Source organism: Pseudomonas sp. zjy_15 (genome assembly GCF_043101865.1).
Taxonomy (GTDB): domain Bacteria; phylum Pseudomonadota; class Gammaproteobacteria; order Pseudomonadales; family Pseudomonadaceae; genus Aquipseudomonas; species Aquipseudomonas putida_Y.
The window spans coordinates 1-56,486 of record NZ_JBICII010000100.1; the positions used below are offsets into that span (position 1 = coordinate 1).

At 62.7% G+C, this 56,486-nt stretch carries 51 protein-coding genes and 1 other RNA gene (1 of these 52 running past the window's edge); 17 read left to right on the forward strand and 35 right to left on the reverse strand.

Features of this window, described 5'->3' with window-relative positions:
* The first annotated feature begins 65 nt into the window (after positions 1-65).
* On the forward strand, positions 66-635 hold the full coding sequence (locus ACF8EF_RS18130) for a DUF6436 domain-containing protein (protein ID WP_209969299.1): 570 nt from the start codon (positions 66-68) through the stop codon (positions 633-635).
* On the opposite strand, the gene ACF8EF_RS18135 is transcribed toward ACF8EF_RS18130, so the two are convergent.
* Entirely contained in the window at positions 614-1,180 is a 567-nt protein-coding gene (locus ACF8EF_RS18135) for a sugar O-acetyltransferase (RefSeq protein WP_084850185.1), read from the reverse strand. The two genes, ACF8EF_RS18130 and ACF8EF_RS18135, sit on opposite strands and share 22 nt — an antisense overlap.
* Positions 1,181-1,266: 86 nt before the next feature.
* Here ACF8EF_RS18135 and ACF8EF_RS18140 point away from each other — a divergent pair, with 86 nt between their 5' ends.
* Positions 1,267-3,630, forward strand: a complete 2,364-nt coding sequence (locus tag ACF8EF_RS18140) for a penicillin acylase family protein (protein ID WP_392460434.1) — start codon at positions 1,267-1,269, stop codon at positions 3,628-3,630.
* Between the two features lie 119 nt (positions 3,631-3,749).
* Here the strand turns inward: ACF8EF_RS18140 and ACF8EF_RS18145 are convergent, their stop codons facing one another.
* From ACF8EF_RS18145 to ACF8EF_RS18195, 11 genes are all read right to left on the reverse strand, one after another.
* Complete coding sequence (locus ACF8EF_RS18145) at positions 3,750-4,535, reverse strand: MetQ/NlpA family ABC transporter substrate-binding protein (protein WP_021783565.1); 786 nt, start codon at positions 4,533-4,535, stop codon at positions 3,750-3,752.
* Positions 4,536-4,710: 175 nt separating this feature from the next.
* Positions 4,711-5,541: a sigma 54-interacting transcriptional regulator gene (locus ACF8EF_RS18150; protein ID WP_176682802.1), complete on the reverse strand. Its 831-nt coding sequence runs from the start codon at positions 5,539-5,541 to the stop codon at positions 4,711-4,713.
* Positions 5,542-5,605: 64 nt separating this feature from the next.
* A complete protein-coding gene (locus ACF8EF_RS18155) occupies positions 5,606-6,187 on the reverse strand; it encodes an alpha/beta hydrolase (protein ID WP_392460435.1) in 582 nt (193 codons plus the stop codon).
* Between the two features lie 210 nt (positions 6,188-6,397).
* Positions 6,398-7,387, reverse strand: coding sequence for a sulfate/molybdate ABC transporter ATP-binding protein (locus ACF8EF_RS18160; RefSeq protein ID WP_392460436.1), 990 nt, complete (start codon positions 7,385-7,387; stop codon positions 6,398-6,400).
* A gap of 3 nt (positions 7,388-7,390) precedes the next feature.
* Positions 7,391-8,263, reverse strand: coding sequence for a sulfate ABC transporter permease subunit CysW (gene cysW / locus ACF8EF_RS18165; RefSeq protein WP_176682804.1), 873 nt, complete (start codon positions 8,261-8,263; stop codon positions 7,391-7,393).
* Between the two features lie 11 nt (positions 8,264-8,274).
* The gene (cysT, locus tag ACF8EF_RS18170; RefSeq protein ID WP_010955699.1) at positions 8,275-9,093 is read right to left on the reverse strand and encodes a sulfate ABC transporter permease subunit CysT; all 819 of its coding nucleotides are present in this window, start codon (positions 9,091-9,093) and stop codon (positions 8,275-8,277) included.
* Between the two features lie 185 nt (positions 9,094-9,278).
* Complete coding sequence (locus tag ACF8EF_RS18175; RefSeq protein WP_176682805.1) at positions 9,279-10,286, reverse strand: sulfate ABC transporter substrate-binding protein; 1,008 nt, start codon at positions 10,284-10,286, stop codon at positions 9,279-9,281.
* Between the two features lie 50 nt (positions 10,287-10,336).
* Positions 10,337-10,519, reverse strand: a complete 183-nt coding sequence (gene oscA / locus ACF8EF_RS18180; protein WP_392460437.1) for a sulfur starvation response protein OscA — start codon at positions 10,517-10,519, stop codon at positions 10,337-10,339.
* Positions 10,520-10,752: 233 nt separating this feature from the next.
* The gene (locus tag ACF8EF_RS18185) at positions 10,753-13,806 is read right to left on the reverse strand and encodes an efflux RND transporter permease subunit (protein ID WP_392460438.1); all 3,054 of its coding nucleotides are present in this window, start codon (positions 13,804-13,806) and stop codon (positions 10,753-10,755) included.
* Positions 13,803-14,870: an efflux RND transporter periplasmic adaptor subunit gene (locus tag ACF8EF_RS18190; RefSeq protein WP_176682807.1), complete on the reverse strand. Its 1,068-nt coding sequence runs from the start codon at positions 14,868-14,870 to the stop codon at positions 13,803-13,805. The genes ACF8EF_RS18185 and ACF8EF_RS18190 overlap by 4 nt, the downstream gene beginning before the upstream one ends.
* Complete coding sequence (locus ACF8EF_RS18195) at positions 14,867-15,955, reverse strand: efflux RND transporter periplasmic adaptor subunit (RefSeq protein WP_209969279.1); 1,089 nt, start codon at positions 15,953-15,955, stop codon at positions 14,867-14,869. The genes ACF8EF_RS18190 and ACF8EF_RS18195 overlap by 4 nt, the downstream gene beginning before the upstream one ends.
* Before the next feature lie 314 nt (positions 15,956-16,269).
* Between ACF8EF_RS18195 and ACF8EF_RS18200 the strand changes: the two genes are divergently transcribed.
* Entirely contained in the window at positions 16,270-16,725 is a 456-nt protein-coding gene (locus ACF8EF_RS18200) for a transposase (RefSeq protein WP_209969275.1), read from the forward strand.
* A gap of 149 nt (positions 16,726-16,874) precedes the next feature.
* On the opposite strand, the gene ACF8EF_RS18205 is transcribed toward ACF8EF_RS18200, so the two are convergent.
* The 7 genes from ACF8EF_RS18205 to ACF8EF_RS18235 form a co-directional block, all read right to left on the reverse strand.
* Positions 16,875-17,768 (reverse strand): ABC transporter permease subunit, encoded by an 894-nt coding sequence (locus tag ACF8EF_RS18205; RefSeq protein WP_021783554.1) that lies wholly within the window; start codon positions 17,766-17,768, stop codon positions 16,875-16,877.
* Entirely contained in the window at positions 17,765-18,685 is a 921-nt protein-coding gene (locus ACF8EF_RS18210; protein ID WP_176682810.1) for an ABC transporter permease subunit, read from the reverse strand. The genes ACF8EF_RS18205 and ACF8EF_RS18210 overlap by 4 nt, the downstream gene beginning before the upstream one ends.
* Positions 18,682-19,824, reverse strand: a complete 1,143-nt coding sequence (gene potA / locus ACF8EF_RS18215; protein WP_021783552.1) for a polyamine ABC transporter ATP-binding protein — start codon at positions 19,822-19,824, stop codon at positions 18,682-18,684. The genes ACF8EF_RS18210 and potA overlap by 4 nt, the downstream gene beginning before the upstream one ends.
* Before the next feature lie 72 nt (positions 19,825-19,896).
* Complete coding sequence (locus ACF8EF_RS18220) at positions 19,897-20,991, reverse strand: polyamine ABC transporter substrate-binding protein (protein WP_176682811.1); 1,095 nt, start codon at positions 20,989-20,991, stop codon at positions 19,897-19,899.
* Positions 20,992-21,147: 156 nt separating this feature from the next.
* Positions 21,148-22,245, reverse strand: coding sequence for a polyamine ABC transporter substrate-binding protein (locus ACF8EF_RS18225; RefSeq protein WP_209969265.1), 1,098 nt, complete (start codon positions 22,243-22,245; stop codon positions 21,148-21,150).
* A gap of 168 nt (positions 22,246-22,413) precedes the next feature.
* Positions 22,414-23,775 carry an aspartate aminotransferase family protein gene (locus ACF8EF_RS18230; RefSeq protein WP_176682813.1) on the reverse strand — a complete coding sequence of 454 codons (1,362 nt, stop codon included), beginning with the start codon at positions 23,773-23,775 and terminating at the stop codon, positions 22,414-22,416.
* A gap of 48 nt (positions 23,776-23,823) precedes the next feature.
* Complete coding sequence (locus tag ACF8EF_RS18235) at positions 23,824-25,182, reverse strand: glutamine synthetase family protein (RefSeq protein ID WP_003253727.1); 1,359 nt, start codon at positions 25,180-25,182, stop codon at positions 23,824-23,826.
* A gap of 574 nt (positions 25,183-25,756) precedes the next feature.
* On the opposite strand from ACF8EF_RS18235, the gene ACF8EF_RS18240 reads away from it, so the two are divergent.
* Positions 25,757-27,133, forward strand: a complete 1,377-nt coding sequence (locus ACF8EF_RS18240) for a glutamine synthetase family protein (RefSeq protein ID WP_021783548.1) — start codon at positions 25,757-25,759, stop codon at positions 27,131-27,133.
* Positions 27,134-27,286: 153 nt separating this feature from the next.
* Here the strand turns inward: ACF8EF_RS18240 and argA are convergent, their stop codons facing one another.
* Entirely contained in the window at positions 27,287-28,585 is a 1,299-nt protein-coding gene (gene argA, locus ACF8EF_RS18245; RefSeq protein ID WP_176682814.1) for an amino-acid N-acetyltransferase, read from the reverse strand.
* A 124-nt stretch (positions 28,586-28,709) separates the two neighbouring features.
* Positions 28,710-29,852 carry an acetylornithine deacetylase gene (argE, locus tag ACF8EF_RS18250; protein ID WP_021783547.1) on the reverse strand — a complete coding sequence of 381 codons (1,143 nt, stop codon included), beginning with the start codon at positions 29,850-29,852 and terminating at the stop codon, positions 28,710-28,712.
* Positions 29,853-29,968: 116 nt separating this feature from the next.
* On the opposite strand from argE, the gene ACF8EF_RS18255 reads away from it, so the two are divergent.
* Positions 29,969-31,336 carry an inorganic triphosphatase gene (locus ACF8EF_RS18255; protein WP_176682815.1) on the forward strand — a complete coding sequence of 456 codons (1,368 nt, stop codon included), beginning with the start codon at positions 29,969-29,971 and terminating at the stop codon, positions 31,334-31,336.
* Positions 31,337-31,504: 168 nt separating this feature from the next.
* Here the strand turns inward: ACF8EF_RS18255 and ACF8EF_RS18260 are convergent, their stop codons facing one another.
* Positions 31,505-31,975, reverse strand: coding sequence for an Lrp/AsnC family transcriptional regulator (locus ACF8EF_RS18260; protein ID WP_003253717.1), 471 nt, complete (start codon positions 31,973-31,975; stop codon positions 31,505-31,507).
* A 126-nt stretch (positions 31,976-32,101) separates the two neighbouring features.
* Here ACF8EF_RS18260 and ACF8EF_RS18265 point away from each other — a divergent pair, with 126 nt between their 5' ends.
* From ACF8EF_RS18265 to ACF8EF_RS18275, 3 genes are all read left to right on the forward strand, one after another.
* Positions 32,102-32,407 carry a hypothetical protein gene (locus tag ACF8EF_RS18265; RefSeq protein WP_176682816.1) on the forward strand — a complete coding sequence of 102 codons (306 nt, stop codon included), beginning with the start codon at positions 32,102-32,104 and terminating at the stop codon, positions 32,405-32,407.
* 185 nt (positions 32,408-32,592) lie between these two features.
* Positions 32,593-34,266, forward strand: a complete 1,674-nt coding sequence (locus ACF8EF_RS18270; RefSeq protein WP_392460439.1) for a GspE/PulE family protein — start codon at positions 32,593-32,595, stop codon at positions 34,264-34,266.
* An 88-nt stretch (positions 34,267-34,354) separates the two neighbouring features.
* Entirely contained in the window at positions 34,355-34,669 is a 315-nt protein-coding gene (locus ACF8EF_RS18275; protein ID WP_392460440.1) for a DUF2388 domain-containing protein, read from the forward strand.
* Between the two features lie 65 nt (positions 34,670-34,734).
* Here the strand turns inward: ACF8EF_RS18275 and gcvP are convergent, their stop codons facing one another.
* The 10 genes from gcvP to ACF8EF_RS18325 all read right to left on the reverse strand — a co-directional run bounded on the left by gcvP (position 34,735) and on the right by ACF8EF_RS18325 (position 47,205).
* A complete protein-coding gene (gcvP, locus tag ACF8EF_RS18280) occupies positions 34,735-37,608 on the reverse strand; it encodes an aminomethyl-transferring glycine dehydrogenase (RefSeq protein WP_392460441.1) in 2,874 nt (957 codons plus the stop codon).
* A gap of 194 nt (positions 37,609-37,802) precedes the next feature.
* A complete protein-coding gene (gcvH, locus tag ACF8EF_RS18285; RefSeq protein WP_176682820.1) occupies positions 37,803-38,186 on the reverse strand; it encodes a glycine cleavage system protein GcvH in 384 nt (127 codons plus the stop codon).
* A gap of 51 nt (positions 38,187-38,237) precedes the next feature.
* On the reverse strand, positions 38,238-39,320 hold the full coding sequence (gene gcvT / locus ACF8EF_RS18290; protein WP_252460452.1) for a glycine cleavage system aminomethyltransferase GcvT: 1,083 nt from the start codon (positions 39,318-39,320) through the stop codon (positions 38,238-38,240).
* 127 nt (positions 39,321-39,447) lie between these two features.
* Positions 39,448-41,070, reverse strand: a complete 1,623-nt coding sequence (locus ACF8EF_RS18295) for an iron ABC transporter permease (RefSeq protein WP_176682821.1) — start codon at positions 41,068-41,070, stop codon at positions 39,448-39,450.
* Positions 41,071-41,222: 152 nt separating this feature from the next.
* Positions 41,223-42,224, reverse strand: a complete 1,002-nt coding sequence (locus ACF8EF_RS18300; RefSeq protein WP_012054051.1) for an extracellular solute-binding protein — start codon at positions 42,222-42,224, stop codon at positions 41,223-41,225.
* A 168-nt stretch (positions 42,225-42,392) separates the two neighbouring features.
* Positions 42,393-43,610 (reverse strand): 2-octaprenyl-3-methyl-6-methoxy-1,4-benzoquinol hydroxylase, encoded by a 1,218-nt coding sequence (locus ACF8EF_RS18305; RefSeq protein WP_176683046.1) that lies wholly within the window; start codon positions 43,608-43,610, stop codon positions 42,393-42,395.
* Between the two features lie 9 nt (positions 43,611-43,619).
* On the reverse strand, positions 43,620-44,102 hold the full coding sequence (locus ACF8EF_RS18310; RefSeq protein WP_176682822.1) for a DUF4442 domain-containing protein: 483 nt from the start codon (positions 44,100-44,102) through the stop codon (positions 43,620-43,622).
* Entirely contained in the window at positions 44,099-45,298 is a 1,200-nt protein-coding gene (ubiH, locus tag ACF8EF_RS18315; RefSeq protein WP_209969241.1) for a 2-octaprenyl-6-methoxyphenyl hydroxylase, read from the reverse strand. Before ubiH ends, ACF8EF_RS18310 begins: the two co-directional genes overlap by 4 nt.
* A complete protein-coding gene (gene pepP, locus ACF8EF_RS18320; RefSeq protein WP_003253692.1) occupies positions 45,295-46,629 on the reverse strand; it encodes a Xaa-Pro aminopeptidase in 1,335 nt (444 codons plus the stop codon). The genes ubiH and pepP overlap by 4 nt, the downstream gene beginning before the upstream one ends.
* A 21-nt stretch (positions 46,630-46,650) precedes the next feature.
* Entirely contained in the window at positions 46,651-47,205 is a 555-nt protein-coding gene (locus ACF8EF_RS18325) for a YecA family protein (RefSeq protein WP_176682824.1), read from the reverse strand.
* A gap of 181 nt (positions 47,206-47,386) precedes the next feature.
* On the opposite strand from ACF8EF_RS18325, the gene ACF8EF_RS18330 reads away from it, so the two are divergent.
* The 4 genes from ACF8EF_RS18330 (at position 47,387) to ACF8EF_RS18345 (ending at position 48,816) form a co-directional block, all read left to right on the forward strand.
* Entirely contained in the window at positions 47,387-47,569 is a 183-nt protein-coding gene (locus tag ACF8EF_RS18330; RefSeq protein WP_029886233.1) for a TIGR02449 family protein, read from the forward strand.
* Positions 47,566-47,886, forward strand: coding sequence for a cell division protein ZapA (locus tag ACF8EF_RS18335; protein WP_003253687.1), 321 nt, complete (start codon positions 47,566-47,568; stop codon positions 47,884-47,886). The genes ACF8EF_RS18330 and ACF8EF_RS18335 overlap by 4 nt, the downstream gene beginning before the upstream one ends.
* Positions 47,887-47,903: 17 nt before the next feature.
* Positions 47,904-48,083, forward strand: a non-coding RNA gene (ssrS, locus tag ACF8EF_RS18340) — 6S RNA.
* Between the two features lie 124 nt (positions 48,084-48,207).
* Entirely contained in the window at positions 48,208-48,816 is a 609-nt protein-coding gene (locus tag ACF8EF_RS18345) for a 5-formyltetrahydrofolate cyclo-ligase (protein WP_176682825.1), read from the forward strand.
* Between the two features lie 18 nt (positions 48,817-48,834).
* Here the strand turns inward: ACF8EF_RS18345 and ACF8EF_RS18350 are convergent, their stop codons facing one another.
* Positions 48,835-48,987 carry a hypothetical protein gene (locus ACF8EF_RS18350; RefSeq protein WP_176682826.1) on the reverse strand — a complete coding sequence of 51 codons (153 nt, stop codon included), beginning with the start codon at positions 48,985-48,987 and terminating at the stop codon, positions 48,835-48,837.
* A gap of 178 nt (positions 48,988-49,165) precedes the next feature.
* On the opposite strand from ACF8EF_RS18350, the gene ACF8EF_RS18355 reads away from it, so the two are divergent.
* From ACF8EF_RS18355 to ACF8EF_RS18370, 4 genes are all read left to right on the forward strand, one after another.
* Positions 49,166-49,615, forward strand: a complete 450-nt coding sequence (locus tag ACF8EF_RS18355; protein WP_176682827.1) for an EVE domain-containing protein — start codon at positions 49,166-49,168, stop codon at positions 49,613-49,615.
* A 95-nt stretch (positions 49,616-49,710) separates the two neighbouring features.
* Positions 49,711-50,670 (forward strand): HlyD family secretion protein, encoded by a 960-nt coding sequence (locus ACF8EF_RS18360; protein WP_176682828.1) that lies wholly within the window; start codon positions 49,711-49,713, stop codon positions 50,668-50,670.
* The gene (gene rbbA / locus ACF8EF_RS18365; protein WP_392460442.1) at positions 50,667-53,387 is read left to right on the forward strand and encodes a ribosome-associated ATPase/putative transporter RbbA; all 2,721 of its coding nucleotides are present in this window, start codon (positions 50,667-50,669) and stop codon (positions 53,385-53,387) included. Before ACF8EF_RS18360 ends, rbbA begins: the two co-directional genes overlap by 4 nt.
* Position 53,388: 1 nt before the next feature.
* Positions 53,389-54,501, forward strand: a complete 1,113-nt coding sequence (locus ACF8EF_RS18370) for an ABC transporter permease (RefSeq protein WP_392460443.1) — start codon at positions 53,389-53,391, stop codon at positions 54,499-54,501.
* Positions 54,502-54,556: 55 nt separating this feature from the next.
* Here ACF8EF_RS18370 and ACF8EF_RS18375 read toward each other — a convergent pair whose 3' ends face one another.
* The gene (locus ACF8EF_RS18375) at positions 54,557-54,961 is read right to left on the reverse strand and encodes a flagellar basal body-associated protein FliL (RefSeq protein ID WP_021783527.1); all 405 of its coding nucleotides are present in this window, start codon (positions 54,959-54,961) and stop codon (positions 54,557-54,559) included.
* A 157-nt stretch (positions 54,962-55,118) separates the two neighbouring features.
* On the opposite strand from ACF8EF_RS18375, the gene ACF8EF_RS18380 reads away from it, so the two are divergent.
* Positions 55,119-56,096: an NADPH:quinone oxidoreductase family protein gene (locus tag ACF8EF_RS18380; RefSeq protein ID WP_176682831.1), complete on the forward strand. Its 978-nt coding sequence runs from the start codon at positions 55,119-55,121 to the stop codon at positions 56,094-56,096.
* A gap of 207 nt (positions 56,097-56,303) precedes the next feature.
* Here the strand turns inward: ACF8EF_RS18380 and ACF8EF_RS18385 are convergent, their stop codons facing one another.
* On the reverse strand, positions 56,304-56,486 hold the end of the coding sequence (locus ACF8EF_RS18385) for a gamma-glutamylcyclotransferase (RefSeq protein ID WP_176682832.1). Its footprint extends 468 nt past the window's final position; only the last 183 of its 651 coding nucleotides appear in the window; its start codon lies off the right edge, out of view; the stop codon is at positions 56,304-56,306.

The following is a 56,486-nucleotide window of genomic DNA, read 5'->3' on the forward strand; positions in this document are numbered from 1 at the left end:
GGGGATCGCGCCAGTTTTTAGAAATTGAGCAAGACAGTTGCTCCCACAAGGGCCACCGACTCTTCATGAATAGCCGAATCATCAAACCGCTGTGCACGGTCATCGCCTTGTTGGTCGGCGCCGTAATCCTCTGGCAGGCCTACAGCGCCTTTCAGGCTCGCTACCTGCGCCCGTTCGACAACCAGGCCACGCTGTTCGACGGCAGCCAGTTACAGCTACCTGCCGAGCTGGCCGGTGCGGGCCCGATCCGCGTGGTGCATTTCTGGGACCCGGCCTGCCCATGCAACGTCGGCAACCAACAGCACCTGGGCGACCTTGTCAGCCAGTTCGCAGGCCACGACGTTACCTTCCATGTGCTGCAAAAGCCCGGCAGCCACGGCCAGCTACCGGCCAATATCGGTAGCTTGCAACCCATCACCCACCTGCCCGGCAGCGAGCACCTGCCTGCCTCCCCGGCCGTGGCCATCTGGGACCGGCAAGGCCGCCTGGCTTACTTTGGCCCGTACAGCGAAGGCGCCGTGTGCAACGCCAGCAACAGCTTCATCGAGCCAATCCTCAAGGCTTTGCTCGACGGCCGCCAGGTCAGCGCCTCCAATACCCTGGCGGTAGGCTGCTACTGCCCTTGGTCGGGCTGACGGACCCGCGCCGGATTGCCCACCACCGTCGCGCCCGCGGGCACATCCCGGGTCACCACACTGCCGGCGCCGACGATGGCGTTATCACCGATGCTCACCCCCGGCAGGATGATTGCCGCACCGCCAATCCACACGTTGTCGCCGATGGTCACCGGCCGCCCGCTCTCCAGCCCGCTGCGCCGCACTTCAGGATCGAGCGGATGGTCGGCGGTGTAGATCTGCACGTTGGGGCCGATCTGGCAGTCGTCGCCGATACGCACCGGCACCACATCAAGAATCACGCAGTTGAAGTTCATGAAGGTATTACGGCCAACGCTGATGTTGTAGCCGTAGTCGCAATAGAACGGTGGGCGAATCACCGCGCCTTCGCCAACCTGGCCAAAGTGCTCCACAAGCAGCCCGTGGCGTGCGTCGTTGAGCAGTTCGACACTGTTGTTGTAGCGGTGCATCCAGTGCTTGTTGGCGATCTGCTCAGCCTGCAGTTCAGGGCAGCCAGCGTGGTAGAGCTGGCCGGTGAGCATTTTGTGTTTTTCGCTGAGGGACATGGAAACTCCTTCCTGGGGCTATGCTCTGTTCGCGAATCCGCCGATGATCGGACCACATTTTCCGTTTGAATGCACAAGGAGTCTGAATGAAGCGCAGCCTGACCCTGCTGGCGGTGGTAGTCACCGTGGCCGCTGGCGCCGGTTACTGGTACGTGCAGGGCAAGCTGCCGCAGCGCGAGGGCGAGGTCGCCGTTACCGGTCTGCAAGCCCCGGTCAGCGTGCGCTACGACGCCCGCGGCGTGCCACACCTGCAGGCACAGAGCGAGCCGGACCTTTACCGCGCACTGGGCTACGTGCATGCCCAGGACCGGCTGTTCCAGATGGAGATCCTGCGCCGCCTGGCCCGTGGTGAACTGGCTGAGGTGCTCGGCGACAAGCTACTGCCCACCGACACCCTGTTCCGCAGCCTGCGCATACGCGAGCAGGCCGCGCTGATGGCCAAGCGGCAGGATCCGCAGGCGCCGGCATGGCAGGCCCTGCAAGCCTACCTCGATGGGGTCAACAGTTGGCAGGCCAGCCACCCCAAACCCACGGAATTCGACCTGCTCGGCATCCCCCCGCGCCCGTTCACCGCCGAGGACACGCTGAGCATCGCCGGCTACCTGGCCTACAGTTTTGCCGCCGCGTTCCGCACCGAGCCTGCTCTGACCTACATCCGCGACCAGCTTGGGCCTGACTACCTGAAAATATTCGACCTTGGCTGGCAACCCGAGGGCGCGCTGGGCACGCCACTGGCCGCCGCCGACTGGCAAAGCCTGGAAGCACTTGCACGCTTAAGCCATGAGGCGCTGGGCGACGCCGGTATCCCGCAGTTCGAAGGCAGCAACGCCTGGGCGGTGGCGGGTAGCCGCACCCGCAGTGGCAAGCCGTTGCTGGCTGGCGACCCGCACATCAGCTTCGCCGTACCTGCGGTGTGGTATGAGGCCGAGCTGTCAGCGCCCGGCTTCAACCTCTACGGCTATTTCCAGGCACTCAACCCGTTCGCCCTGCTCGGCCACAACCGTGACTTTGGCTGGAGCCTGACCATGTTCCAGAACGATGACGTTGACCTGGTCGCCGAAAAGACCAACCCCGCCAACGCCGATCAGGTGATGGTCGATGGCCAGTGGCACACACTGGAAACGACCGAACAGAAGATTGCCGTCAAAGGCGAGCAGCCGGTCACCATCAGCTTGCGCCGCTCGCCCCACGGCCCGATCGTCAACAACGTGCTGGGCAGTACCTCCGGCACCACGCCAATCGCCATGTGGTGGGCATTCCTGGAAACTGAAAACCCGATCCTCGACGGCTTCTACCAGCTCAACCGCGCCGACACCCTGGGCAAGATGCGCGAGGCCGCCGCCAAGGTTCACGCGCCCGGGCTCAACTTTGTCTGGGCCAATGCCCGTGGCGATATCGGTTGGTGGGCAGCGGCAAAGCTGCCAATCCGCCCCGACGGCGTCGACCCGGCGTTCATCCTCGACGGCGCCAATGCGCAGGCCGACAAGCTCGGTTTCTACCCCTTCAGCGTCAACCCGCAGCAGGAAAACCCCACGCGCGGCTATATCGTTTCGGCCAACTACCAGCCACCGGCGGCGGTGCCAATACCGGGTTACTACAACCTGCCCGACCGTGGCCGCCAGCTTGATCGTCACCTGGCCAACCCAGAGGTGAAATGGGACACCCAAAACAGCCAGGCACTGCAGCTGGACACCGCCAGTGACTATGGCCCGCGCACCCTTGCCCCGCTCCTGGCAACCCTGCGTGCAGTGGCCGAAGGTGACGAAGAGAAAGAGCTGGTCGAGCAACTGGCGGCTTGGGCTGGCGACTACCCGCTCGACTCGACCAGCGCCACACTGTTCAACCAGTTCCTCTATGAACTGGCATTCGCGGCCCTGCATGACGAGCTGGGCGATACCTGGTTCCCGGTGCTGATCAGCACCCGCGTGATCGACGCCGCCTTGCCACGCCTGGCAGCGCAAGCCGATTCACCCTGGTGGAACACCCGTGGTGGCAGCCAGCATACCGACCGTACCGCCGTCGTGCGCACGGCCTGGCAGAAAAGCTTGAAGCATCTGCGTGACACCCTGGGCAGCGATCCGGCCAGCTGGCAATGGGGCAAGGCCCATACCCTGACCCACAACCATCCGCTTGGGGTGAAAAAACCGCTGAACCTGCTGTTCAACGTTGGGCCATTCGCCGCACCCGGTACCCATGAAGTGCCGAACAACCTCTCGGCGAAGATCAGCTCTGCGCCATGGCCGGTGACCTATGGGCCGTCGACGCGGCGGCTGATCGACTTCGCCGATGCCGGGCAGGCCCTGACCATCAACCCGGTCGGGCAGAGTGGCGTGCCGTTCGACCGGCATTACGCGGACCAGGCTGAGGGGTATGTGCAGGGGCAGTATCAGCGGGCGCAGATGGGGGTAATTCCGGCGCAGAGTACCTTACGGCTGGTCCCCCCGAGGTAAGGGGCTGCTTTGCAGCCGGTTCGAGCAAAAGGGCTCTAGGGTGCTGTGCGGGCAGGACTGAAAAAAAACGCCGACACAAAGGTGTCGGCGTTGGCACATACCGGGCGTTGCTAGCGAAATCAGAACGCCGGCAGTACGGCACCTTGGTACTTCTTGGCAATGAATGCCTTGACTTCCGGGCTGGTCAGGGCCTTGGCCAGTTTCTGGATGGCCTCACTGTCCTTGTTGTCCGGGCGGGCCACCAGGAAGTTCACGTAGGGCGAATCGGAACCTTCGATCACCAGCGCATCTTTAGCCGGGTTCAGTCCAGCTTCGAGGGCATAGTTGGTGTTGATCATGTCCAGGTCGACCTGGTCCAGCACACGGGGCAGCATGGCCGACTCAAGCTCGCGGAACTTCAGCTTCTTCGGGTTTTCGGCGATGTCCTTGGGGGTGGCCAAGGCATTCTTCGGGTCTTTCAGGGTAATCAGGCCGGCTTTCTGCAGCAGCAGCAAGGCGCGGCCGCTGTTGCTGCCCTCGTTAGGGATGGCAACGGTTGCGCCTTCTTTCAGCTCGCTTAGGGCCTTGACCTTCTTCGAGTAACCACCGAAGGGCTCTACGTGTACACCCACCACGGTTTCCAGGTGGGTGCCCTTGCCTTCGTTGAAGTTCTGCAGGTACGGCAGGGTCTGGAAGTAGTTGGCATCCAGACGCTTCTGGTCAACCTGCACGTTCGGCTGTACGTAATCGGTGAAGACCTTGATCTGAAGGTCCACGCCTTCTTTTGCCAGGGTCGGCTTGATCAGTTCGAGAATTTCGGCGTGCGGTACCGGGGTAGCGGCAACCACCAGTTTCTCGGCAGCAGCGGCCAGGCCGGAGAACGACAGGGCAGCAGCCAGGGCAGTGGTCAGCAGGGTCTTCTTCATGGTGGTCCTTGTTCTGAATCTGGGCCATCGACGATGGCGAATCGGGTGCCCAACCGGTTCACCAGTGGGCTTGAGGCGGACGATACCCAAATTTTTTATTCCGCAACAATATCTTTTACTTAGCTGCTTATTCCAAAAACATAATGGCATCAGCCGCTCTCCCCATGAGCGATGCCTAACGCGCGGGGTCGGGCAGGTCGAGATCCTCTGGCAGGATCTCTTCGCCGTCATTGACCAGCAAGGCAAAGTGGATGACGTTCTCCAGCTCGCGGGTATTACCGGACCAGAAATGTGCCTCCAGCACCCGCTGCGCCGCCTCGCTCACCAAGGGCACAGGTCGCTGCAGGCGCACGCTGTAGATGCCCACGAAGTACTCGGCCAGCGGCAGGATATCGCCCGGTCGCTCGCGCAGCGGCGGCAGTTCCAGCGCGCCCTCGCGCAGATACTGGTACAGGCGCTCGTTGAAGCGCCCTGCACGTACCACACGGGCCAGGTCGATGCTGGTGGCGGCGACCAGGCGCACATCCACCGGCTGTGGCTGCTGCGCACCCACCCGAGTGACCTCGCGGTTTTCCAGGGCCGCCAGCAGCTTGCCCTGGATGGCCAGCGGCAAGTCGGCAATCTCGTCCAGGTACAAGGTGCCGCCGCTGGCCGAACCGAACCAGCCGGCACGGCTGCTGACCGTACCGCCATGGCTACCGGCGCTATAGCCAAATAGCTCGGCATCGGCGTAGGTGGGGCTGATGGCCGCGCAGTTGACCGACACGAACAACCCACCACGGTCGCTGGCACGGTGGATCTGCCGGGCCAGCAGCTCCTTGCCGGTACCGGTCTCGCCACGGATCAGCACCGGCAAAGGTTGTGGCGCCAGGCGCTCAAGGTCCTCGCGCAGCCGCTGCGAGCGCGGGTCGATGAACACCAGCGCCTTGGCACGAATGCTCAGCGGGCTCTTGTCCAGCTCGGGGAAGGTCAGCAGCGGCTGGCCGAACGGGTTTTGAAACGTCATGACGAACTCCCGCCCCAGGCCCGTAATGGCCAGGCGTCAGGCAAAGGGTGAACAGTGAGGGCGATCAGGCGCGGAGCAGTGCGCGCTGCTCGATCCGGCTCTGCAAGCGATACAGGTAGGCGAAGCCTTGTTCCCAGCGCTCATGACCGGACTTGACGTTGATGTGCCCGGCATTGCTCAGCAACCCTGCTTCGGCGCCCCATGCCTGGGCCAGGTACAGCGCCCTCGGCACGCTCACGGCCGGGTCGTTGTCCGAGCTGACGACCTGGCTGGGGAACGGCAGCACCTCGGTAGGGATCGGCGCAAAGTTGCGCAGCACTGGCGCGCAGGTGGGCCGTTCGACATCTGCCGGCGCCACCAGCAGTGCACCACGCACCTGCCGCAGCAAGGCCGGGCTTGCCTGCGCAGCCCAATGGGCGACAGTGATGCAACCGAGGCTGTGGGCAATCAGGATCACCGGCGAGCGCTCGGCGGCAATCGCCTGCTCCAGCGCGTGCACCCAGTCCTGCCGCTGCGGGGTGAGCCAGTCGTCCTGTTCGACCCGGGCACTGTTGGGCAGGGTGCGCTGCCAGTGACTTTGCCAATGGTTGTCTGGCGACCCTTGCCAGCCCGGCACAATCAGGTAGCGAATCGAGTCATTGCGCATGGGGACGCCTCCAGTAAGTTTGCGTGCTTGGAGACAAGTATAGGGAAGGCGATATATACGTAAAGGAATAAGGAGATATTTGGTAATTCCTTAATAGAATAAACAACACACTGCAATCGCTCTCGCGTAAAGGGCTGCATAACCGCCCCGTCCACCTTTCAGGTAAGAAAAACCCGGGACCATGCCCGGGTTCTCTTAATCTTGTGCGACTCAGATATCCGCCACCTTCTGCCACACCTTCGGCCGGAAGAACAACGTTTCCCCCCGCGCCAACCCGGTCAGGCTGTCATGGTCTTTCACCACCTCGGCCTCGATCAGCTCGCTCTGCCCTTCCACCTTCAAGGTCACCCGCGTGGTCGCGCCCAACGGCCTAATGTCGCGCACCTCGGCCGCGTGGTGCCCTTCGGTCTCATGCCGCGACAGCGATACCTCGTGCGGGCGGAACAACACGTGGTGGCCCTCGCTCAGGGCAAGGCGGTTGGAGTCCCCCAGGAAGTGGTAGACGAAATCGTTGGCCGGCTGATCGTACACCTCACCCGGCGAGCCGATCTGCTCGATCACGCCCTTGTTCATCACCACGATGCGGTCGGCTACTTCCATGGCTTCTTCCTGGTCGTGGGTAACGAATACCGACGTCAGGTTGATATCCTCGTGCAGCCGCGCCAGCCAGCGACGCAACTCCTTGCGCACCTTGGCATCCAGCGCACCGAATGGCTCGTCCAGCAGCAGCACCTTCGGCTCCACCGCCAGGGCGCGGGCCAGGGCGATACGCTGACGCTGGCCACCGGAAAGCTGCTCAGGGTAGCGATCGGACAGCCAGTCCAGTTGCACCATGTTCAGCAACTCATGCACCTTCTCGGCAATCTTGCTCTCGCTCGGGCGCTCGCCCTTGGGCTTCATGCGCAGGCCGAAGGCGACGTTGTCGAACACGCTCATGTGGCGGAACAGCGCGTAGTGCTGGAACACGAACCCGACGTTACGGTCACGCACGTCATGGCCGGAAACGTCCTCGCCATGGAACACGATGTTGCCCTGGTCCGGGGTTTCCAGGCCGGCAATGATGCGCAGCAGGGTGGTCTTGCCGCAGCCGGACGGGCCGAGCAAGGCCACCAGCTCGCCGCTGTTGATGTCCAGGTTGATAGCGTTCAGGGCCTGGAAGGTGTTGAAGCGCTTGCTGACGTTACGAACTTCGATCGACATGAATCATTCCTCCGCGGCGCTGTGGCGCAGGCGGTTAATACGGTTCTCGCTCCACTGCTTGAGCAGCAGGATGAAGAGCGCCAGGATCAGCAACAGGCTGGCCACGCTGAAGGCCGCGACGTGGTTGTACTCGTTGTAGAGAATCTCCACATGCAGCGGCAAGGTGTTGGTCACGCCACGGATATGGCCCGACACCACCGACACCGCGCCGAACTCACCCATGGCCCTCGCGGTACACAGCACCACGCCGTAAATCAGGCCCCATTTGATGTTCGGCAGGGTCACGTGCCAGAACATCTGCCAGCCATTGGCACCGAGCAGCCGTGCAGCCTCCTCCTCTTGCGTGCCCTGCTCCTGCATCAGCGGGATCAGCTCACGGGCCACGAACGGTACGGTAACGAAAATGGTCGCCAGGACAATGCCAGGCAGGGCGAACACGATCTGGATATCGTGGTCCTGCAGCCACGGACCGAACAGGCCTTGCGCGCCAAACATCAGCACGTAGACCAGGCCGGCGATCACGGGCGAGACCGAGAACGGCAGGTCGATCAGGGTGACCAGGATGCTCTTGCCACGGAAGGTGTACTTGCTCACGCACCAGGCGGCGCTTACGCCAAATACCAGGTTGAGCGGCACCGAGATAACCACGGCGAGCAGGGTCAACTTCAGCGCCGACAACGCATCGGGTTCGAAAATCGCCTCGAAGAAGGTGCCAAAACCGTTCTTCAGCGCCTGGGATACCACGATCACCAGCGGCAGCAGCAAGAACAGGGTGAACACCAGCCAGCCAAGGCCGATCAGGATACGCCGCGCCGTGGCACTGCCACGGCGGGCGGCGTTGGCTGCGGCACTTGCACTCAGGGATGAACTGGACATGCCGGCCTCCTTCAAGGGGTTTCGATGCGGCGCTGCAGCAGGTTGATCAGCAGCAGCAGGATGAAGGAAACCACCAGCATCAGCACGCCGATGGCGGTCGCGCCGGTGTAGTCGTACTGGTCGAGCTTGACCATGATCAGCAGCGGCAGGATCTCGGTCTTCATCGGCATGTTGCCGGCAATGAAGATCACCGAACCGTACTCGCCTACGCCACGGGCGAAGGCCAGGGCGAAGCCGGTGAGCCATGCCGGCAGCAGGGCCGGTGCCAGGATGTGGCGGAACACCTGCAGTGGTTTGGCCCCCAGGCAGGCTGCAGCCTCTTCCACTTCACGCGGGATGTCAGCCAGTACCGGCTGCACCGTGCGCACCACGAACGGCAAGGTCACGAAGGTCAGTGCCAGGGTGATGCCCAGCGGGGTGTAGGCGATCTTGAAGCCCAGGTCGGTGGCGAACTGGCCGACCCAGCCCTGCGGCGCGTACAGGGCCGTCAGGGCGATACCGGCAACCGCGGTGGGCAAGGCGAACGGCAGGTCGATCATGGCATCGATGATCTTGCGTCCGGGGAAGGTGTAGCGCACCAGCACCCAGGCCAGCAGGGTACCGATCACACCGTTGATGATGGCGGCGAACAGGGCGGTGCCGAAACTCAGCTTGAGCGCGGCGATCACCCGCGGCGCACTGATGATGTTCCAGAACTGCTCGAAGGTCAGCTGCGAGGCATGAATGAACATGGCCGCCAACGGTATCAGCACGATCAGGCTGAGGTACACCAAGGTGTAGCCCAGCGTCAGCCCGAAGCCGGGTATGACGGGGGAGATACGACGCGACATAAATATCCCTGGTTGAACGCACTCAGCCCGGAAACAATCCCGGGCCGGTGCAAGCTTTTGAATCCTGGGGCTGCTTGGCAGCCCATTCGCGACACAAGGCCGCTCCCACAGGGGATCATGGTTCCTTGTGGAGTCGACCCTGTGCCGCGAATGGCCCGCAACGCGGCCCCGCTTCCCTTTGGCCCTTACTGTGCCTGATAGATCTGGTCGAACACACCGCCATCATTGAAGAATTTCGGTTGTGCAGCCTTCCACCCACCAAAGTCCTTGTCGATGGTCACCAGGTCCAGTTTCGGGAACTGCTTGCCGAACTCCGCAGCGACTTTCTCGTCACGCGGGCGGTAGAAGTTCTCGGCGGCAATCTTCTGCCCGGCCGGGCTGTACAGGTGCTTGAGGTATTCGCTGGCAATCTCGGTATTGCCCTTGCGCTCGGCGTTCTTGTCGACCACGGCCACTGGCGGCTCGGCCAGGATCGACAGCGACGGCACGACAATGTCGAACTTATCGGCACCACCGTCTTCCTTCAGGGCCAGGAAGGCCTCGTTTTCCCAGGCCAGCAACACGTCGCCCTGGCCATTGTTGACGAAGGTGATGGTCGAACCACGGGCGCCGGTATCCAGCACCGGTACATGCTTGAACAGCTCCTGCACATACGCCTTGGCCTTCTCTTCGCTACCGCCGGCCTTCAGGCCGTAGGCCCACGCCGCGAGGAAGTTCCAGCGCGCACCGCCAGAGGTTTTCGGGTTCGGGGTGATGACCGACACATCCTTCTTGATCAGGTCGCCCCAGTCCTTGATGCCTTTCGGGTTGCCCTTGCGCACCAGGAACACGATGGTCGAGGTGTACGGGGTGCTGGCGTCAGGCAGGCGGGTCTGCCAGTTCTCGGGCAGGGTCTTGCCAAGCTTGGCCACTTCGTCGATGTCACCGGCCAGGGCCAGGGTCACCACGTCGGCGCGCAGGCCGTCGATCACCGCACGGGCCTGCTTGCCCGACCCCCCATGGGATTGCTGGATTTTCACCTTGTCACCCGGGTGGGCCTGTTGCCAGTGTTTGATGAACTCGGCGTTGTACTGCTGGTAAAGCTCACGGGTCGGATCGTAGGACACGTTGAGCAGTTCGTAGTCCTTGGCGATGGCGGAACCGGCAAAAACAGCACTGGCCAGGGCGGCGAGCGCATAACGGCGGATGGACATGGTGAAGCTCCCGAATGGCATTTTTCCAGTTTTGGATGTTGCGCCGCAGATCAGCCGGGCTTGTTGCCGGGCTGTTGCAGGCGGAACTTCTCCTTGCGCTCGATCTGCACGACCTGAGCGTTGTGCACGGTGATCTCCACCGCACCGAAACGCAGGCCGCGCAAGGCGCTCTGAATTTCACGCAAGAGGGTGGCTTCGTCCTGGCCGTCGATGCTGCGCAGAGATGCACTCATGCTCGTTCTCCTTGGAGTGAGGGCGCCGGGCAGAGGTTTGAAGGGGGGTTGCGCCTGGCTTGAGGGCAATAGTAGTGAGGCGCAGTTATTCTTAAAAATACTGTTTAAGAATTTTTATATAACCTTTTTAAAGCACACGCCCCTTGTAGGAGCGGGTTTACCCGCGAATACGGTGGTGGATGCACCATCGCATTCGCGGGTAAACCCGCTCCTACAGGGGGCCATATGGGCCTTCAGGAGTGTTTCTGCGGCTCGCGAATCTTGTACCAGGCCACGTACAGCGCCGGCAGGAACAGCAGCGTCAGCAAGGTCGCCACGATGATCCCGCCAATCATGGCGTAGGCCATGGGGCCCCAGAAAACCTCGCGGGCAATCGGGATCATGCCCAGGCTCGCCGCCGCCGCCGTCAGCAGGATCGGCCGGCGCCGGTGGTTGGTGGCCTCCACCACCGCATCCCACGGCGACAGGCCGTGGGCTTCGAACTCGTCTATCTGGGTCACCAGAATCACCGAGTTACGAATGATGATGCCCGCCAGCGCAAGGATGCCGAGGATCGCCACGAAGCCCATCGGCGTCCCCGTGGGCACCAACGCCAGCACTACACCAATCAGGCCCAGCGGCGCCACGCTGACCACCAGGAACAGCTTCTGCACGCTGTGCAACTGGATCATCAGGAAGGTCGCCATCAGGAACAGCATCAGTGGGATGACCTTGGCGATCGGCCCCTGGGCCTTGCTGCTTTCTTCAACCGTACCACCCGTGGCCACTTCGTAACCGACCGGCAGCTTGCTGGCGAACTCGTCAATTTTCGGCTTCAACTGGGCCACCAGGTCGGTGGGCTGGATGTCGCCGTTGACCGAGGCCTTGATGGTGATGGTTGGCTTGCGGTCGCGTCGCCATACCAGTGGCTGCTCCAGCTCGTAGCGCACGGTGGCGAACGACAGCAGTGGGATCGAGGTGCCGTTAGGGGTAAGAATTTGCAGGTTCTGCAGAGTATCAGGCGAGCCACGCTCGCTGTCTTCGGCGCGGGCGACCACATCGACCAGGTAGATGTTGTCGTTGACCTGGGTGATCTGCACGCCACTGACGATGCTGTTCATCACATTGGCAACATCTTCGGACGACAGCCCCAGCTGGCGTGCCTTGTCCTGGGCAATTTCCACGCGCAGCACCTTACCCGGCTCGTTCCAGTCGTAGATCATCTCGCCGATGTGCTCGTTCTGGTCGAGCAAGGTGGCCAGCTCGATGGCGTGTTTGCGTACTTGGTCGATGTCGGCACCGCTGACCCGGTACTGGATCGGCCGGCCCACTGGCGGGCCCATCTCCAGCGATTGCACGTTGGTGCCGACGCCGACGAATTCTTCATGCAGGATCTTCTGCAGGCGGTCCATCAAGGCCTGACGCTCTTCGAAGCCCTTGCTGACAATCACCAGCTGCGCGTAGTACGGGTTCTGCAACTGCTGGTCGAGGGGCAGGTAGAAGCGGATCGCGCCTTGGCCAATGTAGGTACTCCAGTGCACCAGGTCCGGGTCGTCCTTGATCCGCGCCTCGAAGCGGTCGACCACCTTGCGCGTCTCCTCGATCGAAGCGTTCTGCGGCAGGTTGAGGTCGACGAGAATTTCCGGGCGGTCCGAGGACGGGAAAAACTGGTTCTGCACAAAACGCATGCAGAAGATCGACAGGGCGAACAGCACCACGGTGCCGATGATGGTCAACCAGCGGTTGCGCATGCACCACAGCAACCCGCCTTCAAATGCCCGCCCGACCCGGCCAGGCTCAGCCTCGTGGGCCTTGAGCTTGTCGCTTTTGAGAATATGCACCCCAAGCACCGGCGCGAAGAAAACCGCCACCACCCACGACACGATCAGGGCCACGGCGATCACCGCGAACAGGGTAAAGGTGTATTCACCCGCAGAGCTGGCGTTGAGGCCGATAGGCACGAACCCGGCCACGGTCACCAAGGTGCCGGTAAGCATGGGGAAGGCTGTGGAGGTGTAGGCGAACGTCGCCGCCTGCTCCTTGCTTTCGCCCATCTCCAGCCGCGTGACCATCACCTCCACGGTAATCATCGCATCGTCCACCAGCAGGCCAAGCGCAATGATCAGCGCGCCCAGCGAAATCCGCTGCATGGTGATGCCGCTGTACTCCATGAACACGAACACCATGGCCAGCACCAGCGGGATCGAGCAGGCCACCACCAGCCCGGCGCGCACGCCAAGACTGACAAAACTCACGGCCAGCACGATCACCACCGCCTCGAATAGCGCGCTGGTGAAGCCGCCGACCGCCTGCTTGACCACCACGGCCTGGTCAGAAACGGTGTGTACCCCGACACCCACCGGCAGGTCCTGGACCACCTGGTCCATGCGCTTTTTCAACGCCGCACCGAACACTTGGATGTTACCGCCGGCCTTCATGCCGATGGCGAGGCCAATGGCTGTCTGGCCGTTGTAACGGAACATTGGCGAAGGCGGGTCGACGTAGCCGCGCTCGATGTCGGCGATATCGGCCAGGCGGAAGAAGCGGTCGTTGATCCTCAAATTGACGGTTTGCAGGTCTTTTTCCGAGGCAAACTGCCCGGACGTACGCACCGAGATGCGCTCCGGGCCGGCCTCGATCATGCCGGCCGGCGTCACCGCATTCTGCGCTTGAAGTGCCTGCATCACCTGGCGCTGATCAATACCCAAGGCTGCCAGCTTGCGGGTGGAGAAGTTCAGGTACAGCACTTCGTCCTGGGTGCCGACCAGCTCGATCTTGCCGATGTTGGGTACATCGCGGACCTCGGCCCGTGCCTGTTCCACGTAGTCCCGCAGTTGGCGCAGGGTCAGGCCGTCAGCGGTAAAGGCATAGATCGAGCCGAATACATCACCGAATTCGTCGTTGAAGCCCGGCCCCTGAATACCGGCGGGAAATTCGCCACGAATGTCCTGGATCTTCTTGCGCACCTGGTACCAGATATCCGGAATGTCCTTGGCCTTGGTGGTATCGCGAAGGTACACGTAGACCGTGGACTCGCCGGGGCGGGTGTAGCTTTTGGTGTAGTCGAGCGAGTCGAGTTCTTCGAGCTTCTTCTCGATGCGGTCGGTAACCTGGTACAGGGTTTCGTCCTGGGTCGCACCGGGCCAGCGGGTCTGGATGACCATGGTCTTGATGGTGAACGACGGGTCTTCCTCGCGGCCCAGGTTGAAGTAGGAAAAAATCCCCATCAACAGGCTAACGAACATCAGGTACCAGACGAACGATTGATGCTTGAGTGCCCAGTCGGACAGGTTGAAGCTTCCTTTCATTGCGCATCCTCGTCGAAGGTGACCTTCTGGCCAGGCTTGAGGCTGTTGACGCCGGCGGTGACCACGCGTTCACCGGGCTGCACGCCGGAGCTCAGTACGATGCTGTCAGCGGTGCGGTCGATCAGCGCCACGTCACGGGTGGCCACGGTCTTGTGCTGCGTATCGATCACCCACACCTGGGTCTTGCCGTCACGCTCAAGCAAGGCACTCAAGGGCAGTTCGCTGCGCGGGGACACTTCCGAGCTAAGGGTCACACTGATGGAGGTGCCGAGGTGGAAGGCCGCCGGTGTGCTGGCCAGGGTCAGGCGAGCACGGCGGGTACGGGTGGTGGCATCAGCCTGAGGCTCCAGTTCGCGCAGGCTCGCTGTGGTGTTGATGGTCGGGTCCAGTTGCGAGGCAACAGTGAAGGTCAGGTCTTTGCTCAACTGCTCGGCCAGATCGATCGGCAGGTCGATGACCGCTTCCTTCACGTCCGGCCGGGCCAGGGTCACCACGGCTTGACCAGCGGTTACAGTTTGCCCGGCTTCGGCCTGCCACGCGGTAATCACGGCAGCGTGATCGGAACGCAGGGTGCTGTAGTCGAGCTGGTCACGGGCCTGGCTGACGGCGGAGCGGGCCTGTTCCAACGCTGCGCTGGTGGTTTTCAGGTTGGTCTGGGCGATATCCAGCTGTGCCTGGGCGCCAACCCCACGGTCATACAACTGCTGCTGGCGACGGGCATCGGCCTGGGCGTTGATCCACTGTGCCTGCACCTTGGCCAGATCGCCTTCGGCAGCGCGCAGCTGGTTTTGCTGGTCGGTCGGGTCCAGGGTGGCCAAGGTGTCGCCCGGTTTCACCTGGGCCCCGACGTCCAGCCAGCGCCGGGCAATACGCCCGGAAACCCGGAAGCCCAAAGTGCTTTCGAAGCGCGCCTGGATACTGCCGGCGAAGCGGCCCAGCTGCGACTGCACCTGAGGTTCCACCTTGACCGACAGCACTGGCCGGATCGCCTCTGGAGCCTCTTCTTCGCTACTGCAACCAACCAGCAGCACACCGGCCGACAGCATCAGCAGCAGACGCTTCATAGCTCACCCCCTGGGGCCTTGGCGTCGACTTTCTGCACCTGCATGCCGGGGTGCAGCAACTGGCCACCGTTGACCACCACGGTCTCACCGCCTTTCAGGCCGCTGGCGATCACGATCTTGCCGGTGAGGTAACGGCGGATCTCGACTTTGCGCAGTTCCACCTTGTCGCCCTCGCCCACCACCCACACGGCAGGCTCATGCAGGGCCTTGGTCAGCGCCGACCAAGGCAGCTCGACGCTGGGCCGGCCCTGGGCATTGGTGGTGGCAGTAACCGGTGCCCCCAACTGCATCCCGGGCGGCACGTCCTTGAGCCCCACCTTGACCTGCACGGTGCCGCTTTGCGCGGACACGGTGGGGGTGATTTCTCGCACGAAGCCACGGGCCTGGACCTTGGGATCGTCCAGCAGGCTCACGACTACCCCGGCATCGCTGGGCGGTGCCACCAACAAGGATTCATAAACGTTGAACACCGCATCGCGGTCGCCATCGACGGCCAGGCTGAAGATCGGCATGGTCGCCTGCACCACCTGGCCAACCTCGGCCTGGCGCTCGGTGATTACCCCGGCAGCCTCGGAGACCAGTGCGGTGTAGCTGAGTTGCTCGTTGGCATTGGCCAGTTGCGCCTGGGCGGCCTTGAGCGCGCTCTGGTTGCTGCGCAGCGCGGCCTCGGCAGCATCGTATTCGCTCTGGCTGGTGTAGCCCTTGGGCAGCAGTTTTTGCTGGCGCACGAAGGCTGCGCTGGTCTGGGTGACCCGCGCCTGCGCGGCGAACACTTCGGCCTTGGCCGAGTCGACATTGTTCTGCAGGTCTTTCGGGTCGAGCCGGGCCAGCACCTGGTTGGCCTTCACGTGATCGCCCACGTCGACGCTACGCGAAATGATCTTGCCGCCGACGCGGAATGACAAATCGGTCTGCACCCGCGCCTGTACGTCGCCGGTCAGGGTGACCCTGGCAGCGAAATCGGTGGGTTGTACCTGCTGCACACCCACCCGAGGCAGCGTCTCGGGGACCTCTTCCTTGCTACAGCCGGTGAGCATGTACAACAACCCCAGACAGACGACCGACAGCGGAGGCATCAACGCCATGCTGGCTCCTTGCTTGCGCACAAATGATTTGTGGGATGCGACTGTGAGCGTAGTTCAGGGTTCGATAAACATCACTGGCGGTGGCCATGCTGGCATTTCTGGTGCCTGTGGGGGCCTCTTCGCGGGCACGCCCGCTCCCACAGAGAGAGCACTCTATTTGAGACTTGCGCGGTATCTGTGGGAGCGGGCGTGCCCGCGAAGAGGCCCCACAGCCATGTATCAGTGTCTGCCATATCCAGAAACCATCAGTCATCTGCCACCCCCGCTCCAACCGCTACCTTTCACAGGGAGGTTCAACTTCAAGGAAGATCAATATGCCGTTAGCCGAATCCCACCGACTGCGCCGTGGGCGCTTCTCCGAGCCTGGCAGGCTCTACATGCTGACCACCATCACGCATCAACGCAAACCACTGTTCAAGAACTTCCACCACGCCCGTCTAGTGGTCAAACACCTTCGGGTCTCCAATGACATTCAGGATTGCCAATCGTTGGCCTGGGTAGTGATGCCGGACCATCTTCATTGGCTGATTGAGCTGAAAGAAGTGACATTAGGAACGCTGATGCGCAAGTTCAAATCACGCACAGCGATTGCCTTGCGCAAGGCCGGTGTCGGGCACAAGCCGATATGGCAACCGGGTTACCAGGACCATGCGCTGCGGCGGGAAGAGCGTGTGGTTCATGTCGCCCGGTACATTGTTGCCAATCCCTTGAGAGCTGGATTGGTCAGAAGTATCAGGGACTATCCACATTGGGATGCGGTATGGCTTTGAATCAGTGCTGGAGCCTTCGCGGGCATGCCCGCTCCCACAGGGCTCACCACAACCTTGAAAACTCTGATACCCCTACCCCACAGGGGTCAGCACAACCCTGAAGGCTGTGAGGTCCCTGTGGGAGCGGGCGTGCCCGCGAAAGGGCCGGGTCAGGCCGACGCAGCCACCTGCGCCGAGCGCTTGACCTGCGGCTGCGAAGCGTTGGCCGCAGCACCCTCTTCGATCGCCTGCTGAATCGCCTTGCGACGACGCTCTTCGGCCTGGCGGCTGAAGTACCAGACGAAGAAGGTCACCAACGAGACCGACAGCAAGATCAGGCTGGCCACGGCGTTGATCTCCGGTTTCACGCCCAGGCGCACCGCCGAGAACACTTCCATCGGCAAGGTGGTCGAGCCAGGCCCGGAGACGAAGCTGGCCAGTACCAGATCGTCCAGCGACAGGGCGAACGACATCATGCCGCCCGCCGCCAGCGACGGCGCGATCATCGGGATGGTGATCAGGAAGAACACCTTCCACGGCTTGGCACCCAGGTCCATCGCCGCTTCCTCGATCGACAGGTCCAGCTCACGCAGGCGAGCCGACACCACCACCGCGACGTACGCCGCACAGAACGTAGTGTGGGCAATCCAGATGGTGACGACCCCACGCTCCTGGGGCCAGCCGATCGACTGCGCCATGGCCACGAACAGCAGCAACAGCGACAGACCGGTGATCACTTCGGGCATTACCAGCGGCGCAGTGACCAGGCCACCGAACAGCGTGCGGCCCTTGAAGCGGGTGACACGGGTCAGTACGAAGGCTGCCAGGGTACCTAGTGCCACCGCTGCCACCGCCGTGTAGCAGGCGATTTCCAGCGAGCGCATCACCGAACCCATCAGCTGGGTGTTGTCGAGCAGGCCGACGTACCACTTGATCGACCAGCCCCCCCACACCGTCACCAGCTTGGAGGCGTTGAACGAGTAGATCACCAGGATCAGCATCGGCAGGTAGATGAACAGCAAGCCGAGCACCAGCATCAGCTTGGAGAAACTGAAGCGTTTCATGCGCGGCCCTCCATCTCTTTGGCCTGGCTACGGTTGAACAGCAGGATCGGCACGATCAGGATCGCCAGCATTACCACCGCCAGGGCAGATGCCACCGGCCAGTCACGGTTGTTGAAGAACTCCTGCCACAGCACTTTACCGATCATCAGGGTTTCCGGACCGCCCAGCAGTTCCGGGATCACGAACTCGCCCACCACCGGAATGAACACCAGCATGCAGCCGGCGATGATGCCGTTTTTCGACAGCGGTACCGTGATCTTCCAGAAGCTGTTGAAGGTGCTCGAACCCAGGTCGGATGCAGCTTCGAGCAGGCTCGGGTCATGCTTCACCAGGTTGGCGAACAGCGGCAGGATCATGAACGGCAGGTACGAATAGACCACGCCGATGTATACCGCCAGGTTGGTGTTGAGGATCTGCAACGGCTGGTCGATCAACCCGGTCCACAGCAGGAAACCGTTGAGCAAGCCGTTGTTGCTGAGGATACCCATCCAGGCATAGACGCGGATCAGGATCGCGGTCCAGGTGGGCATCATGATCAGCAACAGCAGGACCGTCTGGGTCTCCTTCTTGGCATTGGCAATGGAGTAGGCCATCGGGAAGCCGATCAGCAGGCACAGCAGGGTGCTGAAGAAGGCCATCTTCAACGAACCCAGGTAGGCCGCAAGGTACAGATCATCCTCGGTCAACAGCCCGTAGTTGGCCAGGTTGAGGACCAGTTGGACCTTGTCTTCGACGTAGGTGTAGATCTCGGTATACGGCGGAATTGCCACATCAGCTTCGGCAAAACTGATCTTCAGGACGATGAAGAACGGCAGCATGAAGAACAGGAACAGCCAGATGAACGGCACGCCGATCACCAGATGCCGCCCCTCCGGGACCAGACGCTGGAAGGCTCGCTTGAGCTTGCGCAGTTTCATGACCGCAGTACCACGCCGCTGTCGTCTTCCCACCATACGTACACTTCATCGCCCCAGGTAGGACGGGCACCCTGGCGCTCGGCGTTGGCGACGAACGACTGGACGACCTTGCCGCTCGGCAGTTCCACATAGAACACAGAGTGGCCACCCAGGTAGGCGATATCGTGCACCTTGCCGCGCGACCAGTTGTGCTCGAACTCGGGCTGCTTGGTGGTTACCAGCAGTTTCTCCGGGCGCAGGGCGTAGGTGATGTGCTTGTCTTCAACCGAAGTGGTGATGCCGTGGCCCACGTAGATCTTGCGCTCCAGTTCCGGGCTGGCAATGATCGCGTAGCCTTCGGCGTCATCGACCACGTCACCTTCGAACAGGTTGACGTTACCGATGAACTCGCACACCAGGCGGCTGGTAGGTGTCTCGTAGATGTCCACTGGCGAGCCGATCTGGGCGATCCAGCCCAGGTGCATGATGGCGATGCGCTGGGCCATGGTCATGGCCTCTTCCTGGTCGTGGGTCACCATCACGCAGGTCACACCCACGCGCTCGATGATCTCGACCAGCTCCAACTGCATCTGCGAACGCAGTTTCTTGTCCAGTGCCCCCATTGGCTCGTCGAGCAGCAGCAGCTTGGGGCGCTTGGCCAGCGAGCGGGCCAACGCCACACGCTGACGCTGACCGCCCGACAACTGGTGCGGCTTGCGCTTGGCGTACTGGGTCATGTGCACCAGCTTGAGCATCTCGGCCACGCGCGCATCGATCTCGGCCTTGGGCAGCTTGTCCTGCTGCAGGCCGAAGGCGATGTTCTGTGCCACGGTCATGTGCGGGAACAGCGCGTAGGACTGGAACATCATGTTGATCGGCCGCTCGTAGGGCGGCATGTCGGTGATGTCGACGCCATCGAGGAAGATCCGCCCTTCGGATGGGCGCTCGAAGCCGGCCAGCATGCGCAGCAAGGTAGACTTGCCGGAACCGGAGCCACCCAGCAAGGCGAAGATCTCACCCTTGCGAATTTCCAGGGACACATCGTCCACGGCTACCGTTTCGTCGAACTTTTTCGTGACCCGGTCGATCTTGACCAGCACCTGCTTGGGTTGCTGGTCACCCTCGAGGGCTTTTTTATAGGCACCGGAGGCAACTGCCATGAGTGAAACTCCCAACAAGATTTTTGTGCCCGCGCGGCCAGACCTGCAGAGGCCGCCGCGGGTCTGGATTTTTTACTTGCCCGACTTGACCTTGGTCCAGCTACGGGTCATCAGCCGTTGCACCTTGGGTGGCAACTCTGAGTTCACGAACATCTTGTTCAGCACTTCCTGCGGTGGGTAAACCGCAGCGTCAGTCCTCACGGCCTGGTCCATCAGGTCGCCAGCCTTGGGGTTCGGGTTGGCGTAACCGACGTAATCACTGACCTGGGCGATAACCTCAGGTTTCAGCAAATAGTTGATGAAGGCATGCGCCTCTTTGACGTTCTTGGCGTCCTTGGGGATCGCCAGCACGTCGAACCAGAGGTTGCCGCCTTCCTTGGGAATGGCGTAGGCCAGGTTCACGCCCTTCTTCGCTTCTTCGGCGCGGGCCTTGGCCTGGAACACATCACCCGAGAAACCTGCCGCGACGCAGATGTCGCCGTTGGCCAGGTCGGTGATGTACTTGGACGAGTGGAAGTAGGTCACGTACGGGCGCACCGCCAGCAGCTTCTGCTCGGCCTTGGCGTAATCCTTGGGGTCGGTGCTGTTCGGGTTGAGGCCCATGTAGTTGAGCACCGCTGGCAGCATTTCGTCCGCCGAGTCGAGGAAGGCCACACCGCACTTGGAGAGCTTCTTCATGTTTTCGGGCTCGAACAGCACGGCCCAGGAGTCGATGGTATCCACGCCCAGCGCAGCCTTGACCTTGTCGACGTTGTAACCGATGCCGTTGGTGCCCCACAGATAAGGCACCGCGTACTGGTTACCCGGGTCGTTCTTTTCCAGGCGCTTCATCAATGCCGGGTCGAGGTTGGAATAATTGGGCAGCAGGTGCTTGTCGAGCTTCTGGAACGCGCCCGCCTTGATCTGCTTGCCGAGGAAATGGTTGGACGGCACCACCACGTCATAACCGGTGTTACCGGCCAGCAGCTTGCCTTCCAGGGTTTCGTTGGAGTCGAACACGTCTTGCACAGACTTGATGCCCGTGGCGCTCTCGAAGTCCGCGAGTGTGGTCGGGCCGATGTAGTCGGACCAGTTATAGAAGTGCACCGTCGGCGCCGCTTGGACGCTGCATGCCAGCGTCAGGCCCGCGCCGGCCATCAAGGCCTTGCGGAATACAGAAATAGACAAGTGGGGGTCCTCACAATCAGTGCCTGGGTAGCGACAATGCTGCCGCACACGCAAAACCGGCGCGCAACTTAACTTCGCAGCTTCGATGCCGCAATCATCAATTACCTTTCAATGGCTCTGGGCCGAAAAAACCGGCCCAGAGCTGTCGCATCGGACTTACTTGCCCGACTTGATCTTCGTCCAGCTGCGGGTGATCACTCGCTGCACAGAAGCGTCAGGCGCAGCGATCGCGTACAGCTGCTTCTTCACTTCGGCAGGCGGGTAGATGCTCGGGTCGCTGGTGATGTCTTTGTCCACGAACTGGGTAGCAGCAGCGTTACCGTTCGGGAAGCGCACGGCGTTGGTGATTTCAGCCATGATTTCCGGCTGCATCAGGAAGTTCATGAACTGGTAGGCAGCGTCTTTATGCTCGGCATCTTTCGGGATGGCGACCATGTCGTAGAAGGTACCGGCACCTTCCTTCGGAATGACGTAGTCCACTTTGACCTTGTCGCCCGCTTCATGGGCACGGGCCTTGGATTGCTCCAGGTCACCCGAGTAACCGACGGCTACACAGATGTTGCCGTTGGCCATATCGCCAATGTACTTGGACGAGTGGAAGTAGGTGATCGAAGGACGGATCTTGAGGAACAGGTCCTCGGCGGCCTTCAGGTCTTCTTTCTTGGTGCTGTCGGTCGGCTTGCCGAGGTAGTGCAGCGCAGCCGGGAGCATTTCGGTCGGGGCGTCGAGGAAGCTCACGCCGCAGCTCTTGAGCTTGGCGATGTTCTCAGGCTTGAACACCACGTCCCACGAGTCGATCTTGTCCACGCCCAGCGCAGCCTTGACCTTCTCCGGGTTGTAGCCGATGCCGATCGAGCCCCACATATAAGGGAAGGCATGCTTGTTGCCCTTGTCGCTGGCATCGCCAACGGCCTTGAGCAGGTCGGGGTCGAGGTTTTTCCAGTTCGGCAGTTTCGAACGGTCCAGTTCCTCGTACACACCCGCCTTGATCTGCTTGGCCAGGAAGTTGTTCGACGGCACGACGATGTCATAGCCCGACTTGCCTGCCAGCAGCTTGGCTTCCAGGGTTTCGTTGCTGTCGAAGACGTCGTACTTGACCTTGATACCCGTCTGCTTCTCGAACTTGGCGATGGTGTCCGGAGCGATGTAGTCCGACCAGTTATAGACGTTCAACACTTTGTCTTCAGCCTGAACAGCGGAGGCCATGGCGCCCATCAGGGCGGCGGCCAGCAACGTTTTGCCCATTTTATTCATGCGTAATGCTCCAGAATTTTTATTTAGCAACTGTCCAGCAGCCAGAACCCACGGTGCAGAGCGTGCGGCGACTGAAACAGCCGCTAGTCTGGCAAGTTACAAGGCCCTGTATCAAGGAAAGCAGGGCCATGTAACGGCTTAATGTCACAACGCTAGCCTAGCAAACGCTTATCGAATCGCCTCAAGGGTAAGATCCAGGCACTTGCGTGCCTTTTCCACCAGTTCGTCGATCTCCGCATGGCTGATTACCAGCGGCGGCGCGATGATCATGGTGTCACCCACCGCACGCATGATCAGGCCGTTCTCGAAGCAGAAGGTGCGACAGATCATGCCCACGCCCTTGCCCTCGTAACGGCTGCGGGTGGCCTTGTCCTTGACCAGCTCGATCGCACCCAGCATGCCCAGGCCGCGCACTTCACCCACCAGAGGATGGTCCTGCAGCTCGCGCAAACGCTTTTGCAAATACGGTGCCGCATCTGTGCGCGCCTTCTCGACAATTTTCTCGTCACGCAGGATGCGCAGGTTTTCCAGGCCCACCGCGGCCGCCACCGGGTGGCCGGAGTAGGTGAAACCGTGGTTGAAGTCGCCGCCTTCGCTGATCACCTTGGCCACGGTGTCACGCACGATCACACCGCCCATGGGGATGTAACCAGAGGTCAGGCCTTTCGCGATGGTCATCAGGTCGGGCTTGAGGTCGTAATAGTCCGAACCGAACCACTCGCCGGTACGGCCGAAGCCGCAGATCACCTCGTCGGCGACGAACAGGATGTCGTATTTGGCGAGGATCTCCTTCACCTTCGGCCAGTAGGTTTCCGGCGGGATGATCACGCCACCTGCGCCCTGGATCGGCTCGGCGATGAAGGCAGCGACGTTGTCTTCGCCGACTTCGAGGATCTTCTTCTCCAACTGCTCGGCAGCCCAGACACCGAATTCGTCAGGGGTCATGTCGCCGCCCTCGCCGAACCAGTAAGGCTGAGGGATGTGAACGATACCCGGGATCGGCAAGCCACCCTGCTCGTGCATGCCGCTCATGCCACCCAGGCAAGCACCGGCGAAGGTGGAGCCGTGGTAACCGTTGATACGACCGATGATGGTCTGCTTGTGCGGTTTGCCCTTCAGCGCCCAGTAGTGACGCACCATGCGCAGCACTGTGTCGTTGCCTTCGGAGCCGGAGCCGGTGAAGAACACATGGGTCATACCTTTCGGCGCCACATCGGTGATCGCCTTGGCCAGCTCGAGCGCCGGCGGGTGAGCGGTCTGGAAGAACAGGTTGTAGTACGGCAGCTCGCGCATCTGTTTTTCTGCCGCCTGCACCAGCTCTTCACGGCCGTAGCCGACCGCCACGCACCATAGACCGGCCATGCCGTCGAGGATCTTGTGCCCCTCGCTATCCCACAAATGCACACCCTGGGCCTTGGTGATGATGCGCGGCCCCTTCTCCTTCAGTTGCTTGTAGTCACTGAAGGGTGCGAGGTGATGCTCCCCGCTCAGGGCTTGCCATTCACGGGTTTGCGGGTTGTTGACGCTCATGTGCTTCTCCGTTATTGGACCGCCGCGCTCCTGCGGCACCAGGGTTGATCAGACAGCGAACAGCAGGAACTCACGCTCCCAGGAACTGATGACGCGCTTGAAGTTTTCGTGCTCGGCGCGCTTGGTGGCGACATATCCGGTAATGAATTTCTTGCCCAGGTACTGCACCAGCGCACGGCTGTTTTCCATGCGTTCCAGGGCGTCTTCGATGGTCAGGGGCAGGCGCAGGTTGCGGCGTTCGTAACCACGCCCCTGCACTGGCGCGCTGGCCTCGATACCTTCGACCATGCCGATGTAGCCACACAGCAGGCTGGCGGCGATGGCCAGGTAAGGGTTGGCGTCGGCGCCCGGCAGGCGGTTCTCGACGCGCCGGCTTTGCGGGCCGGCATCCGGTACGCGCAGGCCGACGGTGCGGTTTTCTTCGCCCCACTCCACGTTCACCGGCGCCGAGGTGTCGGGCAGGAAACGGCGGAACGAGTTGACGTTAGGCGCGAACAGCGGCAGCGCCTCGGGGATGAACTTCTGCAGGCCGCCAATGTGGTTGAGGAACAGCTCGCTCATGCTGCCGTCTTCATTGCTGAAGATGTTCTTGCCGGTCGCCACGTCGACCACGCTCTGGTGAAGGTGCATGGCACTGCCTGGCTCGCCGGTCATCGGTTTGGCCATGAAAGTGGCGGCCACGTTGTGCTTGAGCGCCGCTTCGCGCATGGTGCGCTTGAACACCAGGATCTGGTCGGCCAGGTGCAAGGCGTCGCCGTGACGGAAGTTGATTTCCATCTGCGCCGTGCCGTCTTCGTGGATCAGCGTGTCGAGGTCCAGTTGCTGCAGCTCGCACCAGTCGTAGACGTCTTCGAACAGCGGGTCGAATTCGTTGGCCGCTTCGATCGAGAACGACTGACGGCCGGTTTCCGGGCGACCGGAACGGCCAACCGGGGGCTGCAGCGGAAAGTCCGGGTCCTCGCTGCGCTTGGTCAGATAGAACTCCATCTCGGGGGCGACGATCGGCTGCCAGCCCTTGTCGGCGTAAAGCTTGAGCACTTTTTTCAGCACGTTGCGCGGCGACAGTTCGACCGGGTTGCCCTTCTTGTCGTAGGTGTCATGAATGACCTGCGCGGTCGGCTCGATGGCCCACGGCACGAGGAACACGGCGTTCTCGTCAGGGCGGCAGATCATGTCGATGTCTGCCGGGTCGAGCAGTTCGTAATAGATGTCGTCGTCGACGTAGTCACCGGTCACGGTCTGCAGCAGTACGCTCTCGGGCAGCCGCATGCCTTTCTCGGCGATGAATTTGTTGGTTGGCGAAATCTTGCCGCGCGTGATGCCGGTCAGGTCGCTGATCATGCATTCGACTTCGGTGATCTTGTGCTCTTTCAACCAATCGGTGAGCTGGTCGAGGTTGTTACTCATAAATACCTCAGGAGGTAAGGTGGTCCACGACTTGATTCTGGATGGAGTAGATTGCTAAAGCAAAAACCCACGCGCAGAGCCACAGTGGATACACTGAAATCAGCTGTGTCCGTAATGAGTTCAAAAGGCAGGAAGACGAAGCGAAGGGCGGCAAGCCGCTGCGAGGACCGGTCCGGGAACGCGAAACGTCAATTATTGCGGCCAGGGCGACCACGCCATTGACGAAGCCTGCAAAAACGACGGAAGTACCCGATGGCACTGCGCAGGCAGTGCTTTCAGGTCGCGGCAAGCGGACCATGTGACCCTCGTATTATTGTGTTCTGGGTTGAGACCGAGCTTAGCCTTGTTCATTTTTTTACACAACACCTCCGTAAAAAATAAAACACGGCGTACCGGAGATAGCCCTTTACGCAGGAAATAGCGGATAATGGTTTGCCCCGATATGCAGCAAATCTGCCGTAGATGTGCCATTTCAGGGCATCATGGGGTTGGCTTGACATCAGTATCTCTTTTCGATTGACTGGTCTTGCAAGCCCCCCTTGATTGATATTTTTAACAACAAAGGTGTTGCATCATGTCGGTACCCCCGCGTGCCGTTCAGCTTAACGAAGCGAACGCGTTCCTTAAGGAACATCCTGAGGTTCTCTACGTTGACCTTCTGATTGCAGATATGAATGGTGTGGTGCGTGGCAAGCGCATTGAGCGCACCAGCCTCCACAAGGTTTACGAGAAAGGCATCAACCTGCCTGCTTCCCTCTTCGCCCTGGACATCAACGGCTCCACCGTCGAAAGCACCGGGCTGGGCCTGGACATCGGCGATGCTGACCGCATCTGCTATCCCATTCCCGATACGCTCTGTAACGAGCCGTGGCAAAAACGCCCCACCGCCCAGTTGCTGATGACCATGCACGAGCTGGAAGGCGAGCCGTTCTTCGCCGACCCGCGCGAAGTGCTGCGTCAGGTGGTGACCAAGTTCGACGAACTGGGCCTGACTATCTGCGCCGCATTCGAACTGGAGTTCTACCTGATCGACCAGGAGAACGTGAACGGCCGGCCGCAGCCACCCCGCTCGCCAATTTCGGGCAAGCGCCCCCAGTCGACCCAGGTGTACCTGATCGACGACCTCGACGAATATGCCGACTGCCTGCAGGACATCCTCGAAGGCGCGAAAGAACAAGGCATCCCGGCCGACGCCATCGTCAAGGAAAGCGCTCCGGCGCAGTTCGAAGTCAACCTGCACCACGTGGCCGACCCGCTCAAGGCCTGCGACTACGCGGTACTGCTCAAGCGGTTGATCAAGAACATCGCCTACGACCATGAAATGGACACCACCTTCATGGCCAAGCCCTACCCGGGCCAGGCAGGCAACGGCCTGCACGTGCACATTTCCGTGCTGGACAAAGATGGCAACAACATCTTCACCAGCGAGGATCCCGAGCAGAACGCCGCGCTACGTCACGCTGTCGGCGGTGTGCTCGAGACCCTGCCCGCGTCCATGGCATTCCTTTGCCCGAACGTCAACTCGTACCGCCGCTTTGGCGCGCAGTTCTACGTGCCGAACGCGCCGAGCTGGGGCCTGGACAACCGCACCGTGGCGCTGCGCGTGCCAACGGGCTCCGCGGACGCCGTGCGCATTGAGCACCGCGTGGCCGGTGCCGACGCCAACCCGTACCTGATGATGGCTGCGGTGCTGGCGGGCGTGCACCATGGCCTGACCAACAAGGTCGAGCCGGGCGAGCCGATCGAAGGCAACTCGTACGAGCAGCTGGAGCAGAGCCTGCCGAACAACCTGCGCGATGCCCTGCGCGAGCTGGACGACAGCGAGATCCTGAACAAGTACATCGATCCGAAGTACATCGACATCTTTGTCGCGTGCAAGGAAAGCGAGCTGGAAGAGTTCGAGCACTCGATCTCCGACCTCGAGTACAACTGGTACCTGCATACCGTGTAAACGAAAACGCCGCCCCTCAAGGGCGGCGTTTTTTGTTTGAGACCGGTGTCGCCTGCTTCGCGGGCACGCCCGCTCCCACAGGTAAGCCATAGGATTCAGCCCTCGAAATTACCCTGTGGGAGCGGGCGAGCCCGCGAAGAGGGCGGCCCAGGCTTACAGGGGCTTCTCGAAAATCTTCGAATTGCGCTGGTAGTTGTACAGCGAAGCCCGCGCCGCCGGCAGCCGCTCCACGCCACTCGGCGCAAAGCCGCGCTCGCGGAACCAGTGCGCCGTGCGCGTAGTCAGCACGAACAAAGTACTCAAGCCCATCTGCCGTGCCCGGCTCTCGATCCGTTCCAGCAGCTCGTCCCCACGCCCGCCATGGCGGTACTCCGGGTTCACCGCCAGGCAAGCCAGCTCCCCGGCCTCGGAATCGGCAATCGGGTACAGCGCCGCACAGGCGATAATCATGCCCTCGCGCTCGACCACGCTGAACTGCTCGATCTCTCGCTCCAGCACTTCGCGTGAACGGCGCACCAGGATGCCCTGCTCTTCCAGCGGGCTGATCAACTCCAGCAAGCCACCCACATCCTCGATAGTCGCCTCGCGCACCACTTCGAACTGTTCCTGCGACACCAGCGTACCGCCACCTCCACGGGTGAACAGCTCGGTGAGCAGCGCGCCGTCCTCGGCATAGCTGACGATATGGCTGCGCGCCACACCGCCTTTGCAGGCCTCGGCCGCAGCATCCAGCAGTTCGCCCTGGTAGTCGCTGCCAAGACGCTGCAGATGCGGGGTAACCTGCTGCGGGCGCAGTTCGCGCACCAGTCTACCGTCGGCGTCCAGCAGGCCCGGCTCGGCGCCGAACAGCAGTAATTTGTCGGCGCCCAGTTCGATGGCCGCGCGGGTAGCCACGTCTTCACAGGCCAGGTTGAAGATTTCCCCGGTAGGCGAGTAGCCCAAGGGCGACAACAGCACGATGGAGCGCTCGTCGAGCAGGCGGCTGATGCCCTTGCGGTCGACCCGGCGCACTTCGCCAGTGTGGTGGTAGTCCACGCCTTCGAGCACACCGATCGGCCGCGCGGTGACCAGGTTGCCGGACGCCACGCGCAGGCGCGAGCCCTGCATGGGCGAAGCGGCGATGTCCATCGACAGCCGCGCTTCAATGGCCAGGCGCAGGGCGCCGACGGCATCGATCACGCAATCCAGGGTAGCCGCATCAGTAATACGCATGCCCCGGTGGTAGTGCGGGGTCAGGCCGCGATCGGCCAGCCGGCTTTCGATCTGCGGGCGCGAACCATGCACCAGCACCAGCCGCACGCCGAGGCTGTGCAGCAGCACCAGGTCGTGGACGATGTTGCCGAAATTAGGGTGTTCCACCCCATCGCCAGGGAGCATGACCACGAAGGTGCAGTCGCGATGGGCATTGATATAGGGGGATGCATGACGCAGCCAGTTGACGTAATCGGGCATGACAGAGCCTGTGGATAAGTGGACGGAGAACGGCGATGCAGGGGGCGTTCAGGATCATCGTCGGAACAGGCTTGCGGTCACGCGCGGTCTCCTCTAGGCAGGAACGAATCAGTTCGATTGACGTTTAGTGCAGGCAATAGTGCCGGATCAGGTCACGCAATAGACGCACGGTAGGCTCGATTCGTGACATTTCAAGGTATTCGCCAGGCTGGTGGGCGCAGGCAATGTCGCCAGGGCCCAGCACAATGGTCTGGCAGCCCAGTTGCTGAAGATAAGGTGCTTCGGTGCCGAACGCCACCGCTTCAGCGCGATGACCGGTCAGGCGCTCCGCGACCTGAACCAGTTCGACATCGGCAGCCTGCTCGAACGGCGGCACCTCCGGGAACAGCGGCGCATAGTCGATGCGCACCTCATGGCGCTCTGCAACCGGCAGCAGTTTTTCGCGAATGGCCGCGCGCAGTTGCTCCACATCCATGCCCGGCAGCGGCCGCAGGTCGAACTCCAGGGCGCACTGGCCGCAGATACGGTTGGGGTTGTCGCCGCCGTGGATGCAGCCGAAGTTCATGGTCGGGGTCGGCACGGTGAATTGGGGGTTGCTATAGGTTTGTTGCCACTGCTGGCGCAGGCCCATCAGCTCGCCCATGACCGCATGCATGGCCTCCATGGCGCTGCGGCCCAGGCTTGGGTCCGACGAATGGCCGCTGCGACCGAGGATGTCGATGCGGTCCATGAGGATGCCCTTGTGCATGCGGATCGGCCGCAGCCCGGTAGGCTCACCGATGATCGCTGCACGGCCCAGTGGCTGGCCGGCCTCGGCCAGGGCACGGGCGCCGGACATGGAGCTTTCTTCGTCGCAGGTGGCAAGGATCAGCAGCGGCTCCTTGAAGTCGTGCTCCAGCAGCGGGATGACCGCTTCGATGACCAGGGCGAAGAAGCCCTTCATGTCGCAACTGCCCAGACCGACCCAGCGGCCATCGGTCTCGGTAAGCTTCAACGGATCGCTGGCCCACAACTGTTCGTCATAGGGCACGGTATCGCTGTGCCCGGCCAGCACCAGCCCTCCCGGGCCGGTGCCACGGCTGGCCAGCAGGTTGAATTTGCCGGGGCTGACCTGCTGGATATCGCACTTGAAACCCAGGTCGCCCAGCCAACCGGCCAGCAGGTCGATAACCTGGCGGTTGGACTGGTCCAGCGCAGGTTGGGTACAGCTGACCGAAGGCGCGGCGATCAAGGCGGCAAACTGGTCTTTCAGCGTCGGCAACGGCATGCGCGTACTCCTCGGAAACGTTGCCCATCATAGGACTATCCGCTGTCTGGAATAAACCGTTGAAGGCTGACTGCTGTAGACTCTCTGCCAACCACGCCCCCTCTTTCGAGTCTGTGATGCACAAAGAAACCGAACTGAAGCTCCGCGCCAGCCGCGAGACCCTTGCCGCCCTGCGCGAGCACCCTCTGCTGAAAAAGCGCAACAAGTCCGGCTGGCAGACCCGTGAACTGCTCAACCAGTACTTCGACACCCCCGAGCGTGAGCTGTCCGCCGCCCGTGTCGCCCTGCGCCTGCGCCGCGATGGCGACGCTGTCATTCAAACCCTCAAGTGCCGCGGCCAGAGCGTGGCCGGCCTGTCCGAGCGCAACGAGTACGAATGGAACCTGGACAAGGTCAAGCTCGACCTGAAGAAGCTGGACGCCACCTGCTGGCCCGAGCAACTGGCCAACCTGGACAAGAAAACCATCAAGCCGCTGTTCACCACCGACTTCAGCCGTGAATACGCTGAAATCGCCTGGGGCCGTGGCAAGAGCAAGGTGGTGATCGAGGCTGCGCTGGACCAAGGCTTCGTGATCGCCGGCAAGCGCAAGGAAGAGATCTGCGAGCTGGAGCTGGAATTGCGCGAAGGTGAACCGCAAGCACTGCTGGAACTGGCTGCAGAACTGGCCGCCAGTCTGCCACTGATGCCGTGCGACATCAGCAAGGCCGAGCGTGGTTACCGCCTGCTGGAACCGGACAGCTACGAGCTGGCCCTGCCACACACCGCGCTGGAAGCCGAAATGGCCCTGGACGACGCCTATGCCGCCCTCGCCTGGCAACTGCTGGGCAGCAGCCAGCGCCTGGCCGAGCAGTACCGCCACAACGGCCACTGGCGCCTGCTCCAGGACTGGGTCGAGTGCCTGAGCGAGCTGCGCGCGCTCACCGCCAGCCTGGGCCAGGCAGCACCGCGCGCAACCACCCGCGACCTGCGCGCCAGCCTTGATGCCTTGCTTGAAGACTGGCGCCCGCTGGTGCAGGCCGGCAACGATGACGAAGACATCCGTCGCGCCGCGCCTGAGCAGTTTGCCGAAGAACTGGAAGACGTACGCTGGGGCCAGTTCTCGCTGGAAACCTCACGCTGGCTGATGGCCCGCACCTGGACCACAGAGCGCAAGGGCCGCGGCGAACGCCAAGGCAAGGCACAACTGGCCAGCTGGCTGGGGCACTTGCTGGGCGAGGAAGGCCGCGCGTTGAAGCTGCCGCTGTACACCCAGCGCCCGGAAGACCTGGCCGAGCAGCTGCCACGTATCGAGCAGCTTCTGGCCTGGCTGCACCACGCCCGCCAGGTGCTGGAAGCGCCGCAGATGGACCGCCTGTACGGCGACCTGAAAAAGCTGCACGAACTGGCCGAGCAGCCCATCAGCGATGAAGTGCTGGAAGCGCGTATCGAACAGGCTCGGGCGGTGGACCAGAGCCGCGGCTGGAAGCACCTGCTCAAGGCGTGATACCGCGCCGCCTGCTTCGCGGGTAAACCCGCTCCTACAAAGGGTTCGCGCCAGGCGTGAGGCCGTGTGTAGGCACGGGTTTACCCGCGAATGGCCTCACCGGTGTAGGAGCGGGTTTACCCGCGAATGGCCTCACCGGTGTAGGAGCGGGTTTACCCGCGAATGGCCTCAACGCGATAGCGGCAGGCTAGTGGTGGACTTGATCTCGGAAAGCGCCACAATCGAGTTCACCTCCTGAATCCCCGGCACGTTCGACAGTTTTTCGAAGAAGAACCGCTCGTAGGCCTCGATGTCCGACGTGACGATACGCAGCAGAAAGTCCACAGCCCCCATCAGCACATAACACTCCAGCACCTCTGGGAACCCACGGATCGCCTCGGTGAACTCGGTGAAGTTGGAGCGCCCATGGGCGTTCAGTTTCACTTCGGCGAAAATCTGCGTGTTCAGGCCGACCTTCTTGCGGTCCAGCAAGGTCACCTGCCCACGAATCACCCCCTCTTCCTTCAAGCGCTGAATGCGCCGCCAGCACGGCGATTGCGACAGCCCGACGCGCTCGGCGATCTGTGCGCTGGACAGCGAAGCGTCCTCCTGCAGCAGTTCGAGGATGCGACGGTCGTAGGCGTCCAGCTCGCTGTGCATTATTCATTCTCCAAAACGGCTTTTATTGAATAATTGAATTCACCATTAAGGTGAAACAGCCCAATCATAGCGAAAAAATGCCGCCAGCAACGTGCAAGAATTTCTCTATCATTTGCGGAGACCAGCATGAACGCACAGCCCCGTACCGACGCCTGGGCCGCCACTAACGCCCACAGCACCGTGCACTATCGCCTGCAGGCCGAAGCCGAGCCCGATAGCCTGTGCCGGGTGCTCAACCTGTTCGCCTTGCAGTTCCTGACCCCGCATAGCGTGCAGGTCAGCCAGCTGGATGACTGGCTGGATATCGAAATCGGCATTGGCGGGTTGAGCTGGCACCGGGCCGAGGTCATTGCACAGAAGCTGCGTAACCTGGTGTGTGTGGGTGAGGTGAGCTTGACCAACTTGCAGCGAGTGGCGTTGGCAGTGGTCTGAACCACCCTCTCTGCCGGGCCTGTACCGCATAGCACTAAAGGCCCGTGCGATCCCTTTAGGAAAGGGTCCACCCGCGAAGCGTCCGATACAGGCGCAGCAAAATTCCGAAACCTTTCACCTCCGATAGCCTCCCGCCGCCCGGCTAGCCTTGATCAGCACTACCCGATCAGGCACGGACGCCAACCATGCACACCCCCGACAACCCTGCACTCGACCTCAAGCGCGTGCTCCAGGCCCTGCTCGCTGACCAGCACCTGCACGCCAGCGATACCCTGCAAGTACTCGAGCACGCCACCACCCACCCTGCCAGCCACCCGCTGGAACACATCGCCGCCTGCAACCTGGAAAGCCGCCAGCACCCCGGCCAGCCCCTGGACCTGGAGCACCTTTGCCAGTGGCTGGCCGACAAGGTCGGACAACCCTACCTGCGCATCGACCCCATGCAACTCGACCTGCCCCAGGTCACCGGCCTGATCTCCCCAGCCTTCGCCCAGCGCCACGGCATCCTCATCGTCGCCACCGATGCCTCCAGCGTCACCGTCGCCAGCGCCCAGCCTTTCCAGGATGACTGGCAGGCCGACCTGGCCCGCAGCCTCGGCCGGGAGATCCGTCGCGTACTGGCCAGCCCGCAGCAGATCCGTCAGTCAGCGCAGTCGTTCCACCGCCTGGCCCAGTCGGTAAAAGGCGCGCAATACCAGCAGTCGGCCAGCCTGGGGGAACTTGAGCAATTGCTCGAGCTGGGCAAACGCCAGGCCGAGGCCAGCGCAGACGACGCGCACATCGTTCATATCGTCGACTGGCTGTTGCAGTACGCCATCGAGCAACGCGCCAGCGATATTCACCTGGAACCGCGCCGCGAACAGGGCCAGCTGCGCTACCGCATCGATGGCCTGCTGCACACCGTCTATGCCTTCCCCGCCGGGGTCACCCTGGCCCTCGTCAGCCGCCTGAAACACCTGGGCCGCATGGACGTTGCAGAGAAGCGCCGGCCGCAGGACGGCCGGCTACAAAGCCGCCTACCGGGCGGTGGCGAAGTGGAGCTGCGGCTTTCGACCCTGCCCACCCCGTTTGGCGAGAAACTGGTGCTGCGCCTGTTCGACCCGCACCAGTTGCAAGAGGGCTTAGAACGCCTTGGCCTGCAAGGCCAGCAACTGGCCCAATGGCAGCGCCTGCTACGTCAGCGCCAAGGCATCATCCTGGTCACCGGCCCCACCGGCTCTGGCAAGACCAGCACGCTGTACACCAGCCTCAAACTGCTGGCCACACCTCAGGTCAACCTGTGCACCATCGAAGACCCGATCGAGCGCCTGGAACCAGCCTTCAACCAGCTGCAGGTGCAGCCAGCGCTGGACCTGGGGTTCGCCAACGCGGTCAGGGCCATGCTGCGCCAAGACCCCGACATCATCATGATCGGCGAAATTCGCGACCGCGAAACCGCCCTGGTGGCAGTGCAGGCAGCGCTGACCGGGCACCTGGTGCTGTCGACCCTGCATACCAACGACGCCTGTGCAGCCATCACCCGCTTGCAAGAGCTGGGTGTAGCCGACTACCTGATCAAGGCGACGCTTATCGGGGTGATGGCCCAGCGCCTGGTGCGAACCGTCTGCACCGACTGCCAGGCAGGCTCATCAGTCACCTGCCGAGCCTGCCGCGGCACCGGCTTTCAGGGGCGCACGGGATTATTCGAACTGCTCGAGCCCAGCGACACCTTGCGCGCATTGATCGGCCCTGATGCCGACCTGACCCGTTTGCGGCGCCAGGCGCTGGCCGATGGCCTGGTTGACCTGCGCCGTTGCGGCGAGGCCAAAGTGGCCGCTGGGCAGACCCGTACCGAGGAAGTGCTGCGCGTCTGCAACTGACGAAAAGTCCTTTGTATTCAAGGAACTTGCCTTGCCCGTAAAGATCCAAGCGCGCATCTTCAATCATCACCCTTCGAGGTGTTTCAACATGCGTCTCAAAACCGCCATTGCCGCGGCCACCTTGCTTTCGCTGCCTCTTGGCTCGGCCATGGCCGATACCTTCTGGCGTAACGTGATGACTTCCGGCGCTACCACGGCGTCGAGCTACCTGACCTCGCGGGATCACAAGCGGCTAGTGGCCGCGCAGGATGACGCCAGCAGCTTCGTCGCCAGCGAAGGCGCGATCCGCGGGCCGTTCCTGGAAGCGGCCATGCGCGAGGCACGGGCAGAGAACCCAGGGATGCAGGCTTCCGACATGGAGCTGGCCAATGCCATCCTGGCCAAGAATGCGGTAGCCGAGTAACTGCGTCGCCTGCTTCGCGGGTAAACCCGCTCCTACAGGTACCCGCGAAGCATCCAACACCAACCTCAGCGATAAGCCTCCACCGGCACACACGCACAGAACAGGTTCCTGTCCCCATATACGTTGTCTACCCGGTTCACCGCCGGCCAGTACTTGTGCTGGCGCACGTGAGCACTGGGGGCCACCGCCTGCTCCAGGCTATACGGCCTGTCCCACACCCCCAGCACATCAGCCAAGGTATGCGGTGCATGCTTCAGCGGGTTGTTCTCCGCTGGCCAGTTGCCCTGCTGTACTTCGTCAATTTCCGCCCGAATCGCCAGCATCGCCTCGACGAACCGGTCCAGCTCGGCCTTCGATTCACTCTCGGTCGGCTCCACCATCAACGTGCCCGGCACAGGGAAGGACATGGTCGGTGCGTGGAAGCCATAGTCCATCAGGCGCTTGGCCACGTCCTCTTCGCTGATGCCTGTCAGTGCCTTCAACGGCCGTAGGTCGAGGATGCATTCATGCGCCACGCGCTGATTACGCCCACGGTAGAGCACCGGGAACGCCGCGCCCAATCGGCTGGCCAGGTAGTTGGCCGAGAGGATAGCCACCTCGCTGGCGTCGGCCAGCTGCGGGCCCATCATGGCAATGTACATCCAGCTGATCGGCAAGATGCTTGCGCTGCCCCAGGGCGCGGCGCTGACCGCGCTGTTGTTCGGGTCCAACCCAGGCACCGGCACCACCGGGTGGCTGGCGACGAACGGCTTGAGGTGCGCGCGGATACCGATCGGCCCCATGCCTGGGCCGCCGCCACCGTGGGGAATGCAGAACGTCTTGTGCAGGTTCATGTGTGAAACATCGGCCCCAATGTCTGCGGGGCGCGCCAGGCCCACCTGGGCATTGAGGTTGGCACCGTCCATGTAAACCTGGCCGCCGTGATGGTGCACCACCTCGCAGATTTCGCGTATCCCCTCTTCGTACACACCGTGGGTCGAGGGGTAGGTGATCATCAGGCACGACAGACGCTCCCCTGCCGCGTGTGCCTTGGCTTTCAAGTCTGCCAGGTCGACGTTGCCATCGTTGTCGCAGTCGACAATCACCACTTCCATGCCAGCCATCTGTGCCGACGCCGGGTTGGTACCGTGGGCCGACGACGGGATCAGGCACAACGTACGCATCGGCTGATGGCGGCTGCGGTGATAGCGCGTGATGGCCATCAGGCCGGCGTATTCACCCTGAGCACCGGAGTTGGGCTGCATGCAGATCGCATCGAAGCCGGTGATCGCGCATAGCCAGTTTTCCAGTTCGTCGATCATCGCCTTGTAGCCTGCCGCCTGGGCAGCAGGGGCGAACGGATGCAACTGGGCGAAGCCGGGCCAGGTAATGGGGATCATCTCACTGGTGGCGTTGAGTTTCATGGTGCACGAGCCCAACGGGATCATCGACTGGTTCAGCGCCAGGTCCTTGTTCTCCAGTTGCTTGAGGTAGCGCAGCATCTCTGTTTCGCTGTGATGCAGGTTGAACACGGGGTGGGCGAGGAATGGCGTGCGTCGCACCAGGCTGGCGGGGATGCCTTCAGGCAGGGCCAACTGGTCGAGGGCGGTGATTTCCAGGCCGTGATCCACCCCCAGGAAGATGTCGAGCAGGCGCAGCACCGTCTGCTCGTTGCAGGTTTCGTCCAGGCTCACCCCCAAGTGCCCGCGACCGAGAATGCGCAAATTGATGTGCGCGGCCTCGGCGCTTTCAATGATGGCCGCCTGGGCACCGCCAACATCCAGGGTAAGGGTATCGAAGAAGTGCTGATTGAGGCGTTTGATGCCCTTGGCCTCGAGGCCGGCAGCCAGGATGAAGGTCAGCCGGTGCACACGCTGAGCGATGCGCTGCAGGCCTTCCGGGCCGTGGTACACCGCGTAGAAGCCAGCAATGTTGGCCAGCAGCACCTGGGCCGTGCAGATGTTGGAATTGGCCTTTTCGCGGCGAATATGCTGCTCGCGGGTCTGCAGGGCCATCCGTAATGCGGTGTTGCCACGGGCATCGCGCGATACGCCGATGATGCGCCCCGGCATAGCCCGCTTGTAGTCGTCGCGACAGGCGAAATAGGCCGCGTGAGGCCCGCCATAGCCCATCGGCACACCAAAGCGCTGGGTCGAGCCCAGCACCACATCGGCGCCCAGTTCTCCGGGCGGCGCCAGCACCACCAGGCTTAGCAGGTCAGCGGCTACGCAGGCCAAGGCCTGCTGGCTGTGCACCTGGTCGATCAACGGGCGCAAGTCGCGCACTTCGCCGTGGGTGTCGGGGTACTGCAGCAAAGCGCCGAACACGGAGTGCTTGGCAAGATTATCCACAGAGTCGACGATCAGCTCGAAGCCGAAGCCCTCGGCGCGGGTCTTGAGTACCGATAGGGTCTGCGGATGACAGTGCTCGTCGGCAAAGAAGGTGTTGCTCGTGTTGCGTGCCACCCGCTTGGCCAAGGCCATGGCCTCGGCGGCAGCAGTGGCTTCATCGAGCAGCGAGGCATTGGCCAGAGCCAGGCCAGTGAGGTCGATGACCATTTGCTGGAAGTTCAGCAGCGCCTCCAGCCGGCCTTGGGCAATTTCGGGTTGGTATGGCGTGTAGGCGGTGTACCAGCCGGGGTTTTCCAGCACGTTGCGCAGGATGACCGTGGGGGTGATGGTGCCGTGGTAGCCCATACCGATGAGGCTGGTCCAGACCTGATTCTGTTCGGCGTAACCGGCGAGCTTGGCCAGGGCGGCTTGCTCGTCCAGTGCCGCTGGGAGGTCGAGGGGGCGATTGAGGCGGATGTCGGGCGGAACGGTCTGCTCGATCAGCTCGTTGCGGCTGGCGATACCCAGCGCGTTGAGCATGGCCTGCTGCTCTGTGGCATCGGGGCCCAGGTGACGGCGCAGAAATGGGTTGAACTCTTGCAGTTGATGCAGGCTTGGCGACTGGGACATGACGACGCTCTCTTCCTGGACCAGGTCTCATGGAGACTTACAAGTCTAGGAAGGGATTGCCGATTGTGCGGGGAAACTTGTCTGCAGGCCCGGCCTCTTCGCGGCTAAAGCCGCTCCTACAGGGGCTGCACCCGCCTCGAATGCAGTGCTGTACCCGTGTAGGAGGCTTTAGCCGCGAAGCAGGCGACGCGGTCTTACTCGCCAATCAGGGCCTTGTAGCCAGCAGCATCCAGCAACTTGTCCAGCTCGGCCGGGTTGCTTGGCTTCAATTTGAAGATCCACGAATCGTAAGGCTCTTCGTTGAGCAGTTCCGGGCTCTCAGCCAGCTCTTCGTTGACCGCAATCACTTCGCCACCGACCGGGGCGTAGATGTCCGAAGCGGCCTTGACCGACTCCACCACACCCGCAGCGTCGCCAGCGCCAAACACTTTGCCGACTTCAGCCAGCTCGACGAACACCACATCACCCAAGGCTTGCTGGGCGTGATCGCTGATTCCCACGGTCACACTGCCGTCGGCTTCCAGGCGAGCCCACTCATGGCTTTCGGCAAAACGCAGGTCGGCGGGGATATTGCTCATGTCTTGAATTCCTCGATTGGCTCAGCGGTACGCCCGCCGGTTATAAATTGTTCAGATCAGGATCTTGCCGTGGCGCACGAAGGTCGGTTTGACCACCCGCACCGGGTACCACTTGCCGCGAATTTCTACCTCGGCCCGATCACCGGTAGCCATAGGCACGCGCGCCAACGCAATGGACTTGCTCAGCGTAGGCGAGAAACTACCACTGGTGATCTCCCCTTCGCCAATACCGGCTACACGTACTACCTGATGGGCGCGCAGTACACCGCGCTCTTCCAGCACCAGACCCACCAGTTTTTCCTGCACGCCGTGCTCGATTTCCGCAAGCAGGCCGGCACGGCCGATGAAGTCGCGCTCGGCCGGTTCCCAGGCGATGCTCCAGCCCAGGTTGGAGGTGAGCGGGGTGTGGTTTTCGTCGATGTCCTGGCCGTACAGGTTCATGCCGGCTTCCAGGCGCAGGGTATCGCGGGCGCCCAGGCCGCTTGGGGCGATACCGGCACCGACCAGGTCGTTGAAGAAGGCCACCGCCTGATCGCCCGGGAAGATGATCTCCAGGCCGTCCTCACCGGTATAGCCGGTGCGGGCAATGAACCAGTCGCCGTCGGCAACGCCCTCGAACGGGCGCAGTTCGCGGATGAGTGCAGCGCGCGCGGGGCTGAGCAAGGCCGCGACCTTTTCGCGGGCACGCGGCCCCTGGATGGCAAGGATGGCCAGATCAGGGCGGACCTGGAAGTCCACGGAAAAACCGGCACGTTGCAATTGCAGCCAATCGAGCACCTTGGCACGGGTGGCGGCATTGGTGACCAGGCGATAGCCGGTTTCAGTGCGGTAGACAATCAGATCATCGATCACCCCGCCCTGTTCGTTCAGCAGCGGGCTATACAGCGCCTTGCCGGTGTCGTCGAGGCGGGCCACGTCGTTGGCCAGCAGACGCTGCAGCCAAACAGTGGCATCAGTGCCGTCGACATCGATCACGGTCATATGAGAAACATCGAAAACGCCGCAATCGCTGCGCACCTGGTGGTGCTCCTCGACCTGCGAGCCATAGTGCAGGGGCATGTCCCAGCCACCGAAATCGACCGTCTTGGCGCCTAGCGCCAGGTGCAGGTCATACAAAAGCGTGCGCTGTCCCATGGGTTTCTCCTTCCGGGCGTGGCGAAGCGGCGGCGGTCGATGACGTTGGGTCGTCAGCTTTTCTTGTTACTCACACCCGCCGCGCGAATGCCGCGCATTGTAGCCGCAAGGTCGCAAGCTGACATCCTCAGTGACTGTGACCGGGTCGGCGGGCCGAACGGCGAATCAGTCCGATGACCGGCAGCAGCCCCACCATTACCAAGGTCAGTGCCGGCAGCGAGGCTCGCGCCCATTCGCCCTCGCTGGTCATCTCGAACACCCGCACAGCGAGGGTGTCCCAGCCGAACGGCCGCATCAGCAAGGTGGCGGGCATTTCCTTGAGCACGTCGACGAACACCAGCAGCGCGGCACTAAGGGCACCGGGTACCAGCAGCGGCAGATATACCTTGAAAAACAATCTTGCTCCGCCGACACCCAGGCTGCGCGAGGCTTCGGGGAGTGAGGGGCGGATGCGTTCCAGGCTGCTCTCCAGCGGCCCGTAGGCCACCGCGATGAAGCGCACCAGGTAGGCCAGCAGCAACGCCGAGAGGCTGCCTAGCAGCAGCGGCTTGCCGGCGCCGCCCAGCCAGCTGGACAGCGGAATGACCAGGTGGTTGTCGAGGTAACTGAAGGCCAACATGATCGACACCGCCAACACCGAACCGGGCAGGGCATACCCCAGATTGGCCAGACCAACCCCGGCGCGGATACCGCCCGTCGGTGCCTGGCGCCGGGCAAAGGCCAGCAGCAGCGCCACACATACCGTGACCAGCGCCGCCATGCTGCCCAGGTAAAGGGTGTGCAGCACCAGGCCGATATAACGCTCATCCAGGTCATGCCGGCCGCGCTGCCAGAACCACGCCAGCAACTGCAGCAGCGGGATGACGAAAGCGCAGGCGAACACCAGCAGGCACCAGCCACTGGCCAGCAGCGCCTTGAGACCACGCAGTTGATAAAGCGCCTGCACGCGTGGTCGCTCGTTGCCGCTGCGGCTGGCACCACGGGCGCGGCGCTCGCCGTACAGCACCAGCATCACCGCCAGCAGCAGCAAGCTGGCCAGCTGGGCCGCACTGGACAAGCTGAAGAAGCCGTACCAGGTCTTGTAGATAGCCGTGGTGAAGGTGTCGAAGTTGAATACGGCCACTGCACCGAAGTCGGCCAGGGTTTCCATCAGCGCCAGGGCGATACCGGCACCGATCGCCGGCCGCGCCATGGGCAGGGCCACCCGCCAGAAAGCCTGCAGGGGCGTTAACCCAAGTACCCGCGCCGCCTCCATCAGGCCCTTGCCCTGAGCCAGGAAAGCCGTGCGCGCCAACAAGTAGACATAGGGATAGAAGACCAGCACCAGGACGGTGATTACCCCACCGGTGGAACGCACCCGAGGCAGGCGCATTGGCCCGAACACCTCGCGCAGGGCGCTTTGCACCGGGCCGGCAAAGTCCAGCAGGCCGACGAAGACGAACGCCAGCACGTAGGCCGGGATGGCGAACGGTAACATCAGCGCCCAGTCCAGCCAGCGTCGACCGGGGAAGTCGCAGAGGCTGGTGAGCCAGGCCAGGCTGACGCCCAGCACGGTGACACCAATACCCACACCCACCACCAGGGTCAGGGTATTGCCGAGCAGGCGGCCCATCTGGGTGTCGAGCAGGTGGGACCAGATCTGCAGGTCGATGGATTGCCAGGACAGCAGCAGCACGCTCAGGGGCAGCAGCACCAAGGCGGCGATCAGGGAGACCGGGAGGTACCAGCGGCGTTGGGGGGTGTGGGGCAAGGCTGAAATCTCGAGTGCGATGGCGACCGCTGCGCGGTCGTTCGCGGGTAAACCCGCTCCTACGGGGACCGCGCAAGGCAGTGCAGATCCTGTAGGAGCGGGTTTACCCGCGAAAGGGCCCTAACGGGCCCAGAGAGGATAAAGCCTGGCGCTTAGTTGTAGCCAGCCCGATCCATCAGGCGAATGGCTTCAGCCTGGCGCTTGCCGGCAATTTCCACCGGAATGCTGTCGGCCTTGAAGCTGCCCCACGCCGCCACTTCCTCCGAAGGTTTCACCTTCGGGTTGGCCGGGAATTCCTGGTTGATGTCAGCGAACAGCTTCTGCGCTTCTTCGCCGGTCATCCATTCCACCAGTTTCTTCGCGGCTTCCGGGTGTGGCGCATGCTTGGTCAGGCCGATGCCCGAGAGGTTCACATGCACACCACGATCACCCTGGTTGGGCCAGAAGATCTTCACCGGCAGGTTCGGGTTCTGCTTGTGCAGTCGGCCGTAATAGTAGGTGTTGACCACGCCCACATCACACTGCCCGGCCTCGATGGCCTGGATCACCGCGTTGTCGTCGGAGAACACATCGGTGGACAGGTTGTTGACCCAACCTTTGACGATTTGCTCGGTCTTGGCCTCACCGTGGGTTTCGATCAAGGTGGCGGTCAGCGACTGGTTGTACACCTTCTTGGCCGTGCGCAGGCACAGACGGCCTTCCCACTGTTTGTCAGCCAGGGCTTCGTAGGTGCTCAATTCTTCGGGTTTGACTCGCTCGGTGGAGTAGATGATGGTGCGGGCGCGCAGGCTCAGACCGGTCCAGTCGTGGGACGAGGCGCGGTACTGCGACGGGATATTCTGGTCGATGACGTCGGACTCGATCGGCTGCAGGATGCCCATCTGCTCAGCCTGCCACAGGTTGCCTGCATCGACGGTCAGCAACAGGTCGGCCACGCCGTTGTCGCCCTCGGCCTTGATGCGCTGCATCAGCGGGGCTTCCTTGTCGGTAATGAACTTGATCTTGACACCGGTCTTGGCGGTATAGGCATCGAACACCGGCTTGATCAGCTCGTCGATGCGCGAGGAGTACACCACCACTTCGTCCGCTGCCTGGGCAGTGCCGCCGAACAGGGTCAGGGCCAAGGCGGCCAGTAGGGGCTTGCGTGGCAACATTTTAAGCACTCCTCGATCGTATGAGAGGTGCGAATGGTAGTGAATCCCATTTTCTGGCTCACCTACCTAGGCGTTACCGGATGTTGCAAAGGACTACCACAGGTGATTGCGCCACGCTGTGGGAGCGGCCTGGTGTCGCGAAAGGGCCGCAAAGCGGCCCCGCCACTCTCAAGCCTTGGCCAGATCCGGCAGGTCACCACTCAAACCCAACGCCTGGCGCACAAACAGCGCCTTGGCCTCCGGCATCTGCTCCACCAGCTTCAACCCGCTGTTGCGCAACCAGCGCAACGGCAGCGGATCGGCCTGGAACAACCTCTCGAACCCCTCCATCGCCGCCATCAACGCCAGGTTGTGTGGCATGCGCCGCCGCTCGTAACGGCTCAGCACCTTCACATCGGCCAGCCTCTCGCCGCGCTCGCAGGCATTGACCAACACCTCGGCCAGCACCGCCGCATCGAGAAAGCCCAGGTTCACGCCCTGCCCGGCCAACGGGTGAATGGTGTGTGCAGCATCACCGATCAAGGCCAGGCCTTCATCCACATAGCGCTTGGCGTGACGCTGGCGCAGCGGCACGCACACCCGTGGGTCGGCCTGCAGCACGTCCCCCAGACGCCCTTCGAAGGCCCGCTCCAGGGCCTGCAGGAAGGCCGCTTCATCCATCGCCATCAGCTGCTCGGCATGCTCCGGGGTGGTCGACCAGACGATCGAGCACCAGTCCTGCAGGCCATCGCGGGTCAACGGCAGGAACGCCAGCGGACCTTCGTCAGTGAAGCGCTGCCAGGCCGTGGCCTGGTGCCCGGCGCTGCAACGCACGCTGGTGACAATGGCATGGTGCAGGTAATCCCACTCGCGGGTTTCGCAGCCGGCCAGACGCCGCACCGCCGAATTGGCACCGTCGGCAGCGATCACCAACGGTGCCCGCAGTTGCCGGCCATCCGCCAGGGTCAGCAGCCACTCATCGCCGGAGCGACGCAATTGCTCCAGCCGCGCATTGGCCAGCAGGCCGATGTCGCTGTCGTGCAGGCGCTCCAGCAGGCCGTCCTGCACCACCCGGTTCTCGACGATATGGCCGAGCACCTGGGCATGCACACTGGCCGCCGAAAAGTGAATCTGCCCGGTGCCGCTGCCATCCCACACATGCATGTCGGAGTACGGCGTGGCGCGCCGCTGGGCAATGCCGTCCCAGGCGCCAAGGCGCTCGAGGATGCGCTGGCTGGCCGCCGATAGCGCGCTGACACGCGGCTCGAACGGGGCCTGGGCATCGAAGGGTACAACCGTCAGCGGGCCACCATCGAGCAACAAAATTTGCAGGCCACTGTGGCGCAACGCCAAGGCCAGGGCGCTGCCGACCATACCGGCACCGACAATCAACAGATCTGCGCGCATTTCCATGCCTTACGCCTGCCTCGCTTGCGGCTTGAGCCGCACGTATAGGGTTTTATCGACCCGCGCCACCAACTCGCCGGCGCCATCGCGGATATCGACCTGCAAACGCGGCAGGCATTTCTTGCCGGTGGCGGCCTGCTGGCGAATTTCGTCCAGCAGCGCATCATCGACGTGGAGTTCGGCATACACCGGGCCTTTGCCCGGCGAGATGAAATCGATGCTGGCGGCCTTGTCCCAGACGATGTAGTCACGCCCCAACTGCTCGATCAGCAGCAGCATGTAGAACGGGTCGACCATGGCATACAGGCTGCCACCGAACTGGGTACCGACGTAATTGCGGTTCCAGCGGGTCAGCTTCATCGCCACCTTGACGCTACGCAGGTCCGGGCTGATGTGCTGCACACGGATACCGGCACCCAGGTACGGTGGGTAGAGGTTCAGCATCCAGCGCAGCATGCGCGCCCGGCGCGCCAGTTTACGCGGGTTGCTCATGCCTGGCCCCGCGGATCAGGGCGGGTGCCCAGGCCCATCGCCTGGCGGGCGAACCAGCTTTTTGCCGGTGGCAGCAGGTCGAGCCCGAGCAGGCCAAGGTTGCGCCCGGCCGTCAGCAACGGCTGATTGCTGCCGAACAGACGGGTGACCTGGTCGGAGAAGCCGATGGTCATCGCCTGGTCCAGGCGCTGGCGCTGGTGATAGGCCTGCAACGTGGTCAGGTCGCCAGGCTGCTGTGGACCCGCCAGCAGTGCTTCGGCCAGGGCCTGCACGTCACGCAGCGACAGATTGAAACCCTGGCCCGCGATGGGGTGCAGGCTGTGTGCTGCGTTGCCCAGCACCACCAGGTGCGGCCGCACCTGCTCCTGGGCCTCGATCAAGGACAGCGGGTAGAGGTGCCGTACACCCACCTGGCGCAGCGCGCCCAGGCGGTAGCCGAACACACCCTGCAGTTCGCGCAGGAAACTGCGCTCGTCGATGTCGGCCAGGCGCCGCGCATCCATGCCCTGGCGGGTCCACACCAGTGCGCAGCGGTTTTCCGGCAACGGCAGCAAGGCCATGGGGCCCTCCTCGGTGAAGCGCTCGAAAGCCTGGCCGCCGTGGGCCTCACCCGGGGTAATGTTGGCGATCAACGCGCTCTGCTGGTAAGGCGTGTGCCGCACATGGATTCCCAACTGCTCGCGCAGGCCAGAGCGACCACCATCGGCCAGCACCGCCAGGTCACATTCCAGCTGAGTGTCGTCGTTCAGCCCCAGCCGGTAGCCGCGTTCGATGGCCTGCATCGAGGTCACTTCCGCCGGGCAGCGCCAGCTCACCACCTCGCTGTCCAGCCCTTGCCACAGGCACTGGCCGAGCCAGGCGTTTTCCACCACGTAACCCAGCGCCGGTACGCCCTCTTCCAGAGCATCCAGGCGGGTGGCGCCAAAGCGACCACGGTCGGACACGTGAATCTGGCGAATAGGCTCGGCGCGGCGGCCGATGGCCTGCCACAGGCCCAGTTGCTGATAAATCTGCTGGGTACCGAATGACAACGCCGACGAGCGCGCATCGTAGCTGGGTTGGTAGTTGTCGCCGGGGGCGAACGGCTCGATCAGCAGGATCTTCCAGCCGCGCGCCTTGGCGCCGGCCTGCAGGGCCAAAGCCAGGCTTGCGCCAACCAGGCCACCGCCGATGATCGCCAGGTTTACCCGGCTCATGCCACGGCCTTGCGGGCAGCCTGCATCAGCGCCTCGATCTCGGCGACCGTACGCGGCACACCCGAAGTCAGGATTTCACAACCTTGCCTGGTCACTACCACGTCGTCCTCGATCCTTACCCCAATGCCGCGCCACTTTTTGGCCACGGCCTGATTGTCGGCGCCAATGTAGATACCCGGCTCCACGGTCAGCGCCATGCCGGGTTCCAGCACCCGCCACTCGCCGCCCACCTTGTACTCGCCCACGTCGTGCACATCCATGCCCAGCCAATGCCCGGCGCGGTGCATGTAGAAGGCGCGATACGCTTCGCTGTCGATCAGCGCCTGCACATCCCCTTCAAGCAAGCCCAGCTCCACCAGGCCCGCAGTGATGACCCGCACGGTCGCCTCATGGGCGTGGTTCCAGTGCTTGCCGGGGGCTATTTCGGCAAACGCCGCCGCCTGCGCCTTGAGCACCAGCTCGTAGATGGCCTTCTGCTCGGGCGAAAACCGCCCACTGACCGGGAAGGTGCGGGTGATGTCGCTGGCATAGCAGTCGATTTCGCAGCCGGCGTCGATCAGCACCAGGTCGCCGTCCTTGAGCGGCGCATCGTTCTGTTGATAGTGCAGGATGCAGCCGTTGCGCCCGGCCGCAACGATCGAGCCGTAGGCCGGCATCTTCGCCCCGCCCTTGCGGAATTCGTAGTCCAGCTCGGCTTCCAGGCTGTACTCGTGCAGCCCGGCGCGGCAGGCCTGCATGGCCCGCACGTGGGCTCGCGCAGAAATGTCTGCGGCAGCACGCATCACCTTCACTTCCGCCGCCGATTTATACAGGCGCATATCGTGCAGCAGATGATCCAGCGCAACGAACTCGTTTGGTGGCTGGGCGCCCAGGCGTGCCTTGGAGCGGATCACGTTGATCCAGTCCATCAGCCGGCGATCGAACTCCGGGTTGCTGCCCATGGCGCTGTAGACCCGCTCGCGGCCTTCGATCAGGCCAGGCAGGATCTCGTCGATATCCGTGATGGGGAAGGCATCGTCGGCGCCGAAATCACGCACCGCCCCTTCCTGGCCGGCCCGCAGGCCGTCCCACAGCTCGCGCTCAGGGTTGCGTTCACGGCAGAACAGCACGTACTCGCCATGCTCGCGCCCTGGAATCAAAGCAATCACCGCCTCGGGCTCCGGGAAGCCGCTGAGGTACTGGAAGTCGCTGTCCTGGCGGTACACGTGTTCGACGTCGCGGTTGCGGATGGCAACCGCGGCGGCGGGCAGAATAGCGATGCTGTTGGGGACCATCTGCGCCATCAGCGCCTTGCGCCGACGGGCATATTCGGCCTTGGGAATGTGGCTCATGGGCAGACTACCCCTGGTTGATCAGTGCAGCGACGGCTTGGGCGCGGGTGCGGCCGGCTTGGCCAGTTCGGAGAACAGCAGCAGGGGCGCCACGCGCAGGTATTCCATGACTTCCATGTAGTCGCTCTCGCCGTCCTCGGATTCTTCGAGCGCTTCCTGGACCTGCGAAATGGCCACCAGGTCCTGCAGCACTTCCTTGGCCTCGTCGGACAAGTCCTTACCGCCAGCGTTCAGGCCGAAACCGGTCACGAAGCCTTGGCACCACTGGCCCAGCGCGGTGGCGCGGTCGCTCAGTGCAGCATCATCGGTAGGCAGCAGCAGGACGATCGCCATGTCGTCGCTGGTCAGCTCGCCCTTGACCATTTCCTGCAAGCCGATCAAGGCATTGCGGACACTGTCACCAGGCTCGGTTTCCAGCAGTTGGGCGGCATCGGCCAACCAGGCATCGGCATCGAAGCCGGCGCCGGCGCAGCTGCGGCCAATCAGCAGGCCGTGCAGTTCGGCCGGGGTGACGGGATGACCATTGCTCGAGAGCAGCATGGCGAAGGCGTTGTAGGGCGATTGAGTATTGGGCATGGGCAGCTAGGCGCCAGACGGCGCAATGTCTAGAATGAAGACCTTGTATCCTAGCACCGGCAGGCGCGCCAAGACCATCTGCACTGGCCGTTGCCGCCCAGGGGGAGGCATCATCGCCAGGTGACTCAACGACGGAGCGAATCGAGTGCAACCCACGCAAGAGAACGACCTGCAGGCACTGATGAGCCGATTCGAGTTGCTGATCGAACGCGTCGAGCAACTAAAACGGCAAAATGCACTCCTAGTAGCTCAGGAAAAGTCCTGGCGCGAAGAGCGCGCCCACCTCATCGAAAAGAACGAGATCGCCAAGCGCAAAGTCGAGTCGATGATTTTACGCCTCAAGGCTCTGGAGCAAGACTCATGAGTTCAAGCAATAGCGTCACCGTGCAGATCCTCGACAAGGAATACTCGATCATCTGCCCGCCGGAAGAGCGCAACAACCTGGTCAGCGCTGCGCGCTACCTGGACGGCAAGATGCGCGAGATCCGCAGCAGCGGCAAGGTGATCGGTGCCGACCGCATCGCGGTCATGGCAGCATTGAACATTACCCACGAAATGCTGCACCGCCAGGAAGATCGCAACGATGCACCGGTCAGCGGCACAAACCGCGAACAGGTGCGCGACCTGCTGGATCGGGTAGATAAGGCTTTGTCCGACGACACGGATACCAAAATCGGCTGAGATTGGTATACTGGCGCCACTCCCTGGGGGATGCGCCAGTCGGTTATGTCCCTGAGCCGATACGCACAACCACGGGGGTTGCACGCTGGGGCCGGTGTGCATGTCCGCCCGACGGAAAGCCTTAACGCCCCCTGCAATCTCCACCTTGAACTTTCGGGTTCAAGGGCTACACCGATAGCGGTCTTATCGGGGAGCCTGAATTTTCTTGCCCGCCCTCCCCGGCGGGCAATTCGTTTTGGCCGACTTTATTCAAGCTTTGTACGAATAGTCACCGCGCAGGCACTTTTCGTATAAGGCAGCACATCTGGGACCGCCTGTGCCATGACCGAAACCGTGCCGCTCACCCGCCCCCAGCTACGTCGCCTGCTTCGCAATGCCCGCCGCGCCCTTACCCCTGCGCAGCAACGCCAGGCCACCCTCGGCCTGTACCGCCAACTGGCGCAACACCCCTTGTTCCGCCGCGCCCGCCACATCGCCCTGTACCTGCCCAACGACGGTGAAATCGACCCTCGCCTGCTGATGCGCGAAGCCCAGCGTCGCGGCAAGCGCACCTACCTGCCGGTGCTGCACGCCTGGCCGCGCACGCGCATGGTGTTCCAGCTTTTTGAGCAGGGTGAGAAACTCAAGCCCAATCGCTTTCGTATTCCAGAGCCGATAATCGATCGCAAACGCCAACGGCCAATCTGGGCGCTGGATCTGATTCTGCTACCGCTGGTCGGTTTTGACGAAGTGGGCGGACGCCTGGGAATGGGCGGTGGCTTCTATGATCGCAGCCTGGCCTACCAGGCGCGTCGGCAAACCTGGAAAAAACCGTTGCTGCTGGGGCTGGCGCATGAATGCCAGAAGGTCGAGCGGCTGGCGCAGGCCAGTTGGGACGTACCGCTGCAGGGTACGGTCTCTGACCGTGGCTGGTACCTGGCGCCACGTTGAGCGGCGCCAGCGGGGATATCAACGTTGTGGCTGGCCGGCGTCGACCGGCATCTGATAGGCGCTGTCCAGCTTGCGCTCCCAGAACCCTTGCGCATAACCGGTAGTGACCACACCCAGGCCAAAAATGAACACCAGGATCCACAGTAGATCCGGCTTTTTACGTTGATTCATCGAAGATTGCCCCCCAGGCAAACTGTTCTGTACTCGGCGATATTCTGGGTACCGCCGGTGCACGCGCTTTAAACGGTGCGCATTTTCCGACAACATGCGTCCGCACGCAAACCTTGACGCCAACCGACTGTCGGTTTCGTGCAACAGGTTATTTCAAACCTTTTCAGGAGCAGCATTCATGGCTTACTGGCTGATGAAATCCGAGCCCGACGAGCTCTCCATAGAAGCCCTCGCACGCTTGGGTGAAGCGCGCTGGGACGGCGTGCGTAACTATCAGGCGCGTAATTTTCTGCGGGCCATGAGCGTGGGTGACGAATTTTTCTTCTACCACTCCAGCTGCCCACAACCCGGCATCGCCGGCATTGCCAGAATCACCCGCGCGGCCTACCCGGACCCTACCGCGCTGGACCCGGAAAGCCATTATCACGATGTCAAGGCCACCACCGACAAGAACCCGTGGAGCGCAGTGGATGTGGCCCACGTACAAACCTTCCCAAGGGTGCTGGAGCTGGGATGGCTGAAACAGCAGGCCGGGCTGGTCGAGTTGCCGCTGGTGCAAAAAGGCAGCCGCCTGTCGGTCATGCCGGTAACGCCCGAGCAGTGGGCGGTGATTGTCGCGTTGCGCTGAATGCGCAGCTAAGGTCAAGGGCTTGACCAATATCAACACGCCACACATGGCCGCAAGGCATGATGGACCGTGCATGACCGCAAGGATGCAGAACGATGAACCGATACGCCCCTAGAATCTTCGCCACTGCACTGATCGCACTGCTCGTTGCAGCCGGCGGGCTGGGGTACTGGAAGTCGCTCCACGACCAGTTGCCCGAAGGCCTGAGCATGGGCAACGGCCGCCTTGAAGCCACCGAAGTGCAGATCGCCAGCAAGGTCCCCGGTCGCCTGGCCGAGGTACTGGTCGATGAAGGCGACAACGTTACCCAAGGCCAGCTACTGGCACGCATCGACACCCGCACCATGGAAGCCCAGCGCAGCCAGGCCGAAGCCGAAGTGCTGCGCGCCCGGGAAAACTACGCCGCCGCCCAGGCCAGCGTGCAACTGCGCCAGAGCGAACTGCTGCTGGCCAGCCAGGAGCTCAAGCGCGTGCGCGAAATTTTCCAGCGCAAGTACGCCAGCCAGCAGTTGCTCGACCAACAGCAGGCGCGCTTTGACACAGCCAGCGCAGCAGTGGTCGCTGCCCGCGCCCAACTGGCAGCGATCAAGGCTGCAATCGGCGCCGCCGAAGCTCAAGTGGCACAGCTCACCAGCGAAATCGACGACAGCAGCCTGCGAGCGCCCATCAACGGCATCATCCAGCTGCGCCTGGCCGAACCCGGTGAAGTGCTGGGTGCCGGCGGCCGCGTCCTGATGCTGATCGACCCCAGCGACCAATACATGAACCTGTACCTGCCGGCGTCCACCAGCGGCCGGCTGACCGTAGGCGATCAGGCGCGCATCGTGCTCGACGCCCTGCCCGAGCGCGCGCTGCCGGCCAAGGTGGCCTTTGTCGCAGCCAAGGCCCAGTTCACCCCCAAACAGGTCGAAACCCGCGACGAACGGCAAAAGCTGGTGTTCCGGGTCAAACTGCGCCTGAGCGACCCGGGCGCCGTGCCGCAAGCCAAACCAGGCATGCCAGGCGCCGGCTATGTCCGCACGGCTGAAGTGGACTGGCCGGCCAACTTGCAATGAACGCCCCGGCACTGCTGGCCGAAGGCATCAGCCACCGTTACGGCGACCTGGTAGCCCTGCACCCGCTAGGCTTCAGCCTGCCTGTGGGCACCCGCTGCGCGCTGATCGGCCCCGACGGGGCAGGCAAATCAACCCTGTTGGGGCTGATCGCCGGCGTAAAACGCCTGCAACAGGGGGAGCTGCAGGTGCTGGGCGGCTCGATCCGCCAACGCCGCCATCGCACGGCGCTATACCCCAAAGTAGCGTTCATGCCGCAGGGGCTGGGCAACAACCTGTACCCGGAACTGTCGATCAGCGAGAACATCCGCTTTTTCGCCACCCTGTTCGGGCTGGGCCGCCGCGAGTGTGAGCAGCGCATGGCCAATCTGTTGCAGGCCACCGACCTGCAGCGCTTTGCCCAGCGCCCGGCCGGCAAGCTGTCGGGTGGCATGAAGCAGAAGCTGGGTCTTTGCTGCGCGCTGATCCACGAGCCAGACCTGCTTATCCTGGACGAGCCGACCACCGGCGTCGACCCACTGTCGCGGCGGCGCTTCTGGGAGCTGGTTGAGCAGGTTCGCGTACAACGCCCGCAACTGACCCTGCTGGTGGCTACCGCCTACATGGAAGAAGCCGAACAGTTCGAGCATTGCCTGATGCTCGATGGCGGCCGGCTGCTGGCCGCCGGCCCTAGCCACGAACTGGCTGCGGTAACCCCCAGCGGAAAGCTGGATGACGCCTTTACCCACTACCAGGGCGCTGGCAAGACGCAGCATCAACCACTGGCAATCCCGCCGCGCCAAGCCACGGACGGCCCGGTCGCCATCGAGGCACACGACCTGACCCTGCGCTTTGGCGACTTCACAGCGGTGAACAAGGTCAGTTTCGCCATTGGCCGTGGGGAGATCTTCGGCTTCCTGGGTTCCAACGGTTGCGGCAAGACCACCACCATGAAAGTGCTCACTGGCCTGATGCCGGCCAGCGAGGGCAGCGCCAGCCTGCTGGGTCGCCCGGTGGACGCCAGCGACCTGGCCACACGCAAGCGGGTCGGTTTCATGTCGCAGAGTTTCTCTCTGTATGGCGAGCTCAGCACCCGGCAGAACCTGGCCCTGCATGCCCGCTTGTTCGACTTGCCCAAAGCCGAGAGCGCCCAGCGCATCGATGAGCTGATCGAGCGCTTCGAGCTCGCCACTATCGCCGACCAACCGTCTGGCGCCCTGCCCCTTGGTTTGCGCCAGCGTCTGTCGCTGGCAGTGGCGGTTCTGCATCGCCCGGAAGTGTTGATCCTCGACGAACCGACCTCCGGCGTCGACCCGGCCGCCCGCGACGACTTCTGGCGCCTGCTGGTAGAACTGTCCCGCGAGCAAGGCGTGACCATTTTCCTCTCCACCCACTTCATGAACGAAGCCCAGCGCTGCGATCGTATTTCGCTGATGCACGCCGGGCGAGTGCTGGCCTGCGACACACCCGATGCCCTGCAGCATCAGTACCAGGGTGCCACGCTGGAGGACGCGTTCGTCCGCTGCCTGGAGCAGGCCCAGGAGCTGGCGCCAGCCGCCACCGACAGCAGCGTGCTGGAACAGGCGTCCACCCCCACCCTGCCGCTACGCCAGGGATTCAGCCTGCGCCGCCTGCTGGCAGTGGCCGGCCGTGAGGGCAAGGAGCTGCTGCGCGACAAGGTGCGCCTGGCCTTCGCCTTACTGGGTGCAATGTTCATGATGGTGATCTTCGGCTACGGCATTTCACTGGATGTGGAAAACCTCGCCTTCGCCGTGCACGATCAGGACCAGAGCCCGCAAAGCCGCGCCTACCTCGAAGCCTTCCGTGGTTCACGCTACTTCGCCGAACAGGCACCCATCCGCGATAGCAGCGAGCTGCACCAGCGCCTGCAACGCTCGGAAATCAAACTGGCACTGGAGATTCCGCCCGGTTTTGGCCGCGACCTGTACGCAGGGCGCCAGCCGGTGGTGGCTGCCTGGCTCGACGGTGGCATGCCGTTCCGCGCAGAAACCAGCCGCAACTACGTGGAAGCCGTGCACCAGGCCAACCTGGAGCAACTGGCACAGGCCAGCCCGCAACCGCAGCCACGCCAGGACCCGGTGCGCCTGGAAACGCGTTTCCGCTACAACCAGGATGTGGTCAGCGTGAACGCCATCGGTCCGGGCGTGATGGCACTGATACTGGCCTTCATACCGGCCATGCTCACTGCACTGGGCATCGTGCGCGAGAAGGAACTCGGCTCCATCACCAACTTCTACGCCACACCCCTCACCCGCCTGGAATTCCTGCTTGGCAAGCAGATGCCCTACCTGGCTGTGAGCCTGGTCAACCTGGCGCTGCTCGTCGCGATGAACTGCTGGCTGTTCGCCGTACCGCTCAAGGGCAGCGTACTGGCCCTGGCGTGTGGCGGCGTGGCCTACCTGCTGGCAACCACCAGCCTGGGCCTGCTGATTTCGGCATTCACCCGCACCCAGATCGCCGCCATTCTCGGCACCATGATCATTACCAGCCTGCCGACCATCCAGTTTTCCGGGCTGATCGTGCCACGCTCGTCGTTAGACGGCGCAGCAGCGGTGATGGGCCAGTTGTTCCCGGCGGGCTACTTCCTCGACGTCGCAGTCGGCACCTTCACCAAGGCGTTAGGCCTGCGCGAGTTGTGGCCGCAGTGCCTGATCCTGCTGAGCTTCTTTGCCGCATTCACCGGCCTGAGCCTGGCAATGCTGAAGAAGCAGGAGGCCTGACATGTCGCGCCTGAACCACACCTTGCGCCTGGGCCTGAAAGAACTGACCAGCCTGCGCCATGACAGCGTACTGCTGCTGTTCCTGCTATATGCCTTCAGCGTGGCGATCTACATGCCGGCAGCCGGCTCGGTGATCGGCGTACACAACGCCAGCGTGGCGGTGGTGGATGAAGACCATAGCCTGCTCTCGCGCAAGCTCAGCGAAGCCCTGCAACCCCCCGAGTTCCAGCCAGCCGTGCCGCTGCCCCCGCAGCGCCTGGACCAGGCCATGGACAGCGGCCAGTACACCTTCGTCATCAACGTACCGGTGAACTTCCAGAGCGACCTGCTGGCCGGGCGCTCGCCGGAGCTGCAGATCAACGTCGACGCCACGGCCATGAGCCAGGCATTCATGGGCGCCGGCTACATCGGCCGCATCTTCGAGCGTGAGCTGCTCGACTACAGCCAGCGTGGCAACGTGCAAAGCCCGGTGCTGATCAACCCCAAGGCGCTGTTCAACCCCAACCTGGAGGGGGGCTGGTTTCTGGCAGTGATCCAGATCGTCAACAACATCACCATCCTGGCGATCATCCTCACCGGCACCGCGCTGCTGCGCGAGCGTGAGCACGGCACCCTCGACCACCTGCTGGTGCTGCCGTTGACCGCGCTGGAGATCATGCTGGCCAAGATCGGCAGCAACGCGCTGGTGGTGGTGATCTGCACCTGGATTTCGTTGGTGGTAGTAGTCAAAGGCGCACTGGGCGTGCCGCTGTCTGGCTCGATGGGGCTGTTCCTGGCTGTGACCGCGCTGTACCTGTTCGCCAGTACTGCGCTGGGCATTTTCCTCGCCACCCTGGCGCGCTCGACGCCGCAGTTCGGCCTGCTGGCGATCCCGGTGATCATCCCGATGCTGTTGCTGTCCGGCGGCAGCACACCACTGGACAGCATGCCGCAGTGGCTGCAGTGGGTGATGCAAGGGTCACCATCGACGCACTTTGTCAGCCTGAGTGCCGCAATCCTGTTCCGGGATGCCGGGTGGACGGTGGTATGGCCGGATATCCTGGCGCTGACGCTGATCGGCCTGGTGTTCTTCAGCGTGGCCCTCGCGCGGTTCCGCCGTACCCTGGCGTCCTGAGCAAGGACGAGGGCCTGCACAATCCCCACGGGGCCGGACTGGCAACTATCAGCGGTTATTGCACAATCAGGTTGTTGAACAGCAGGTCCTCAACGATCGGCTTGCCCTCTTCCGCCTCCAGCACCTGCTGCACCTGTTTCAGCGCCTCTTGGCGAAGATGCTCCTTGGCCTCGACGTTGCTCATGCTGTCCACCGTCTGCTGGGTGAACAATGCCACCAGCTGGTTACGGATCAGCGGTTCGTGGTGTTTCACCGTCTTGGCCGCTTCGTCACCCGTCACGCGCAGGGCCACGTCAGCCTTGTACACGCGCAGCCGCGGGCTGCCGTCGAGCGCATAGTTGCCAACAAAGGGCGGGCTCAGGCTGATGTAGGCGACCTTGGGCGCCCCTTCCTTGGCTTCTTCGGCCATGGCCGCAGCCGGCAGCAGCAGCGCCAGCACCATCAAGATCCACGCTTTCACGAATTCGCTCCTCAATACAATTGGCGCCAGCTTACCCAGCACACCGCTCAAACCCAAGCCCGGGCTTATGCCGGCCCATCAGGGCGGGCCATGCTCGTTGACCTGCCAAGCGGCCCTCCTACACTTATCGGCCACTACCCGCAAAGGAATAGCCCCGATGAAAGCTGTGTTGTGCAAAACCCTGGGTCCAGCGCGCAACCTGGTGCTGGAAGAGGTGGCCAGCCCACTGCCGAAGAAAAACGAGATCCTGCTGGACGTGCAGGCCGCTGGGGTCAACTTCCCCGACACCCTGATCATCGAAGGCAAGTACCAGTTCCAGCCACCGCTGCCGTTCTCTCCAGGTGGCGAGGCAGCGGGCGTGGTGGCCGCCATCGGTGAAAAGGCCGGCGCGTTCCAGGTAGGCGACCGGGTCATGGCGCTCACCGGCTGGGGTGCGTTCGCCGAGCAAGTGGCGGTGCCGTTCTATAACGTTCTGCCGATCCCGGCGAGCATGGACTTCACCACCGCTGCGGCCTTCGGCATGACCTACGGCACCTCGATGCACGCCCTTCGCCAGCGCGGCCAGTTGCAAGCAGGCGAGACCCTGTTGGTACTGGGCGCTTCCGGTGGGGTCGGCCTGGCGGCGGTGGAGATCGGCAAGGCCATGGGCGCGCGGGTGATCGCGGCGGCCAGCAGTGCCGAGAAACTGGCCGTGGCCAAGGCTGCCGGGGCGGATGAGCTGATCGATTACAGCCAGGCCAACCTGCGCGAAGAAATCAAACGTCTGACCGGCGGCCAGGGCGTGGACGTGATCTACGACCCGGTCGGTGGCGAACTGTTCGAACAGGCGGTGCGCGGGTTGGCCTGGAATGGCAGGCTGCTGGTGGTGGGTTTTGCCAGCGGCAGCATTCCACAGCTGGCGGCCAACCTGGTGCTGCTCAAGGGCGCGGCGGTACTGGGCGTGTTCTGGGGGGCATTTGCCCAGCGCCAGCCGGAGGACAATGCCGCCAACTTCCGCCAGCTGTTTGCCTGGCATGCCGAGGGCAAGTTGAAGCCGCTGGTGTCGCAGACTTATCCACTGGCAGAAGCCGGGGCTGCTATCGAGAAGCTGGGGCAACGGCAGGCTGTGGGTAAGTTGGTGGTGCTGGCCAGGTAAGGCAGTAGCGGCCTCTTCGCGGGTGAACACGCTCCTACAGGTAGGGAATATTGGACTGTAGGAGCGGGTTTACCCGCGAATACGGGGGTGGCGACAACGGTGAACGGCGGGTGGAGATTGGCCGGCAGGCCCGGCCCTTTCGCGGGTAAACCCGCGCCTACAGGTGACAGCGCAGGGTTTGCCGGCGAAGAGGCCGGAACAGGTTGCTCACACTTCGCGCAGATTGTGGCAACGCCTGAATCGCGCCTCCAGATTGCGATCGGGCATCTGGTGACTGCGCAATGCATTCAAGGTCTGCTCGACATAGTCGCGCGTGGTGCCATAACGCCCCTTGGCACTGGCCAGGATCTGGCTGAGCAAGGTATCCGGCAAGTTGCCGGCATAGCACGG

What these genes read in the sequence shown, in the direction of transcription:
- rbbA (WP_392460442.1), top strand. Translation starts at nt 50,667, where the DNA reads ATGAACGCCCCGGCACTGCTGGCCGAAGGCATCAGCCACCGTTACGGC.
- ACF8EF_RS18370 (WP_392460443.1), top strand. Translation starts at nt 53,389, where the DNA reads ATGTCGCGCCTGAACCACACCTTGCGCCTGGGCCTGAAAGAACTGACC.
- ACF8EF_RS18195 (WP_209969279.1), bottom strand. Translation starts at nt 15,955, where the DNA reads ATGGCGTTGATGCCTCCGCTGTCGGTCGTCTGTCTGGGGTTGTTGTAC.
- ACF8EF_RS18185 (WP_392460438.1), bottom strand. Translation starts at nt 13,806, where the DNA reads ATGAAAGGAAGCTTCAACCTGTCCGACTGGGCACTCAAGCATCAATCG.
- ACF8EF_RS18135 (WP_084850185.1), bottom strand. Translation starts at nt 1,180, where the DNA reads ATGTCCCTCAGCGAAAAACACAAAATGCTCACCGGCCAGCTCTACCAC.
- ACF8EF_RS18205 (WP_021783554.1), bottom strand. Translation starts at nt 17,768, where the DNA reads ATGAAACGCTTCAGTTTCTCCAAGCTGATGCTGGTGCTCGGCTTGCTG.
- ACF8EF_RS18240 (WP_021783548.1), top strand. Translation starts at nt 25,757, where the DNA reads ATGTCGGTACCCCCGCGTGCCGTTCAGCTTAACGAAGCGAACGCGTTC.
- ACF8EF_RS18345 (WP_176682825.1), top strand. Translation starts at nt 48,208, where the DNA reads ATGACCGAAACCGTGCCGCTCACCCGCCCCCAGCTACGTCGCCTGCTT.
- ACF8EF_RS18200 (WP_209969275.1), top strand. Translation starts at nt 16,270, where the DNA reads ATGCCGTTAGCCGAATCCCACCGACTGCGCCGTGGGCGCTTCTCCGAG.
- ACF8EF_RS18330 (WP_029886233.1), top strand. Translation starts at nt 47,387, where the DNA reads ATGAGCCGATTCGAGTTGCTGATCGAACGCGTCGAGCAACTAAAACGG.
- gcvH (WP_176682820.1), bottom strand. Translation starts at nt 38,186, where the DNA reads ATGAGCAATATCCCCGCCGACCTGCGTTTTGCCGAAAGCCATGAGTGG.
- potA (WP_021783552.1), bottom strand. Translation starts at nt 19,824, where the DNA reads ATGGCAGTTGCCTCCGGTGCCTATAAAAAAGCCCTCGAGGGTGACCAG.
- argE (WP_021783547.1), bottom strand. Translation starts at nt 29,852, where the DNA reads ATGCCGTTGCCGACGCTGAAAGACCAGTTTGCCGCCTTGATCGCCGCG.
- ACF8EF_RS18210 (WP_176682810.1), bottom strand. Translation starts at nt 18,685, where the DNA reads ATGAAACTGCGCAAGCTCAAGCGAGCCTTCCAGCGTCTGGTCCCGGAG.
- ubiH (WP_209969241.1), bottom strand. Translation starts at nt 45,298, where the DNA reads ATGAGCCGGGTAAACCTGGCGATCATCGGCGGTGGCCTGGTTGGCGCA.
- ACF8EF_RS18175 (WP_176682805.1), bottom strand. Translation starts at nt 10,286, where the DNA reads ATGTCCATCCGCCGTTATGCGCTCGCCGCCCTGGCCAGTGCTGTTTTT.
- ACF8EF_RS18260 (WP_003253717.1), bottom strand. Translation starts at nt 31,975, where the DNA reads ATGCACAGCGAGCTGGACGCCTACGACCGTCGCATCCTCGAACTGCTG.
- ACF8EF_RS18160 (WP_392460436.1), bottom strand. Translation starts at nt 7,387, where the DNA reads ATGTCGATCGAAGTTCGTAACGTCAGCAAGCGCTTCAACACCTTCCAG.
- cysW (WP_176682804.1), bottom strand. Translation starts at nt 8,263, where the DNA reads ATGTCCAGTTCATCCCTGAGTGCAAGTGCCGCAGCCAACGCCGCCCGC.
- ACF8EF_RS18255 (WP_176682815.1), top strand. Translation starts at nt 29,969, where the DNA reads ATGCACAAAGAAACCGAACTGAAGCTCCGCGCCAGCCGCGAGACCCTT.
- ACF8EF_RS18350 (WP_176682826.1), bottom strand. Translation starts at nt 48,987, where the DNA reads ATGAATCAACGTAAAAAGCCGGATCTACTGTGGATCCTGGTGTTCATT.
- pepP (WP_003253692.1), bottom strand. Translation starts at nt 46,629, where the DNA reads ATGAGCCACATTCCCAAGGCCGAATATGCCCGTCGGCGCAAGGCGCTG.
- oscA (WP_392460437.1), bottom strand. Translation starts at nt 10,519, where the DNA reads ATGAGTGCATCTCTGCGCAGCATCGACGGCCAGGACGAAGCCACCCTC.
- cysT (WP_010955699.1), bottom strand. Translation starts at nt 9,093, where the DNA reads ATGTCGCGTCGTATCTCCCCCGTCATACCCGGCTTCGGGCTGACGCTG.
- ACF8EF_RS18360 (WP_176682828.1), top strand. Translation starts at nt 49,711, where the DNA reads ATGAACCGATACGCCCCTAGAATCTTCGCCACTGCACTGATCGCACTG.
- ACF8EF_RS18275 (WP_392460440.1), top strand. Translation starts at nt 34,355, where the DNA reads ATGCGTCTCAAAACCGCCATTGCCGCGGCCACCTTGCTTTCGCTGCCT.
- ACF8EF_RS18300 (WP_012054051.1), bottom strand. Translation starts at nt 42,224, where the DNA reads ATGTTGCCACGCAAGCCCCTACTGGCCGCCTTGGCCCTGACCCTGTTC.
- ACF8EF_RS18130 (WP_209969299.1), top strand. Translation starts at nt 66, where the DNA reads ATGAATAGCCGAATCATCAAACCGCTGTGCACGGTCATCGCCTTGTTG.
- ACF8EF_RS18230 (WP_176682813.1), bottom strand. Translation starts at nt 23,775, where the DNA reads ATGAGCGTCAACAACCCGCAAACCCGTGAATGGCAAGCCCTGAGCGGG.
- ACF8EF_RS18145 (WP_021783565.1), bottom strand. Translation starts at nt 4,535, where the DNA reads ATGAAGAAGACCCTGCTGACCACTGCCCTGGCTGCTGCCCTGTCGTTC.
- ACF8EF_RS18380 (WP_176682831.1), top strand. Translation starts at nt 55,119, where the DNA reads ATGAAAGCTGTGTTGTGCAAAACCCTGGGTCCAGCGCGCAACCTGGTG.
- ACF8EF_RS18335 (WP_003253687.1), top strand. Translation starts at nt 47,566, where the DNA reads ATGAGTTCAAGCAATAGCGTCACCGTGCAGATCCTCGACAAGGAATAC.
- ACF8EF_RS18270 (WP_392460439.1), top strand. Translation starts at nt 32,593, where the DNA reads ATGCACACCCCCGACAACCCTGCACTCGACCTCAAGCGCGTGCTCCAG.
- ACF8EF_RS18355 (WP_176682827.1), top strand. Translation starts at nt 49,166, where the DNA reads ATGGCTTACTGGCTGATGAAATCCGAGCCCGACGAGCTCTCCATAGAA.
- gcvT (WP_252460452.1), bottom strand. Translation starts at nt 39,320, where the DNA reads ATGGGACAGCGCACGCTTTTGTATGACCTGCACCTGGCGCTAGGCGCC.
- ACF8EF_RS18140 (WP_392460434.1), top strand. Translation starts at nt 1,267, where the DNA reads ATGAAGCGCAGCCTGACCCTGCTGGCGGTGGTAGTCACCGTGGCCGCT.
- ACF8EF_RS18310 (WP_176682822.1), bottom strand. Translation starts at nt 44,102, where the DNA reads ATGAGCAACCCGCGTAAACTGGCGCGCCGGGCGCGCATGCTGCGCTGG.
- argA (WP_176682814.1), bottom strand. Translation starts at nt 28,585, where the DNA reads ATGCCCGATTACGTCAACTGGCTGCGTCATGCATCCCCCTATATCAAT.
- ACF8EF_RS18150 (WP_176682802.1), bottom strand. Translation starts at nt 5,541, where the DNA reads ATGACGTTTCAAAACCCGTTCGGCCAGCCGCTGCTGACCTTCCCCGAG.
- ACF8EF_RS18265 (WP_176682816.1), top strand. Translation starts at nt 32,102, where the DNA reads ATGAACGCACAGCCCCGTACCGACGCCTGGGCCGCCACTAACGCCCAC.
- ACF8EF_RS18235 (WP_003253727.1), bottom strand. Translation starts at nt 25,182, where the DNA reads ATGAGTAACAACCTCGACCAGCTCACCGATTGGTTGAAAGAGCACAAG.
- ACF8EF_RS18155 (WP_392460435.1), bottom strand. Translation starts at nt 6,187, where the DNA reads ATGCGCAATGACTCGATTCGCTACCTGATTGTGCCGGGCTGGCAAGGG.
- ACF8EF_RS18305 (WP_176683046.1), bottom strand. Translation starts at nt 43,610, where the DNA reads ATGCGCGCAGATCTGTTGATTGTCGGTGCCGGTATGGTCGGCAGCGCC.
- ACF8EF_RS18225 (WP_209969265.1), bottom strand. Translation starts at nt 22,245, where the DNA reads ATGAATAAAATGGGCAAAACGTTGCTGGCCGCCGCCCTGATGGGCGCC.
- ACF8EF_RS18190 (WP_176682807.1), bottom strand. Translation starts at nt 14,870, where the DNA reads ATGAAGCGTCTGCTGCTGATGCTGTCGGCCGGTGTGCTGCTGGTTGGT.
- ACF8EF_RS18325 (WP_176682824.1), bottom strand. Translation starts at nt 47,205, where the DNA reads ATGCCCAATACTCAATCGCCCTACAACGCCTTCGCCATGCTGCTCTCG.
- gcvP (WP_392460441.1), bottom strand. Translation starts at nt 37,608, where the DNA reads ATGTCCCAGTCGCCAAGCCTGCATCAACTGCAAGAGTTCAACCCATTT.